Below are 57671 nucleotides of genomic sequence, written 5' to 3'. Positions count from 1 at the left end.
ACCGGAGCATCCGGAGAGTGTGCCGATCAATATGTTGGTGAAAGTGCAGGGCACACCGCTGGAGAATGTTGAGGATATGGATGCTTTTGAGTTTATCCGCGCCATTGCCGTGGCCCGCATTATGATGCCAGCCAGCCATGTGCGGTTATCCGCTGGTCGCAGCCGGATGAACGAGCAAATGCAGGCGCTCTGTTTTATGGCCGGTGCCAACTCGATTTTCTACGGCGATAAGCTGCTCACCACCGACAACCCGGAAGCCGATGCCGATATGCAATTGTTTGCCAAGCTTGGCATTCGGCCGGAGCAGCGTCAGGATGTGTCGGACGAAGCCCATGCTCTGGCACTGGCCGATGCCATCAAAGAACAGCAGCAGACGCCGCTGTATCACGCTGCCGGTTAATACCGATGGACCTGGCCAGCATGCAGCAGGCGCTTAGTGAGCGCCGGCAGCAGCAATTGCACCGTAACCAGTTCGCCATGCAGCCATTGCCGGATGGCATGGTGCGGGTGCAGGGCAAAGACTATCTGAACTTTTCCGGCAACGATTACCTGGGGCTAGCGCAGGATCCTGCCGTACTGGCGGCACTGACCGAGGGAGCCGCCCGTTTTGGTATTGGCAGTACCGGTTCGCCTTTGGTGACCGGGCATCAGTATCCGCATCAGGCGCTTAGCGATGCACTCTGTGACTGGCTGGGCTTTGATGAGGTTCTGCTGTTCAGCTCTGGCTTTGCCGCCAATCAGGCGATGCTACAAACTCTGGCTGGGCACGATGAGCGTATCCTGCTGGATAAGTTAAGCCATGCCTCGCTGATTGATGCGGCCAAACACCATGCAGGTGGGTTTAAGCGTTTCTTGCACAATGATCTGACGTCGTTACATCAGTTGCTGAGCCAACAGGCTACCGGTAAATCGGTGGTGGTAACGGAAGGGGTCTTCAGCATGGATGGGGACAGCCCCGATCTGGCTGCTATGGCGACACTCTGTGCACGGCATCAGGCCCCGTTGCTGCTGGATGATGCGCATGGCCTGGGCGTTTTTGGTGCTGAGGGGCGAGGTAGCTGGCAACAGCAGAGGTTGGTACCCGAGCAGTTGCAGGCCCTGATGGCGAATTTTGGCAAAGCCCTGGGTGGCTCGGGTGGTTTTATTGCCGCCTCTGCCACTGTGATTGATTACCTGCGCCAGTTCGGCCGTCATTACATCTACAGCACGGCGTTTTCGCCGGCGCTCTGTTGGGCGCAGCAGAAAGCGGTGCAACTGTGCCGGCAGGATGACTGGCGCCGTGAGCGCTTGCAGCAGCATCTTTTCCTGTTTCAGCAGTTGGCACAAGCAGCCGGTTTGCCCTTAATGGCTTCCGGCTCGGCCATTCAGCCGGTACTGGTAGGCGATGCCGGTCGCTGTCTGGTGCTCAGTCAGGCTCTAAAAGAGAAGGGCATCTGGTTAACGGCCATCCGGCCACCAACCGTTGCTGCCGGCAAAGCCCGGCTTCGAATTACTTTAAGCGCGGCCCATCAGCCAGAGCATATCCGTACCCTGGTGGCTGCATTGCAGGAGCTGTTTTGATGTCTGTTCAGGCGCAAGCCATTGCCCGCCATTTTGGCAAAGCCTGCCAAAGCTACAGTAACGCGGCCCGTTTGCAGCGCTTAACTGGTTATGCGTTACTTGATGCATTGCCGGTGGCACCACAGGGCAACCTGCTGGATCTGGGCTGTGGCCCGGCCTGGCTGCACCCGGAGCTGGTCCAGCGCTGCCAGCAACTGCTGGCGGTTGATTTAAGTGCCGGCATGTTGCAACAGGCACAGCAGCTGGCGCTGGCGAAGGACTACATTCAGGCCGATGCCGCGGCTTTACCGCTGGCAGCAGCTTCGGTGCAAAAGGTGTTCTCTAATTTAATGCTGCAGTGGTGTCCCAAGCCTGCCAGAGTTGCAGCAGAGCTTGAACGCGTGCTACAAAGCGGCGGTATGGTTTTGCTGAGTACCTTGCTGCAGGGTACTCTGGCTGAGTTACGTCAGGCCTTTTTAGCGCTTGAGCTGACGCCGCATGTGAATCAGTTTCTGACAGCCGATGCGCTGCTGCTGGCGATGCAGCAGGGGGCACCTACCATGGACTGGCAATTGCAAATAGAAACCGTGCAACTTAGCTATCCGGATGTGCTGGCGCTTGGCCGGGAGCTGAAATCTCTGGGAGCCAACTATGTGCCGGATAAAACCCGCAAAGGCCTGACCGGGCGCAGCTACTGGCAGCAGTTGCAGCAGGCCTACCCCAAAGGGGCTGGCACTACGCAAAAAGAGCCGTTAGAAAACGGCGCTGCAGAGACCGCTACCAAAACAATAGTGGCCAGCTATCAGGTGGCTTATCTCACCGGAGTTAAGCGCTGATGGCCAGTTTCTTTGTCACCGGCACCGACACCGATGCTGGCAAAACTTATGTCAGCACCGCTTTATTGCAGGGCTTAAACCAGGCTGGTTTTAGCGCCATTGGTGCCAAACCAATCGCCGCCGGGGTGGATGCCAGTGGTAAAAACCCGGATGCGCTGGCGCTGCAACAAGCCAGCTTGGTGCTACTGGATTATGCGGCCATCAATCCGATCTTGCTGCAAGCGGCGGTAGCGCCGCATCTTGCTGCTGCAATCGAACAGCAGCCATTGGATGAAACAGTGCTTAGCCAGCAGCTTAGCGCCTTACAGCAGCAAGCTGAGTGGGTGTTGGTGGAAGGGGCTGGTGGCTGGCTATTGCCGTTATCGGCTACGCGTTACCTGGCCGATTGGGTGATAGAGCAGCAATTGCCAGTGCTGTTGGTGGTAGGGATGAAGCTGGGTTGTTTGAATCATGCCATGCTGACAGTACGCGAAATCGAGCGCTCTGGTCTGCGCTTGCTCGGCTGGGTCGCCAATGGCGTCGATCCGACCATGCAATTATTGCAGGAAAATATTGCCGATTTGCAGCAGCGCATCCCGGCGCCTTGTTTGGGCGTGCTACCATATCAGCCAGCAGGGGCCAGCTCGTTGCTGCAGCAGCAACTGGCTGGCGCCTTACTGAACGTATTAAAGCTAAAGTAACGCCGATAGCTCGCTACCTGCTGCCAGGTGGGATTTATGGCCGCCTTTAAACTGATAAGCGCCCGGCTCACCGAGTACAGTGAGCTCTTCCCCCTGATACAACAAAGCACTGCCTTCCGGTAAAGCAATGATCGGCATCTCAGGCTCTAACACCATAAACTCTGCCAGGCGCATATCGCGGGTTTCGCCATGAAAATCGGCCGGGTGCTGGTCGGTGTAATGTGGGTTTAGTTGAAACGGCAATAAACCCAAAGCATCGAATGAATCCGGCTGCACAATCGGCATATCGTTGGTGGTACGAATGCTCAAGCCGGCCAGGTTAGCACCGGCGCTCCAGCCGATGTAGGGTAGCCCTTCGGTTACGCGTTTTTTGATTAAGCCCAGTAAATTCAACTGCTGCAGCCGTTGCAGCAAGGCAAAGGTATTGCCGCCTCCTACCAGAATCGCTTCAGCTTGCTCGATGGCGTTGGCCGGGTTGTCAAACCGATGCAGGCTATCGACCGTAATACCAAGCTGGGCCAGTGCCGCAGCCACTTTGGCCTGATAGGCATCAAAATCAATGCTGACACCGGCATAAGGCACAAACAGCAAGCGGCTGCAGCCGGACAGGTGCTGGCTCATCCAGTCCAGGTAAGGTGTCAGGTAGTCGCTGTTATTGACTTTGGAACTGCTCAGGGCAAGAAGTTGCATCGGGATCTCCGTGGGTGTCTGTTGCAAAGTGCGGCTTAGTCTACGAAAGCCGGCCCATCCTGACAACTTTGCTTACACTCTTTTGCTGGGGTCTTGGTCGTGTATTCATTGAAAATTCAGCCGATGCCCTTATATTACACAGAGTTCAATTACTTTTGAGGTACACGATGAAAAGAGTGTTCTTATTTTTGCTGACGAACCTGGCTGTTCTTTTTGTCCTGGGCATTGCGTTGTCCATTATATTCAGTGTGTTTAACATTGATCGCTCCGGTATCGGCGGCTTGCTGGTATTTGCTGCTGTGTTTGGTTTTGGTGGCTCCTTTATCTCGCTGGCAATGTCCAAATGGATGGCCAAGCGCTCTACTGGCGCTGTGGTAATCCAGCAACCGCGTAATGCGACTGAGAAATGGCTGGTGGATACGGTAGCCCGCCAGGCTCGTAAAGCAGGCATAGGTATGCCGGAAGTCGCGATTTACGACTCGCCGGAGATGAATGCCTTTGCCACTGGCATGAAACGCAACGACGCCCTGGTAGCGGTGTCTACCGGCTTGTTGCGTAATATGCGTGAAGACGAAGTGGAAGCTGTATTGGCGCACGAGGTGTCCCATATTGCCAACGGCGATATGGTCACGCTGACGCTGATCCAGGGTGTGGTCAATACCTTTGTTATTTTCCTGGCGCGTTTTATTGCCGGCATTATCCGGCAGAATAACCAGCAAATGGGCACTATTGCGTACTTTGGTATCGTGATCGTGCTGGAAATGTTATTTGGCGTACTGGCCAGTATTGTGGTGATGTGGTTCTCGCGTCATCGTGAATACCGTGCCGACGCCGGTGCCGCTCGCTTAGAAGGCGCCAATAAGATGGTCGCTGCGCTGAAGCGGCTGCAGCACAACCACGAAAGCCGGTTAGAGGGCAGCATGGCCGCTTTCGGTATTGCTGGTGGCGGCAAGAAGTCCGAACTTTTTATGTCGCACCCACCGCTGGAAAAGCGCATCGCCGCGCTGCAAAACACCCGCGAGTTCTAAGCCTCAAGGCGTAAAAAAAACCAAAAACCGGCTCCGCAAGGGCCGGTTTTTTTCTGTCTGGCAGTTGCTAGCTTCCAGCACCGTTTCAATAACAGCACGAAATGTCAGCAAAGCTTGCATGAATTGCAACTTGCCAGTGAATAAAAACTGGGCTAGGTTAGGAGCTTTGCTAAGTGTATGACGGCAAAACAAGAATCAGATGCGGGAAACGAGTTGGCTTATAACTATAGTGAAAATCGTATAAGGAGCGCAAGACATTGGAAGAGGTAAAGCTATTATCATCCGCAGCAGTGCTACGCGCCTTATATGATGAAAAGAAAGATATTTATGACATCTTAAGTGAGTTTATTAAGGCGGTAATTGGCTCAAGAAATCTTGCTGCATTTAGTTCAACGGACTGTGTGGGGCATCTTCAGGAAGACTTTGGTTTCAGTCTCCCTGAAGCTGTAATAAGGAGTTGCTTAAAAAACAGGCTCGTTAAAACCAATTGTCTTAGTTTGCAAAATGGGGTTTACTCCGTCACTCAAATGCTATCACCCGGCGTTGGGTTTGATGAGGACTTTCAAGCTTCTCGCAATGAGTATGATGAGATAGTTGGGAGGTTGCATGCATTTTGTTCTGACAATGGACTACTTGCCGTAGATAAAGTAGATATTGAAAAAAGCCTTGAAATGTATTTAACCAGGCCAGATAAAAACGATAGGTATAGAAATGATATTTCAAGATTTATTGTAACGTTTGAAAACGAGCAAGGATTCCGAGAGAAACTTGGAAAGATTGAAGAAGGCCTCATAATTTATACTGGTATCAGATACTCGCCGGACTTGTCCACACTGGGCAGTTGGAGGGGGGAACTAACGGTTTTTCTCGATTCAGAGCACCTTTTCAATGCGACGGGTCTAAATGGTAACCTATACAAAAGACTATTTGATGATTTCAATAATCTTGTTGGAGAGGTTAATCGAAGTAGAAAAGGCGGCAGAATAACATTGAAATACTTGGAAGAAACTGAGAATGATATCGAGTCATTCTTTTTTGCTGCACAAAAAATAGTTGAAAGAGAGGGAGTGATAGATCCATCTAAAACAGCAATGATAAATATCTGCAATGGGTGTAAATATAAAAGTGATGTTCTAACAAAAAAAGCAGACTTCATGACCAAACTGTCTAAGCTGAAGATAACTAAAGAGACAGCTACTGATTATTACGCCAAACCAGAGTTAAATGTGGAAAGCAATAGTGCTCTGGAGGGATTATGTCTAGAGCTTAAAGATTCATCTATAGACAAAGATGTTATTTCATTAATTCTGAAAATTTTTACAAAAATCAACTTTATTAGAAATGGCGAAAGTCATGTAGGTATCGATAGAGTTTCTTCAATATTTCTTACAGAAAGCTGGCTTCCTCAAAAAATAGCTTTTTCAGATCATGTCTTTGATGGTAATGGTGCTATACCATTTGCAACCAATATTGAGTTTTTGACAGAAAAAATGTGGTTCAAGTTGAATAAAGGCTTTGGGGGGGAGCTAAAAAAACCAGCATCATTTGACCCTGTTATTAGGGCAAAATTGGCTATCTCTAGTCAAATAAGCAGGTCAGTTTCTAGTATATATAAAAAACTATCAGACCAATTTGATAAGGGGTTGTTGGATAAAGAGACCGTTGCGCGAATTCATTATGAAATAAACAGGGCGCCATCAAGACCGGAAGATGTTTCAGTTGAATCAATTTCAATGTCTAAAAGCATTCTAAGTGATTCATACATAGAACATGTTATAAGCGAAAAGAGCTTTCTTGAGCGTGAAGCTTCTGAGGGTAGAAAAGCTAAAGAAGAGTTAATAAAAATAAAGCGTAGGGAAAAGCTGAGAAAACTACTTAAGTATAAGGCTGCTGCCCATATAGGGTACGTATCCGCTAGGATTTTTACGTATATAATTATTCCGATGCTTTTATTGTTAGCTCTTTATCATGCATATGGCGAGTCCGACACAACGCTTTCTATAATATTTGGTTTTTTCGGATTGATAAGCTTGGTGATTTCAGTGATCAGACCAATTAAGATTGATGCGTTTTATAGAGCCTTATCTAGGAGATGGTATCGGAAATCTATTAACAAAGCATTGCGGCGGAGCTAAACCACAGCTGATTTTAAATTTTTAGCTGTAAGAGCGCATACGCTCAAACAGGCAATAACGGCTGAAGGTTATTGGCGTAAACCGATACATTGAGAGAATCTAAAATGTGTTTCTGGGCCTTTTGGGCATGCTTTTGCCAGGCTGTTTCAGCAGTTTTGTCGATCCGATGAGTAAACTTAATTGTCAGGTAAAAATGCTCATCCAGTGGCAGGCAATAAATATCGGAGTGTGTAGCATCCTGGCCTTTACGTTCCTGATAAAACACCCAATCAAAACCATGCATTGACACGACTTCGGCTGGAGCCAGGCTGGGGTAGCCAAAGCGTTCTATCTGCAACTGACAATCCTCAGCCGGGCGCTCTAACCGGCCGGTTGTGCCTCGTGCTGCTGCTTCAGCCTCTTGTTTTAACCGAAGCCGTTGGTGGGTATTCCAGCCAAGGCCATGACAATTACCGTCCGGTCCAATGGTATCGGAGTTGTAATGGGCTTCGTAAGCGGCAATGACATAGTCTGCCAGTTGCTGCCTGTTCAGCGCATTGACGCCTTCAGGTGTTTTTTGCAGCGCTAGTTGCAACCATAGCACGCCATACTCGCTGTTTTCACCGCGCTGTATAGGGGCAAGGTAACACCAGCCTTCGGTATGAATAAGCACCTGATGATTATGCATCTGTTGTTTGGCATGCTGTTCAAACCAGCCTTCAGACCGAAAAGGGATATTCAGCAGACGCGGAGGCTCTGCTGCTGCAATATTGGAATAGGGCAGTGTAACGTCCAACTGAAACTCATCCAGTTGAAAGGTTAGTTTCTGCAGCCGGCTAAAATCAGGACCACCTGCGAAGCCTTGCCACCAGTGTTTCATCAGCCGCATCGGATACCTTGCATCTTTCCAACCCATCTTAGAAATCCATGTCTGTATTGAGATAAAACATGCTATCGTAATTGCTGCAAACTTGAAATTTTTCGTGATATTTTGTGTTAAGGAAGGTGTGGGTTGAAAGTATTTCCTACTGCAACGCTGAGCTTAGTGGCTTTAACTGCTGGCAGTCTCAGCGCTTTGGATTTGATGACTGAATACATTGAGCTGTTAAATCCTGCTGCTGTTTGCAAAGAGATGCATCAAGTTAGGCAAGATACCGTCCTCTACTCGGATTGCACAGGGTTTGATTACATCAATCAGCGTGTAGTGAAAGACAGCATGCTCCCGGCGGACTTCGCTAAATTCCTTGCTGACTATCAGTTAGGTGATAGTTACACAACGACCGCTGATCAACCGCTGTTGAATTGGTTGGAAGCGGTTATTTCACCCTTTGACCCTGCTACACGAGTAAGTCATGATGGTTCCAGGTTTTTGTTCAGAACGAAAAGCAGTTATATAGTCTTTGAATTTACTGGCAGTGAATGGCAAATCCTAACAGCAGCGTTGGCACCGAATTGATGGACAAGGTAAGCCTTACCCGCTGCTGCATATGGCGCTACTTGTCGGTACAAAGCTATAAGCATGCTACACTCGGTTTAAGTATTGATGGAGTGCTTTCCCTATGAGTGTAACTCTTGAGCAGATAATTGAAGTTACCAAAGAACTTTCCGCCAATGATAGAGCCTTGCTGGCTCATTGTCTGATTTCAAGCTTGGAAAAAACGCAGGATGACGATGTGGATGCTAGCTGGAGCCAGGTAGCTGAGCAGCGCCTGGAAGAACTTGAAACAGGCAAGGTTCAGGGCATTTCCTGGGATGAAATCAAAAGTAAGCTTAAATAAGTTCCATGACGGAGCTGATTTTTCACCCATCTGTCTTGTCGAAAGTGCAAGCAGCCTATACTTGGTACGAAGAGCAAGCAACTGGGTTGGGTGATGATTTTATCACTGAACTGGAATCTGCTTATAAATTTATCAAGCAGTTGCCAACCACTTGGCCTAAGTTGAGCAAAAATACTCGCCGCTTTGTGCTTACAAAGTTTCCTTATGCAGTAGTGTACAAATCTGATAAAAACACATGTTTTGTTCTTGCGGTCATGCATCAAAGCCGTAAACCTTTGTATTGGCAAGATAGACAGTAATCATTGTGTTCCGAGTGCGCGATGTTAAATGGGCTAGGCAAGGGCCGTTTTTTCTGGTCGCTGAAATAACAATAAGGAATGGAACTGGATGCTGCGAAAAATGCTTTGGGCCTTGGGTGTTAGTTTAATATTGGTGTGTTTGTGCGGTGCATTTTTGCAGCGCCATGCGCTGGCGTGTGAATTGTTGCCGGTGCTGAGTTACCAGCAAATCAGCACCAACGTCTATGCCAAAGCAATGCCGGACGAGCAAAGGGCGCACTTCAGCGACTTGCTGGAGCTGGCTTTTGAACGCATCAAAGGTTTGTATGGCACTCCGGTATCTGAGCCACGTATTGTTATTGTGCCAAGTGCTGAGGCAGCTCTGGCGTGGGGAGCCAACGAGACCGCCTCAATGCACCGGCTGCCCTGGCGGGCCTGCATTGTTGTTGGCCCTCAAGGGCTGAATGTCGATGTCCTTGCTCATGAATGGCTGCATGCTGAAATTCAGCAACGGGTGGGTTTTGTCCGTTTGTTAAAAGACATCCCGGTATGGTTTGATGAAGGGGCAGCATTAACGGTCGATCACCGGCCGCCTTTTTTACCGGATAATATCGAACTGACCGAGGCAGAGGTGGCAGAGGTTACCAAGCGTTCAAGCGCCAAACCATTCTTTTCCGGCGATATCCGCAAAAATTATCAGGCCGCCAGGCTGGCGGTCGAACCATTGATCGTCCCTGAGCAGTTCTATGCAGATCTTGACCGTATCTCGGACGGGGAGCCTTTCAAACAGGTATTTTTAAACGAAGATCGCTAAGGTCATGCTATAAGCTGCAAAGAACTTGTCACTGTTAATTTTGTGTTTTATGTTGCGTACGGACAATACTCGATTAAGGGATCTAACTTTGAAAACCATTTTTACCTTCTTTGGCCTGGCAGTGCTGTATGCCAATGCTGTAGCTGCGGCCTCTTTTGGCCCTTGCCTGGACACGGTTACGGACGCCACTCTGGCTGCATCGAGCTGCGCGCGAGTGAGCGTACCGCTGGATTATGCCGGGCAGGTTGAAGGCGAGCTGGAGCTGGCCATCCGAAAGTTTGCAGTGGAAGACCCCACCAGCAGGCGTGGTCAGATTTGGTTGATAGCCGGTGGGCCAGGCGAGCCGGGTGCTGCTTTTTATCCCTTTATCGATGTATTTCGCGCTGCGTTTCCTGGCTATGATTTGCTGATCCCGGATCACCGGGGCACTGGCGAGTCCAGCCGCTTATGTCCAGTGCAAGAGGCGTTGGAAAGTGAGGACGGCTATGCCTTGGCCGGCTCTGAGTGGGGCCCTTGTATTGGCTATCTGTTTGCCAACCCGGCGCGAACCCAGGCGTTTAGCATTACCAATGCCGCGCAGGATTTAGCTGCATTGATCACACTGTATCGTGAGCCAGGCGAGGTGAAACTGTATGGCGTCTCTTATGGCACCCAGTTGGTGCTACGCCTGCTGCAAGTGGCCCAGCCAGAACTGGATGCTTTGATTTTAGATGGCCTGGTACCGCCGGAGTCGGCAGCACAATGGGATCTAAGTTATCGCACGTCCATGGTCGATGCTGTGGGTCGTCAGTTGCTGGATAATGAAAGTACCTTGCGCCTGAAAACTCTGTTAGCCAATGAAACTAAACCCTGGCAAGAGGTGTTAGGCCGCACGGATTTGCGCCAATTTCTGGGTGCTTTATTAAATTACCCTGACTTGCGAGCTGGTATTCCGGCGATTATCAATGAACTGACCAGAGCAGACACAACCCTGTTGCAACAAACAGCCACAGCATTGACGCAAAGCCATGAAGAATTAACTCCTTATCCGCAGTCGGCCAACTCGTTGCCATTAGTGATGCTAATCAGTGCATCGGAGAACAACAGCCGGCCTGATTTGAGCACTGAAATAGTGGCTAAGGAAGCCAAAGATGCGCTCTTTATCAGTCCACTACCTGGCCTGCTGACCAACAGTGTCGCGCCACTGTACCAACGGGATAAATACTTCGGTCAGGTACCAAAGCAACTACCGCGCACGTTAATTATTCATGGTACTTTGGATCCGAACACGCATTACGAAGGGGCTCTGGCTCATGCGAAGTTGCTAAAACCGGCCGGTGCGGTGCAGTTCTCGACTGTGACCCATGGCGCCTATTTTTTAGCGATGGTAGCCCCTGAATGCTTTGTACAAATTACGTCTGCTTTTGTACGCAATGCCGAGGTTCCAACTCACTGTGATTCAGACTGATAGGCAGTGCATGGTAGCTATCGATTTTGCATAAAATACAGCTGCAGTGGCTGTAATGAGGAATTCCGGTGCTTAAAGTTAGCCGCATTTTAATGACAGCATTCTGTTTCATTCTTTTCTCTGGTGATGGTAAAGCCAGGCCAAATCAATGCGATAGTATTTTGCCGATTGATATACTCAGAGCTAAGAACATGGAGCAACAGGAGGCTAAACTCAACGAATATTGGAGTGAACTCTTCGCAAACGCTCCCACTCCTCAAGAATGGAATATGCCAGCTGGCTGGCTAAAGGCCCAAATGGCCTTTAGTTTTGGTGAATGCTATATGGATGGCTTGGCCGGGGCTACGCCCAATGTTGATAAAGCCATCCCATATTTTGAGTATGGCACAGAGCTTGGGAATACTACCAGTGCCCATGTCTTGGCGAGTCTGCGGCTTTTTTATGTCAGGGATGTTGAGCTGCAAAAACTTGGTTTTGATTACCTGAACGATGAATACCTGACTGGCTCCATGTTTGCTGCCGGAAAGCTAGGGGAAGCCTATCAGCTTGGGCTTGGCACCGATAAGGACTTGATTACGGCAATAAACTTTTATCAATTGGCTGCTGAACACGGCAATACTAACTGGCAATACTTGCTTGCTCATGCTTATAGAAAAGGTTACCTAGGCTTGCCGAAAAGCGATGCAAATTATCTCTTTTGGCTGAATTATCAGCCGAAAAATCATACCGTGAATTATAGTTGCCGGGTCAGTGAGCTGTACAGGAGAGAGATTTTTCCATCGAGCTTCCTGAAAAGGGCCATCTGGACCTATCGATGCAGAACAAGTTAAAGTCACATAATCAAATAAAGAAGGAATCTAACATGAGAATCATTCCTGGATTGTTGTGCGGCCTGCTACTGGTTGGTTGTGGTAGTGCTGACAAGCCCGAGACAAACCTGCCGCTGGCAGAACGTTATACCGTTACGGTTGGGCCCTACCAGCAAGACTGTGTTGGTGTGGCACCAATGCGCTGCCTGGTGGTGGATGGCTCGTTTTTCTACCAGAGCATCGAAGGCTTCGACTTTGTACCCGGTTATCAGTACCAACTGCTGATTGAACGGGAACAGCGCTTTACCCCCGAAACCGTGCCGGCCGATGCCAGTTTGTACCATTACCGCTTGGTGGAAGTAATAGCCGCCGACAAAGTGGCGGTTGATGACCAGATCTAGGGGCATTGGATACAGCATTAACTACTACCAAAACGTATTATGACAAGATGTTACTTTATCTCTAAAAACCCAGCTTTAGCCGTATTCTATCTGGCTCCCTGTGTGGACTTCTGGTAGCTTAGTTCACACTTATTACACAATAATTTTGGTTGCTATGATAAAACGTACGCTACTGGCTTTGGCCGTTGCATCCGCTTGCGCTACTTCTGCATTTGCGTCCGATAGTTACTACCGGGCACCATCTTTGCAGCAGGATACGCTGCTGTTTACTTCTGAAGGCAGTGTTTGGCGTGCCGATTTGACCGAGCTGCGTGGCCAGCGACTTACCAGCCACCCGGCTGAGGAAACACAAGCCCGTTTATCGCCCGATGGGGAATGGTTGGCCTTTGTTGCCAGTTACGAGCAAACTCCAGAGCTGTATGTAAAGCCGGCCAATGGTGGGCTAGCCAAGCGTGTTACTTATGAAAACAGCCGGGTTCGGCTGCAGGGTTGGACCGCTGATGGCAAGTTACTTTATGCCACCGATCAGGTGGCAGGCCCGGCTAACTTCTGGCTGTTAAAAACAGTCAATCCTGCCAATCTGCATACAGAAACCTTGCCGGTCGCGGATGCCATTGAGGGGGTTATGGACGATGCCGGTGAATGGTTGTATTTTGTACAACATGGCTTGCAGGTCACCGGTGACAACGCCCGCACATACCGTGGTGGGGCTTTGGGAGAACTATGGCGCTACCAGCTTGGTTCCGGACAGGAAGCCGAGCTGCTAAGTGCTTCGCACCAGGGGTCCATTCGTCATCCAATGTACTGGCAGGGGCGCTTGTATTTTGTCAGTGATCAAAGCGGTAATCCAAACATTTGGTCGATGCAAACCGATGGCAGCAATTTGCAGCAACATACTGACCATCAGGACTGGCAAGTACGGCAAGCGTATTTGAACCAGGGCCGTATTGTTTATCAACTGGGTGCTGATATTCATTTACTGGACGTGCAAACAGGGCATCAGCGTTTGCTTGAACTGAGCATTCAATCCGACCGACCGCATCAGCGTGAACGCTGGCTGGATCAACCTCTGAACTATTTGACCAGTGCCCATTACGCTGGCTTTGGCGATCAGGTGGTATTAACCGCCCGGGGCAAGGTGGCGATTGCCGCTAAATCACCGGCACGGCTGGTAGAAATTGCGACTCCAGCCAACAGCCGAATCCGGGAAGCCATTTTAAGTCATGATGGACGCTGGGTGTATGCGATCAGTGATCAAAGCGGCGAGCTGGAGATTTGGCGTTATGCCGCCGACGGCCGGGATGAAGCACAGCAACTGACCAAAGATGGGACTGATTTTCGCTGGCAACTGGCTTTGTCACCGGATGGCAACTGGCTGGCGCATGATGATAAAGCTGGTAACCTGTGGCTGCTTAATCTGCAAACACTGGAAAACCGTCTGGCATTCAGTGGCGGTGTTGGGCTTTCCCCCTTTGCGGATATTGTCTGGTCGCACGACAGTCAACTTATTGCAGTGACTCATTTGGAAAGCCGGCAGCAAAGAAGCCAGGTACTGTTGTACTCGCTGGCAGAGCAAAAGCATCAACGGATTACCAGCAGCAAGTACGAGTCGTTTTCACCTGCTTTTAGCCCGGATGGCAACTGGCTGTACTTTTTATCCAACCGTCATTTCCGCGCTACCCCTGGCCATCCATGGGGGGATCGCAATCTTGGTCCGATGTTTGACCGCCGCAGTGAGATTTTCGCTGTCAATCTGAAGCAAGGAGCCACTTTCCCGTTTCAGCCACCAACCGAGCTAGTAGTGGCGGCAAAGCCGGTGGAAGAGCCGGCACGACGAGGTCGCAGATCAGCTCCTGAAAGCCGGGTTGATTGGCAGGGATTGGAGCAACGCTTATGGCAGGTCCCGGTTCCGGCCGGGAACTACACCCAGCTAAGCGTCACTGAACAGCGTTTGTTTGTGCGGGAGTGGAGTCATGATGCCGATATTTTGCCCGCCCTGAAAGTGATCAAAGTGGATAACCGGGAGGCGAAAGTTGAACATTACGGTTCAGCTATTGCCGATTATCGCATCTCCACCGATGGTAAGCAGTTGTACTTTCGCAAGCAGCAGCGCAATGGCACAGGCCCTATGTATGTGGTGGCTATCGGCGATCAGGAGCCTGGTGATCTCAGCTCTGCATTATTAAACAGTCGACAGTGGCAGTTGGCGCTGGATCCAAAGCAGGAATGGCAGCAGATGTTCCGCGATGCCTGGTTGATGCAGCGTGAGTTTTTGTTCGACAAGGCCATGCGTGGGATAGACTGGCAAGATGCCAGGGAGCGTTATTTGCCGCTGGTAAACCGGGTGTCTGATCGGTACGAGCTGGACGATGTACTGGCCCAGATGATGGGAGAGTTGGATGCACTGCACTCACAGGTGCGGGGTGGTGATTATCCCGGACAAAGCCCTGCGGCTGTGGCTGCCAGCCTTGGTGCCAGCCTGGAAACTACAGCAAATGGCGTTCGTATTGCACATATTTACCAAACAGATCCTGAATTACCTGGCCAGGCGGCTCCGTTGGCACAGCCTGGGGTTGATGCTCAGGCCGGTGATCTGATCCGTGCGGTGAATGGCCGAGCCGTGCAAACGGTAGCCGATGTGAAGCAGCAACTCCGTAACCAGGTGGGGCGTCAGGTATTGCTGGACTTGCAGCGGGGCAGCAGCCGCTTACAAACGGTAGCCGTGCCGGTGAATGCCGGGCGCGATCATCAGTTGCGCTATCAGGATTGGGTCTTTAACAATGCTGCCAAGGTGCAAACGGCTTCTGAAGGCCAATTCGGTTACCTGCATTTGTATGCCATGGGACCGAATGATATTGCCAGCTTTGCCCGGGAGTTCTACGCCAACATTGACAAAGATGGCCTGATCATTGATGTGCGGCGCAATCGTGGTGGCAATATTGATAGCTGGATCATCGAGAAGCTACTGCGTCGAGCCTGGGCTTTCTGGCAGCCTACCCAGGGCGGTGCTTATACCAATATGCAGCAGACCTTCCGCGGTCACTTGGTCGTGTTAACCGATCAACTGACGTATTCTGACGGCGAAACTTTTGCCGCCGGTGTCAAAGCTCTGGAGCTTGGGCCTTTGGTGGGCATGCGTACCGCAGGAGCCGGCGTTTGGTTGACAGGACGCAACTTACTGAGCGATCGGGGTGTCGCCCGGGTGGCTGAAACGCCTCAGTTTGCCATGGATGGGCGCTACATCATTGAAGGCTATGGTGTAGCACCGGATTACGAAGTACGCAATATGCCGGTGGCGACCTTCAATGGCACGGATGCCCAGCTGGATTTTGCCATTGATTATCTGCGAGGCAAAGTGCAGCGTGCGCCTGTTCCGGAGCTAAAAGCAGATCCTTTGCAACCGGGGCCGGCGGCAGACATTCGCCGATGATACTAAGGGCAGTCTGTGACTGCCCTTACTTTTTGCCCAGTTGTGTCAGCTGTCGCCGGTGCTGTTTGAGCAGTCTGAGCAGTTCTTGTTGTGCTGACTGATCTGAGGCAAAAATGCTGCGCTCATACAGGATCTGCACACGGTGCAACAACATCTGCTGGGACGGAGCCTGCTCCGCAAGACTTTGCAAGGCCTTGCTGATACTTTGCTGAGGCAGCTTGTTGGCCAGATCGGGTATGCTTTTTTGCAATTGCTCTGTTACACTGCATCGCTTTTTTCTGCGGTGCCAGCACCATGCCACTGCCAGCAGCACCAGGCTAAGTGTTATCAGCAGACTAAGCCACAACAGCTGGCGCCATTGTTGCCAGAATGCCGTAAATGATCGCCACAGTGCATCCTGGCGTTGCTGATTAAAGCCCAGTACCCAAACCGACCAATAGTAGTCCAGATGCAACAGCTGCAGCCGCAGTTGAGACAGCAAAGGCAGTTGCCCAAACAGGCCTCCAGTCAGGAACGCCATGTCCGCATCGGACAAAGCGCTGTCCAGGCCATTCAACACCCGATCGGGGGCGATGGCTGCCGTTGGATCCAGGGAATGCCACACATCATCCACCAGGTACTCGACCCAGGCATGTGCATCTCGCTGACGTACCAGTAAATAGTGCTGCTCCTGATACCAGTCCCCACCAAGGTAACCACCGACAACCCGGGCCGGTATCCCCGCCTGACGGAATAATAAAGCACTGGCCGATGCATAGTGACTGCAAAAACCGGCCCGGCTTTGAAATAAAAAGTCATCCACACTATTTTGGCCTAAAGGGGGCGGGTTTAAGGTGTAGAAGAAGGCGTGCTGACGGAAATAAGCCAGTAGTGCCTCCGCAAAGTCGTGCGGTTCTGGGTGGTTGGCCAACAGCACAGAGGCGAGTTGTTGGCTGCGCGGGTTATGGTCTCCGGTCAGCAAATTCCAGTGCTTTTCCTGAACATCAGTGAGTGGCACGGCAGCAGTCACACTGCTGATCTGATAACTGATGCGTTGGTTGATGGTTCTGTTGTAGCCCAACAGAGCAGCAGGCAAAGCTTCCAGTTCAGGGCTCCATTGTGTAGGCACCCCTAAAGTAAAGACACTGCGCTGAAAGCTTGGCTCGGCAATGATCTGGTACCGGAGCTCTGTCGCTTGGTTAGGGTAGTCCCGGCTGCGCGGACGGCCAGGATGATGAAACCCTTGCTGTACAGACCAGCGCCGACCATCAAAGTGTTCAAAGACCTTGGCCCGCCAGTAGCGTTCGGATTGCGGCGGCAAGGGACCATCAAACCGTACCCGAAAAGCTGTGGCATTGCTTTGCACCAATTGTTCAATGGTCCCGGGTTCAATCTCATTGGCAAGGCCGGTAATCGCTTGCTGCGCCGAGGGCAGTTGCCATAGCGGGGCAAGGCGGGGAAACAACAAAAACAATCCCAGCCAAAGTGGCAGTAACAATAACAGGAAGCGGCTATCGGCTCGCAGCTGGCGGTTGCTTGGCATCTGTACCGCAAATAGCAGGTATTGAAGCAGCAGGTTCAGTACAAATGCGAGCAGGATTAAGCTGGCCATGGCTATCGATTGATGGAATAAAAAGCTGCACCCCAGGATAAAGTAATGGACCCATACCAACTGCCTGGCTTCTTTTTGTTTGGATAACGCCAGCAAACGCAGCAGGGCAGACAACACCAGGATGTGCATCAAAAAGTTCATAGCACCAAGTTGCCGTCCTGCCAGCACCAAGGCCACCACACAGAGTGCAGCCAGAATATTGACCAGTCGTAAACTAAGCACTGGGGCTTTATCAAAGGCCTGTAGAAAAGCCAGTCCATTGAGCAGCAGGAAGCATCCCAGACTCCACCATTGCCAGGCTGGCAGCATCAGCAAAATAAGCAGCAACTGCAGGATGGTTGCTAAGTAAATAAAGCGCGACTGATTTAGCATAGCGCCAACTTTTGTAGGCATTGCTGTAAATGGTGAGCCCCCTGACCGAGCGTCACATCGCCGGCAGGGGATTGCAAACCATACTCCATTTGCTTTGCCTCGAGTTCAAGTAATTGGTGACAAATCTCTGACAAGCATTGCTCCAGAGCTTCACCCTGCAAGGGCGGTACCAGCAACCAGCGAGGATCCTGCTTTGCCTGCTGCTCTGAAATCCTAATCACAGGCACATCAGGTTGACGTGCCAGGCGTTTCCAATGCAGACGCTTGATCGGATCGCCCTGTTGGTAGGCTTTGAGCTGCTCTGGGTGTTCAGTACTGCTGCGCGGCCCGATCTCGGGTGTGCCAGCTTGCCAGCATTGGGGGGTAACCGGTGAAAGTGGTGTTGGGTATACCCAGTAGTGTAACTGTACCGGCAGATAAGTCCAGCAGCGGATAATGCCAAGCGGATAGTCACTTTGTAACTGCAGGCTGGTGACAGGGTAGTAGCCACGTTTTGCCGCTGTCCATTGCAGGCAAACCGGCTGGTCAGAACTGGCTGATGCTTTAGCCGGGCCTGATGTGCATTGCACTGCCTGGAAAGGATGCTCTGCGGTGATGTCGAGCTGTAGCCTAAGCTGTTGGCCGGCAAAAACAGCCTGTGGTGGTTGTAGCCGGATCTGTAACGCGGCCAGATTACGCCAGGCAAACCAGATACAGAGCAGAAATACGCTTAGCAGTAAATACGCCAGCAACAAAATCAGGTTGTTTTGGTAATTGGTCCCCATCAGATACAGCAGTAAGATCAATAAAGCAAACCAAAAACCATAGCGACTGGGGAATACCAACAGGTTGCCGTGGTTTAACTGAAAATCATTGCTTGCTGTAAATTTTCGCGCCAGCCAGCGTTGCAACATCCTGGAGATTTTATCTCGCACCACGAGCCGTTCCTTTTATAGATTGCAGGGCGTTTCCCGCAACAGCAGAAGGCTCCAGCGAGGCTCTGCAGCATGCGATTTAGGATCCAGACGATGTTCTGTCACGCTGGGAAAGACTGCTTGTACATCATCGGCAGTCACATAGTCGCGTTGCTGCAATAGTGCCCAGGACTTTGCGGCTTGCAGCAGTGCCTTGGCAGCTCGTGGTGATAAAGGCAGCATATCCGGATGCTGTCTGCTGTGGGCGACCAAATCCAGCAGGTAATTGATGAGTGCTTCCGATGCGTGAATATGGGGTACCTTAGCTTGCAATTCCATCAACTGCTCAATACTGATGTGTTGTTGCAATAAACTTAGCCTGGATTGACCGCGATCCGAGTCCAAAAGCTCAAACTCAGCTGCCCGATCAGGAAAGCCCAGCGAGATCCGCATCAAGAAGCGATCCAGTTGTGATTCAGGCAGCGCCGAGGTGCCTGATTGATCCAAAGGGTTCTGGGTGGCAATCACAAAAAAAGGCGAGGGCAAAGCTCTGGTTTCACCATCAATCGAGACTTGCTGTTCTTCCATGGCTTCCAATAAAGCACTTTGTGTTTTTGGGCTGGCGCGATTGATTTCGTCCGCTAGCAGTAAATGACTGAACACTGGTCCTGGTTGAAAGCTAAATTGATGCGAACGGCTGTCATAGATGTTCATACCAAGCAAGTCACCTGGCAATAAATCGCTGGTAAATTGCACCCTGCGGTAGGATAAACTTAAGCTGTCGGCCAAGGCATGAGCCAATGTGGTCTTGCCCATTCCGGGTAAGTCTTCCAGTAACAGGTGTCCTTTAGCCAGCAAACAGCAGAGCGCTAATTTGATTTGAGCGCTTTTACCTAGGATAACCTGGTTGAGGTGGTGTTCAATAGCCTGAAATTCTGCGAGCACAGCAGCTCCTTACAACTTTACGCTCTGGTGAAGTTAAGATAGCAAGTTAAAGCGCAATAAAAAAGGCGACCCTAAGGATCGCCTTTGATTTCATGGATTAATGGCTTATCAGAATTGTGCCACAATCTCTGCAGAGCATTGCTCCGTGTTTTCAGCACACAACTGGTACACGACCTGATCGGCTGAGGTATTGAAGCGGTCACGATAACTGCCCTGATTCTCCAGCGTCGCTACTTTGCTGCCATTACGGTACAGATCAACCCGGCTTTCAGCACCAGACCAGCGTAAATCTACAATGCTTGAGCCGGTGCGGGCTTGCTGAGCGCGATGTACCCACAAATCAATAGAGCTGATTACATCGGCGACCGTTACTGTTTGGCTGGTGCTATCAGTCACACCATTCGTGTCAGCAACTGTCAGGGTGACATTGTAACTGCCGGCGGCACTGTAAAGGTGCGTGGGGCTTTGCTCGGTGGAACTGTTGCCATCACCAAAGCTCCAGTCCCAGCTCACAATGGCCTCATCCCCTTCTGCTGATTCATCGCTGAAGGTCACCATCAGACCAGATGCTGAATAACTGAAGGAAGCTTCTGGTGCTGTTGGATCCGGATCAACAATGCCACCATCAGGCAAAGCGGTCAGGGTCAGGTTCCAGCTATTCAGGGTGCCGGTATCCAGCGCAGCATTATCTGAGACAAATAGTGTCCAGTCACCTTGCATGGCTTCACCGTTGTAAGTATCCAACTGCCAGGTTTGAATGAGATCATCTGCACTGCCACCGGTGCGATTGTGCAGAGTATGCACAGTGCCTTCCGGAGAGGTCAGACGAACAATCAAATCACCACGCCAGGTATGGGTAATATTGACACCGACTTCGGTACCAAATACATGGCCAGATTCAGCTACAGAGATAATGCTTTCAATGCCGGCTGCATTGTTATCCGGAATGGCCACAGGCGTTGTATTCTCGTATGGGAAGTCCATCAAGCCTTGCGGAATGACCGTCAGATTAGCGGTTGTCTGCCGAACAATATCACCGCTGGCACTGTCTGTCGCCGTGATCAGGAACTGGTAAGCCCCCCATGGAGTCTCTTCATCGGTATCAACCAGTAAAGATACGGTATCGCCCGGGAAAGCCAAATCCGATGAGAAGCTCACGCCTGGTAACGCTGGTGTGGCATCGACAGACAACTGGATTTCATCGTTCCAACCAGCTACCGAGCTGAACTCGAGGCTGTAGCTGGCTTGCTCACCGGCTACAATTTCCAGATTACGCGGAGCCAGACTCATACGGAAACTTGGAGCAGGATCGGCCTCTTCGAGTGCACGAGCCACATTTAAGCGCTTACCTGATACAGTTCGACCATCTAGTGTTGGAAGAGTATCACCTGATTGCATCAGGATATCTTTCATTTCAAGTGCTGAAATGCTTGGATCCAATGACCAAACTAATGCCGCGGCTCCTGCTACATGTGGAGACGCCATTGAAGTGCCGTTAAAGGTGGAGTAACCAGCGCCTGGCACTGTGGATAAAATGGCTGAACCTGGTGCACCTAAATCAACACTTTCCAGGCCAAAGTTCGAAAAGCCAGACATATTATCATTGCGGTCAGTCGATGCGACTGAAACAATAATATCCGAGTCGTAGGCAGCCGGATACATCGGGAATTGATCGGCATCACGGCCATCGTTGCCGGAAGCGGCAATAAACAGAATACCTGCATCACCACCATCTTCAATGGCAAGCTTTAAGGCTTCAGAGAAACCACCGCCACCCCAGGAGTTGTTGGTTGCTTTTACGTCTACACCGTGATTAAGCTTCAAATCGGTGAAGTAGCTGATACACTCGATAGCACCAGCGGTGCTGCCGCCGGTGGGGCCTAGAAATTGGCATGGGATCAGGGTTACATTCCAGCTCACACCTACCACCCCAATACCATTGTCACCCACTGCACCAATGGTACCTGCGACATGAGTACCGTGACTGCCACTATCCATCGGGTCGCCACTGGCATTTAGGGTAGACCAACCGAACTGATGCCCAGGATAGCTGCCGTCATTTTCCCAGCGATTGGCAATTAAGTCCGGGTGGTTGTAATCCATGCCGCTGTCAATAACGCCTATGATGATATCGCGGCTGCCCGTTGTGATTTCCCAGGCTTCCAAAGCGCTGATATCAGCCCCTGGGGTACCGCCACTCTGGCCGGTATTGTGCAAACCCCATAACTCGTTAAAACGTGGATCGTCCGGAGAAAGTGGAGATGCCATGGATTGTACTATGTAGTTGGGCTCTGCCAGCTCAATAGCGGGGTGTTGACTTAATTTTTTAATCAGATGATCGCGCTGCACGCCGCTTGGTAAGCGGACTTTGGCAATGCGCCCATCGGCAACATGCTTCATGCGGATATCGCGGCCCTGTGCATCCAGCTCACGTAATGACACTCCGGAGTGACGCATAACCTGCTCACGTTCTGCTTTACCGACACCTGGTTTGAATACGACTAAGATGGAATCATCGGCTGCTTGCTGTGGTGCAGCCATTACACTTCCTGCGACCAGTGCTGCAGAAACAGCCATGGCCAGTTTTTTGAATTGTCGCATAGATGAGTACCTTAATTTTTCATTATAGTAAAAAAGCTGCGCTTTATTTAGCACTAGTAATCAATACCATAAATTAGAATTAAGAAATGGAATTCAGTATAAATTAGTACAAATGAACTAGTCTATTGGGAGGTGCAATTGTTACGGATGGTTATTTAAGATTATGTTTTTCATGGTTAATATTATTTAAGAATTAACTATATCTTGATTAAAAATAACTCTTTTATCCGATTGCGGCATATTAGAAATCTTATAGTTTAGATTTGTGTTTTCGCATTAACGGAAGGTGGGTTTTGTTTACAAATGCCAAGGTATTACTGGTGACCATGACACTGCTATTCAGTAGTGGATTACACGCAGAGTTTTCCCTAACGCTGACTTCACTACTTGAGCGGCAACAGCTTGGTAATCTGGCGGTTATTGAGCAGCAGGGGGCAAACAACAGTCTGCTGGTTGAGCAACTGGGTTATGCCAATGTCGCATTGCTGCACCAGGCAGGTTATCTGAACCAGTTGCAGCTTCGCCAGTTTGGTGTTGGAAATGAAGCCATCATTTCGCAGTTTGGTCAGTCAAACCAACTGGATGTATTGCAGCAAGGAAATTACAACCGAATTCAGATTGAGCAGTTTGGTGGTTCAGGTTTTAGTATTCAGCAAATTGGGAATCACGCTGAACTTGCCATTACACAGTACTGATTTTACAAGAGAAGTGACAATAATAAAGTATGGAGAACCTATAATGAGTTACAAAAATCCACGTAAACATATTCTGGGAATGGCTATCGCGCTGGCATTTACCGGTACAGCAATGGCAGATAACGAAGCGATCGTTGTGCAAACTTCGGTCGCGGGTGTATTGGAGGGGAATGAAGCTTTTGTTGAGCAAAGAGGCAGCATTAACCTGGCTATCGTTGATCAGGATGGTGCACTTAACAACACCGAACTAAATCAGGATGGTGTCTGGCATGAGGGGTATGCATTCAGTGCTGGTGAAGACAACTGGATCCGTATCGAACAATTAGATGATTGGCACATTGCTTTTGTAGATATTGACGGCAATGAAAACACTGCTACCGTTACTCAGAGTGGCTTCTGGAATGTGGCTGAAATCGCCATTACAGGTGATGTTAACGATGCGGCTGTTTTCCAGAATGGTGATCAAAATGAAGCGACCATTCTACTCAGTGGCGATGCAAATTTTGTCGAACTGCATCAGGACGGCGATGCGAACTGGACCAATGCTGGCTTTAACGGAAATAACAATGAGTTGTTCAGTGTTCAGGAAGGCAGCTTTAACGAATCAGGCATGTTTCAACTGACTGGTGATGGTAACCTCATGGAGGTTGCGCAGTTTGGTGATGGCAACGTTGGTGGTGTTGTGGGTGTGAATGGTGATAATAATACCTTCTATATTCAGCAGTCTGGTAATGACAACGCCTTTATTGCCTTTGATGTCAGTGGTGAGAATAACTTGGTTGATGTATACCAGAGTGGCTCACAGAACGTGTTCATCCTGGAACCATTGGCTGGCGTTGATAATACCATCTGGGTACAACAAGAAGGTGTGGGCAACGAAGTGGATGCGCCTATTGGGGTAACGGGTAATGATAACCTGGTTGATGTATGGCAGCAGGGGAGTGCAAACGTCGCTTTCTTCGCGACCTTTGGTGACAGCCATGATATCGAAATTTACCAGGATGGCAGTCAGAATGTCGGTGAAGTGGTTCTGGACGGCGGTATGAACCAGGCTTTTATTCACAGCGAAGGCGAGTTTAACTATGCTGGTGCTGCAGCTTTTGGCTACAACAACACCATTAGCATTGAACAATATGGTAGTGATAACTATGCGCTAGCAAATGTTGAGTTTGGTTTTGACAACGTCATTGACATCCATCAGGATGGCGTAGAAAACTTTGCTTATGTTGAATTTATGGGCGCTGACAATCAGTTTAGCATCGAGCAGTCAGGTGACTTTAATGAAGTGGTTGCCACTGGTGCCGGTATCTTGTTTGATCAACAATTTATGGCACAACAGCAAGGTGACTTTAACCTGATCGATGTGCTGCTAGCTGGCAGTGATAATGTGATGAACATTACACAAATCGGCGCAGGCAACTGGGTAACTGGTGATACAGGCCCTTCTTTTGTGCAAGGTGGTAATGCCGGTCTGGTATCTATTAGCCAACTAGGTAATGATAACCTGGTTATGGGCTCACAAATGGGGTCTGGTAATATGATGACAGTGACCCAGGTTGGTGATTTCAATACGGCTACCGTTATTCAGCATTAATCTGTTATTGAAGTAGAACAGGCGGCTTCGGCCGCCTTTATGCCCTTATGAAAATACTAATTTACCTGCTGTTGCTCGTTCTAACCTCACTTCCTGCAACAGTGATGTCCAGGGACATCACATTGGGGGGCCTGGTGCTCGACCGGACGGTTACTCGTTTTGGTAAAGATTTTGTCTTTTACTATTCGGGTTACTGGCGTGATATACCGGCAACAGACAATATTACTGTCGTTATCTATGAGCAGGTGTATCCTCAGGCCGGAACTGTATTGTGGGTTGAAATGAACGACAGAAAGATTTATCAGACCTACTTTGGCAGGCGCTACAACGATGTTAAAGAAACTGCTGAGCAGGCGGTGTTACAGAGTCTTACCGAGCTGGCCCGAATACAAGCAGATCGTATTCTCGGCGAATCAGCCGATGAATTTTTTTAAAGGAATGACCATGAAGTATAAGTTGTTATTCTTACCCTTTATCATGGGCGCGGCTCATGGTACTGAGTTGGTTTATACTCCGATTAACCCCAGCTTTGGCGGCAACCCGTTGAATGGTGCTTTTTTATTGCAAAAAGCGCAGATACATCAACCTGCCAGAGCGGAAAAAAACTTTGTCGATAAGTTCAGAGAAGCACTTGAGCGTAATATCATCAATACTCTAACGCGTCGTATTGCCGATGGTGATCTGGTGGATGGGGTGTATGATACAGGTGAGTTTTTGGTGGATGTTTCTACCGGCGCTGATGGCAGCATCCGGGTGCAGATCACCAACCAAATTACTGGTGAAATCACTATTTTAAGCATCCCGAGTATAGGTGGCTAATATGCATAAAATTATTGCCTTAGCCACAGTGCTGGTCCTTGCCGGTTGCTCGGCCATGCCAAAGCCCCGCTTTCATATTAGCCCTGCTGAAGTAGATAAACCCAGCAATCTGATGCAGCAATTATGGCAACAACCACGACCTCAGCATGCCATCCCGGTATCGGTCTATTCCTTTAGAGACCAGACAGGCCAGTATAAGCCGCAAGCCAACGTTTCAAGTTTCTCGACTGCTGTCACTCAAGGGGCAACCTCGATGCTGATGCAGATTTTGCTGGATACTGGTTGGTTTGCGCCACTGGAGCGTGAAGGGCTGCAAAACCTGCTGACTGAGCGTAAAATCCACGGCTCCAGCCGCACTGGACAGGATTTACCGCCATTACGTGAAGCCAGGTTGTTGTTTGAAGGGGGAATTATCAGCTATGAAACCAATTTAACCACAGGCGGTTTTGGGGTTGAGTATTTTGGTATTGGCGCTTCGGAACTGTTTCGTGAAGATCAGGTGACCGTCTATTTGCGCGCAGTGGATGTGCATACCGGCCAGGTTTTGTTATCAGTATCTGCTACCAAAAAAGTCTTTTCGCATGAAATGCGGGCGGGGTTGTTCCGTTACGTTGCCGTTGATCGGCTGGCTGAAATGGAAACCGGCTTTTCTACCAATGAGCCTGTGCAGTTTTCTGTGCGCCAGGCTATGGAAACTGCCGTTGCTGACTTAATTGAGAAAGGGGTGCAGCGCGGCTTCTGGCGGGCAGGTACGTCAGAAAGTGCCAATGCCATCTAATGGGTTAAAGATAAGGATTGCACCGGGTTTGATTGCTGTATCCAACGCAGTAACTCAACCCGGTTTCTGGACTTGGTTTTGCGAAAAATAGAAGATAAATGAGCTTTGACTGTGTGGGCACTAATATTGAGAGTCAAAGCTATTTCTTTATTGCGCGATCCCTCGGCAACTAAATGAATGATGCGCTTTTCCTGTCGGGTAAGTAATTGAACGGCTGTCAGAGCATCCGCATTAAACCCTTGCTTGAATCGTTGTTGTAAAACTTCATCCACCATGGCGGACATAACAGCTCGTGGGAAGTACAGTTCACCGGCCATCATAGCTTTTAGAGCGGTTAAAACCCTATCAAGTTGTTCATCCCGGTAGATAAGCCCCCGAATACCAATATTCAGCGCAAAGTTAGGGTCTGCAAAACTACGCTCTACCTGATAAAGAAACAGAGACCCTTTAGACATACCCTGAACCAGATCGTCCGGGATGCCTCGTTTACCCAACTGTCGGCCAACGAATGGGTAGGCAATTAATGCGTTGCCAGGAAACATTTTCTGTTCAAACTCTTGTCTGCCAACTTGTTCTACTTTCAGGTGGATAGAGTCGGCAAGTAAAGAAAGGTTGGATGTTTGCTCTCGGTCGGTAACAACAATTAGCCGGTGAAATGAGTCCATGCGCGATCCTTTTGAGTGGCTAGGCCAAAGATACTATTATTTACACATAGTATTAACCTTTTGTATGTGCGATTGCAAGCCTTGCCATCGAGCAGGCATCTTCGGTATAGGTCATTCAGTTCAAGCATATTGTTAAAGCCTGGCTCATGGTAAAATGCTGCTGGTTTTGATGGGGTTAGAGTCGGATGATTAAAGTACTTTTTGTTTGCCTTGGCAATATTTGCCGCTCACCAACTGCGCACGCGGTTTTTCGCCAGATGGCTCAGCTGCAAAAGCTGCCGGTCGAGGTCGAATCGGCAGGGACCAGCGCTTATCACCAGGGCGCTGCACCAGATAACAGAAGCCTTGCTGTTGGTAAGGAGCGAGGTTACAACTTCAGCGGGATCCGCTCACGACCAGTGAAAGATGCTGATTTTGCTTATTATGATTTTATTTTTGCCATGGATCTGCAAAACCTGGCTGATCTCCAGCGACGCTGTCCTGAACAGTACCAGCATAAACTGCAACTTTTTTTGCACCGACACCCGGATTTTGCGCAGTGCAAAGAAGTGCCTGATCCATACTATGGCGGAAGTCGTGGTTTTGAGCGGGTATTGGATCTTATTGAGCAGGGTAGCAAGGCTTTACTGGCGGAAATGGCGCCACGTCAGCGCTAATTTTGGTAATTTTATTACTAAAACAATCTGGAATAGCATATAGACAGTTTATTTAGCCGTAAAGATTGCTTTTCATCGGTAATAAATTTACTTTGTAACCAGTGATTCGAAGTCAAGCAATGAGGATAAGCACGTGAGTTTATGGACGCCGCAAAGCTGGAGGAATTTCCCTATTCAGCAGCAGCCAAAGTATCAGGATCAAGCCCTGGTGGCACAAATAGAGCAGCAATTGCAGAAGTACCCGCCTTTAGTTTTCGCACAGGAAACGCGGGATTTGTTTAGCCAGTTGGCGCAAGTTGCCAATGGCGAAGCTTTTTTGTTGCAGGGCGGTGATTGTGCGGAAAGCTTTGCTGATTTTCATGCCCCTAAAATTCGCGATACCTTCAAAGTATTACTGCAAATGGCGGTGGTACTGACTTTCGCTGGCCGCAGTCCGGTCGTGAAAGTGGCCCGGATGGCAGGGCAGTATGCCAAGCCGCGTTCAAGTGATCTGGAAACCATAGATGGGGTTAGCTTACCCAGTTACCGTGGGGATATCATTAATGCTTCCGAGTTTACTGCCGAAGCCCGCAGGCCAGACCCGAACCGGCTGGTGACTGCTTACCACCACTCGGCAGCTTCGCTGAATTTGCTACGTGCTTTTGCACAAGGGGGCCTGGCCGACTTGCATCAGGTCAACCGCTGGAATATGAGTTTTGTTGAGAGCAACCCACTGAAAGAGCGCTATCAGGATATTTCGCAGCGCATTCAGGAAGCTCTGCGCTTTATGGAAGTCTGTGGCATTACTTCACAAACAGCACCATCCATTCGTGAAACGCAGCTTTATACCTCGCATGAAGCTTTACTGTTAAATTACGAAGAAGCTTTAACGCGCCGGGATTCACTGACTGGTGACTGGTACGATTGCTCTGCCCATATGGTATGGATAGGTGAGCGAACCCGGCAGTTGGATCACGCTCATATTGAGTTTTTCCGTGGTATTCATAACCCGGTAGGGGTGAAAGTTGGCCCTGGCATTGATGGTGATGAACTAATTCGCTTAATTGATGCGCTGAACCCGGACAATAAGGCCGGTCGATTGACGCTGATTACCCGGATGGGAGCTGATAATCTGGCTGAAAAGCTGCCGCAGTTGGTACGCCGCGTGCAAAGCGAAGGCCGAAAGGTGGTTTGGAGCTCCGATCCAATGCATGGCAACACGGTCAAAGCCAGTAATAACTACAAAACCCGTGATTTCGAAGCTATTTTACGTGAAATACGGCAGTTTTTTGCGGTGCATCAGGCTGAAGGGACTCATGCTGGTGGTATTCATCTGGAAATGACCGGTGAGCATGTCACGGAGTGTACCGGTGGCGCCTATGGCTTGAGTGAGCAAGACTTAGCGCAGCGTTACTTTACGCAATGCGATCCCCGCCTGAACTCTGATCAGGTGCTGGAACTGGCATTTTTAATTGCCGACAGTTTACGCAACGGTTCGGTGTAAGCTCTACCGCATTGCTTGCAAAAAATATCAGCTCTGGCACATGCCAGAGCTTTTTAATGCCGGTGCCGCTTCAAGCCGGTAATGGCCAGAATTTTAGCCGCCATCTCTTCAATGGATAATTGCGATGAGTTTAAAAAAGGGATTTGCTCTCGTCGATACAGTTGTTCCACTTCATTAAGTTCCAGCCGACATTGAGCCAGTGAAGCATACCGACTATTTGCCCGGCGCTGTTGGCGAATATCACTCAAGCGTTCCGCACTGATGGTTAAGCCAAATAGTTTATTTTTGTTACGCTTTAGCACATCAGGCAATGTTAACCTATCCATGTCTTCGTCGACAAAAGGGTAGTTTGCTGCTTTGATGCCATACTGCAGCGCCAGATACAGGCTGGTTGGTGTTTTTCCAGAGCGGCTGACGCCGACCAGAATAAGATCTGCTTTATCAAAATCTTTCATATTGGCGCCATCATCATTCGCCAGCGCGTAATTCACAGCATCAATTCGATAGTCGTAGGTTTTCTCGTGCATGCTGTGGGTACGATGAGTTTTGGGGACCGGCTCCATACCGAGCTCTTTTTGTAGCGAGGGGACAAAGGTGTCCAGAAAGTCGTAACAGACTCCTTCACTGCCATGGATCACATCACGCAGAGCCTCATCCACAAATGTCTGAAATACCAGTGGACGCTGACCGCTGGCGGCAAAGCGATCATTGATCACTATTTTCATTTGTTCGGCTTGAGCGACTGTTTCAATAAACGGAATAGTGACATGCTCAAACTCAGCGGGGAATAACGAGAGTAAAGCGTGACCAAAGACTTCGGATGTAATGGCGGTACCATCAGAAATATAAAATGCTGTGCGCACAAGAGCTCCTTACCAGGGTTTGTTATAGCCTATGACAAAAATGCTTTTTCTCAAGAGTTTATTTGCCTGCAGTCACAGTGTAAAATCAAAATGTAACTCATTATGTAAGTTTACAGTGCTCGCTACAAATCATGGAGAATCACAGTGCAAAACTACGTCAGTTGGTATCAGGACCTCGGCATGCAGGATGTTGGACAGGTCGGTGGTAAGAATGCGTCCTTAGGTGAAATGATCAGTAACCTGGCAGGAGCTGGGGTGCAGGTACCTGGTGGTTTTGCGACCACTGCCGATGCCTTTAACGAGTTTCTTGAGCAAAGTGGTTTGAATGAACGTATTTATCAGCGTCTGGAAAGCCTGAATATTGACGACGTGCAGGCATTAGCAGCTGCTGGTGCAGAAATTCGACAATGGATTATCGAGACTCCTTTTCATGCGGCTTTTGAGCAAGCGATTCAAACTGCGTACCTGCAGTTGCACCCTGATACAGGCCAGGATCTGTCGTTTGCGGTGCGCTCGTCGGCTACTGCTGAGGACATGCCGGATGCGTCTTTTGCCGGTCAGCAGGAAACCTTTCTTAATGTACGTGGTTACGATGCGGTCATAGTGGCTATTAAGCATGTGTTTGCATCACTCTTCAATGACCGGGCTATTTCTTACCGGGTGCATCAGGGGTATGACCATCGTGGAGTAGCCTTATCGGCCGGCATTCAGCGCATGGTTCGTTCAGATTGCGCCTCCTCCGGAGTGATGTTTACCCTGGACACCGAGTCTGGTTTTGAGGATGTGGTTTTTATTACCTCCTCCTTTGGTTTGGGAGAAATGGTAGTGCAGGGGGCTGTCAACCCGGATGAGTTTTATGTGCACAAGCCAACCTTGGCTGCAGGACGCCCTGCCGTGGTAAAACGCAATCTGGGTAGTAAACTGGTACAAATGGTGTATTCCAGCGAGCAAGGGCATGGCAAACAAGTGCTGGTGGAGGATGTCCCTGCGGAGCAACGCCGACGCTTTTCTCTGACGGATGCCGAGATAGAACAACTGGCGCATCAGGCCATGATCATAGAGCGTCATTATCAGCGGCCGATGGATATTGAGTGGGCGAAAGATGGCATTGATGGCCAGCTGTATATTGTGCAGGCCCGTCCTGAAACCGTGAAAAGCCGTGAGGATCAAACCCGGCTGGAGCGTTTTCAGTTGAATGAAACCGGACCTGTGCTGGTTGAGGGGCGTGCCATTGGTCAACGCATTGGCTCGGGTGTGGCCCGGGTATTGGATGGCATCCATCAAATGGATCAGATCCAGCCAGGCGATGTGCTGGTCACAGATATGACGGATCCGGATTGGGAGCCCATTATGAAACGGGCTGCAGCTATTGTGACCAACCGTGGCGGTCGTACCTGCCATGCTGCTATTATTGCCCGTGAGTTGGGTATTCCTGCTGTCGTGGGCTGTGGCGATGCTACGGTGAAGATTCAGGATGGTGCTGAAGTAACAATCTCCTGCGCTGAAGGTGATACCGGATTTGTGTACCAAGGCTTGCTGGATCACAAGTTGGTGAGTACCAGTGTCGATAGCATGCCAGAGCTGGCAATGAAAGTGATGATGAACGTTGGTAACCCGGAGCGGGCTTTTGCGTTTTCACGTTTGCCCAATGCCGGGGTTGGCCTGGCACGCCTTGAGTTTATCATTAACCGTATGATAGGGGTGCATCCCAAGGCGCTGCTCAATTATCAGCAACAAGATAGTGAAGTAAAGGCCAGCATTGATCAGCTTATGGCTGGTTACAGTAGCCCAACGGAGTTTTATATTGCTAAGCTGACTGAGGGGATTGCCACGCTGGCTTGCGCCTTTGCACCGCAGAAAGTCATAGTACGGATGTCGGATTTTAAATCCAACGAGTATGCGAACCTGATTGGTGGCCGACGTTATGAACCGCATGAAGAAAATCCGATGATTGGCTTTCGTGGCGCTTCACGCTATATCTCGGCAGATTTTCGTGATTGTTTTGCGCTGGAAGTTGAAGCTCTGAAGCGGGTACGCAATCAGATGGGCTTTACCAATGTAGAAGTCATGATCCCTTTTGTCCGCACATTGGAAGAAGCGAAAGCGGTCACTGAACTATTGGCGGCCCATGGCTTGAAACGCGGCGACAATGGCCTGCGTTTGATTATGATGTGTGAACTTCCATCCAATGCTTTGCTGGCGAAAGAGTTTTTACAATACTTTGATGGCTTCTCCATTGGCTCCAATGATTTAACGCAGCTTACATTGGGGTTGGATAGGGACAGTGGCCTGATTGCACACTTGTTTGATGAGCGAAACCCTGCCATTAAACAGCTGTTGTCTATGGCGATCCGGGCTTGTAAAGCCGAAGGCAAGTACGTTGGTATTTGCGGTCAGGGGCCGTCCGATCACGATGACTTCGCCGCCTGGCTGATGGAAGAGGGTATTGACAGTGTTTCGTTAAATCCGGATACCGTGGTTGAAACCTGGCTGTATCTGGCAGATAAGTACGGTACCACAGCTTAATCACTCAATTCAGGGCGCCAGCGGCGCCCTGAAACTGTCAGCCTCTGGTACAAACCTTGGTTCTGTGGCAGAGTACCGCTTCCGTACAATAAAAAAATCAGTGTTTTCAGGGGAACCTCATGGAAGCTTTTGTTAGCTCAGTCAATGGCATTATCTGGAGTGATGCCTTGATTTATTTGTGTCTTGGCGCCGGATTGTTTTATTCCATCCTGACCCGTTTTGCACAGGTCCGTCACTTTAAAGAAATGTGTAAGTTGCTGTTTAGCGGCAATGCCTCCTCCAAAGGCATTTCTTCCTTTCAGGCGTTGGCTGTGTCGCTATCCGGCCGGGTTGGGGTCGGTAACATTGCCGGTGTTGCTGCAGCTATCGGCTTTGGCGGTCCTGGTGCCATTTTCTGGATGTGGGTGGTGGCTTTTCTGGGGGCCAGTACTGCTTATGCGGAATCCACCCTGGGTCAAATCTACAAAGTAGAAGAAGATGGCCAGTATCGCGGTGGTCCGGCTTATTATTTCGAGCGTTGCTTAGGGCAAAAGTGGCTGGCGATCCTGTTTGCTATTTCGGCCATTATCGCGTGCGGGGTGTTCTTACCAGGGGTTCAGGCCAATGCGGTTGGTAATGCCTTCACCCAGGTCTTTGGCGATGGCAATATGGTGGTGACCAGTTTTGGTGAAGTTGGCACCAATAAATTGGTTGCGTTGGCGGTGATCCTGATTGTGCTGGCCTTTATCATCTTTGGGGGCATTAAGCGCATCGCTAACTTTACTCAAATCGTGGTGCCATTTATGGCGCTAGGTTACATTGTGATGGCCTTGATTATCGTGTTCTTAAACATAGATAAAGTGCCGGGTATTTTTGCGCTGATTATTACCGATGCTTTCACTGCTCAGGCTGGCTTTGGTGCTGCCATTGGTTGGGGGGTGAAGCGAGGTATTTACTCGAACGAAGCAGGTCAGGGCACAGGGCCACATGCGGCATCTGCTGCAGAGGTGGATCATCCGGCGCAGCAAGGCCTGGTACAGGCCTTTTCGGTCTATGTCGATACCTTGTTTGTTTGTACTGCTACGGCGCTGATGATTCTTATCACCCAGCAATACAATGTAGTGGGTGAGCTGACCGATGGCAGCTTCATCGTGCAGAATATTGATGCGGCCACAGAAATTGGCTCACCTGCGTTCACTCAAATGGCGCTGTTTAGTGTGTTTGGCAACTTTGGCCAGGGCTTTGTTGGTGTTGCCTTGTTCTTCTTTGCCTTTACCACCATTTTGGCTTATTACTACATTGCAGAAACCAATGTGGCCTACTTAAACCGCTATTTTAAATTCAATATCCCGCTGGTGTTAGTGAAAATTGTGATTATGGCGATGGTGTCCTACGGCATGGTCAATGCTGCCGGCTATATCTGGGACATTGGCGATATCGGCGTTGGTTTAATGGCCTGGATCAATATTGTCGGTATTCTGGCCATTTTCTTTGTCGCCAAGCCTGCCATCCTTTGCCTGCGTGATTATGAGGAGCAGCAAAAAGCCGGTGGTGATATCACCTTTGATCCGGTGAAGTTGGGCATTAAAAATGCAACCTTCTGGGAAAAGCGCTTGGCGAAGCAGCAACAGTCGGCAGCAACCCAGCCGGAGCAGTCCAATGGAAAAACGGTTGAATCGTAAGTCTTAGTGCTTCAAAAAAGCCTCTGCTGGTCAGAGGCTTTTTTTTACTTATTCCACACCAATAAAGCCACCGGTTTGATGCGCCCAAAGCTGGGCATAGATACCTTGGCTGGCAACTAGTTCTGCATGAGTACCTTGTTCTACAATACGGCCTTGATCCAATACGATCAGTCTATCCATCGCCGCTATGGTAGATAAACGGTGGGCGATAGCAATCACTGTTTTACCATCCATCAACTTATTAAGGCTGGCCTGAATGGCTGCCTCTACCTCAGAGTCCAGCGCCGACGTTGCCTCATCCAAAATCAGGATCGGGGCGTTCTTTAGCAATACCCGGGCGATGGCAATGCGCTGACGCTGACCTCCGGATAGCTTCACACCGCGCTCACCAACCTGCGCATCGAGGCCATGGTTCCCTTTTGGATCGGTCAGATCCTGAATAAAATCGATGGCTTCAGCTTGTTCTGCTGCCAACAATAGCTCTTGCTCGGTAGCATCAGGTTTACCATAGCTGATGTTGTCGCGGACAGAGCGGTGCAACAACGAAGTATCCTGGGTTACCATGGCAATGTGTTGGCGCAGACTTTCCTGACTTACGCTGCTGATATCCTGACCATCGATCAGGATCTGGCCAGATTCGACGTCGTAAAATCGCAGCAGCAGATTGACTAAGGTGGACTTACCTGCACCAGAGCGGCCAACCAAGCCAACTTTTTCACCTGGCTTGATGCTCAGGTTCAGTTGATTCAGAACCGCTGCTTTATCGTTGTCTGTGCTGACTTTGCCATAATTAAAACACACCTGCTTAAATTCAATCTGGCCTTTTGTGACCAGCAAAGGGCTGGCGTTGGCCTTATCCACTACACTGGCAGGTTGTGATAGGGTGGCGATGCCATCGGCAACGGTACCAATGTTTTCAAACAAGCTACTTACTTCCCACATAATCCATTGCGCCATGCCGTTTAGTCGCAGCGCCAAACTCACAGCGATGGCAATAGCGCCGATGGAAATAGCGCTCAGGCTCCATAGCCAAAGTGCCAGCGCAGCAATGCAAAACACCAGCAGGTAATTTAAGCTTTGCACCGAAACATTCAACCAGGTAGCGAGACGCATTTGTTGATACACGGGCTTTAGAAAGATCCCCATGCTGTCTTTGGCATAGCTTTCCTCTCGTTGTGTATGAGAAAACAGTTTCACGGTGGCAATATTGGTGTAACTGTCAACAATACGGCCAGTCATTTCTGAGCGCGCATCTGCCTGTCGGCTGGCGACATCTTTCAAGCGAGGGACAAAGTAGAACTGCAACCCAATGTAACAGGCTAGCCATAACAGCATTGGCAGCATTAAGCGTGGATCGGCATCGGCGACGAAGTAGAGCATGGCACCAAAATAAACCAGCACATACACCATCACATTCAACAGTTTCATCACGGTTTCACGGACCGCTAAAGAGGTTTGCATGACTTTGGTGGCAATGCGCCCGGCAAAATCATTCTGATAAAAGCTGACACTCTGGCGCAGTAAGTAGCGATGCGATAGCCAGCGGATTGACATCGGGTAATTGCCAAGCAGTGTTTGATGCACCACAGCAGAGTGTAAAAATGCAATCAGTGGTAACAGCAAAACAGTTACTAAAGCCATCCAAAGCAGGGTGGTGCTTTCATCGGTAAAAAAGGTCTCCGGATCCTTTTCTACCAGCCAGTCCACCAGCTGTCCCATAAAACTAAACAGCATCACTTCCAACAGGGCTGACAGAGCCGATAACAGGGCCATTACCACTAAGGATGGCTCCATTCCCCGGGTATAATGGCGGCAAAATGCAACCATGCCTTTTGGTGGTTGTTCGGGCTCGCGTAGAGGGAAAGGGCGGGTGAGACGTTCGAACCATCCAAGCATTGGGCAACTCTCTTTGCAGAAACAGGCCGGCTATTTTAACGCATGAATAGGTAAAAGTGTGGAGGGCTGTGATAATATAGCGGCGATTTTTGTCTGTGCCGAGAGCTGAAATGACCCTGAAACTGGTTGCGTCCACCCTTTTACCTACTCCTTTTGCTGATTTTCAACTGCATGGTTTTACAGCGCCTGATGGCAAAGAACATGTCGCTTTAACATTGGGGGATGTGTCGACGGCTGAGCCGGTATTAGCCAGAGTACACTCAGAGTGCCTGACCGGTGATGCGCTTTTTAGTTTGCGCTGCGATTGCGGACCTCAATTGGAAGCCGCGATGCAAAAAATTGCCAACGAAGGCCGCGGCGCTATTTTGTATTTGCGTCAGGAAGGGCGCGGCATTGGCCTTATTAATAAAATCCGTGCTTACGCCGAGCAGGATAAGGGGTTGGATACCGTCGAAGCCAATGAAATTCTTGGTTTTTTACCGGATATGCGTGAGTACGATATTGCGGCAGAGATGCTGCAATTGCTTCATATCAAGCAATTGCGTCTACTCACCAACAATCCACGCAAGTTAAAAGCTTTGCAGGAAGCTGGCGTGAATATTTTAGAACGGGTACAGCATCGGGTGAAAACTACCGCCCACAGCCATCGTTACCTTGCAACTAAGGCTGCCAAAATGGGGCATATGCCTTAACAGGCTGATTGCAGCGTTTCAAGTGTTAATAAATACCGGCAGATGATGGTATACTATCGCCCTCTGTCGGACCAAATAACGCAATCATCATGATCCCAAGTCTCGCCCCTGATGCTGCTCTGGATGCCAGTGTTCTGGCATTTTGCCAAGCCTTACGAACAGCCGGTTTTGCTGGCGATATTGAAACAAGTTATGGTAGCCGCCTGGCGGTAGCCACCGATAACAGCGTTTATCAGGCATTGCCGCAAGCAGTGCTACTGCCAAAGCACCAGGATGATGTGGTGTTGCTAACCAGTTTGGCACAAACCTCCAGTTTTCGGCATTTAAAGTTCAGCCCTCGCGGCGGTGGCACCGGCACCAACGGGCAATCACTGACCGAGCATCTGGTGGTGGACCTATCACGGCATATGCGTGGTATTTTGGAAATTAATACCGAGCAGCGTTGGGTGCGGGTGCAAAGCGGTGTGATTAAAGATCAGCTGAATGCTTTCTTAAAACCCTATGGTTTTTTCTTTGCACCGGATTTATCCACCTCAAACCGTGCCACCATCGGTGGTATGATCAATACCGATGCCTCAGGTCAAGGTTCTTTGGTCTACGGCAAGACCAGCGATCATACGCTTTCGCTCACGACCGTATTAATGGACGCAACGGTACTGAAAACTGAGAAAGAGTCAGTGGCAGAGGCTGAAGTCAAAGCGCAGCAAGCTGGCTCTATAGGTCAGATTTATCGCCAGGTATTACAAAGTTGCCGTGATTTCCGACCGCAGATCCTGCAAACCTTTCCGCGATTAAACCGCTTTTTAACCGGCTATGATTTAGAGCATGTGTTCAATGATGATTTAACTGAATTTGATTTGTCCAGGCTAATTACCGGTTCGGAAGGATCGCTGGGCTTTGTGACCGAAGCCAAACTGTCGATTACGCCTATTGCCCGCCATAAATGCTTGGTTAATATCAAGTACGATAGCTTTGAGAGTGCGTTGCGTAATGCGCCTTTTCTGGTAGCTGCGCAAGCTACCTCGGTTGAAACAGTCGACAGCAAAGTGCTGGATCTGGCCCGCAATGATATCATCTGGCAACAGGTACAAGCGTTGATCACCGATGTGCCAGGCCTGCAAATGCAAGGTCTGAATATGGTGGAGTACAACAGCGAAGACCAAGCCGATATCGAGCAAAAAATTGCTGATTTGACTGCCCGGTTGGATGAGGCAATTGCCAAGCGCCAGCATGGCATTATTGGTTATCAACTTACGTACGATACAGCGGCGATTGGCCATATTTATGCCATGCGTAAAAAAGCCGTTGGTTTATTGGGCAATACTAAGGGAACACAAAAACCCATTGCCTTTGCTGAAGATACGGCAGTTCCCCCCGAGAAACTGGCAGACTTTATTATGGAGTTTCGTCAGTTGCTGGATAGCCATGGCTTACATTACGGCATGTTTGGCCATGTGGATGCCGGCGTGTTGCATGTGCGGCCGGCACTCGATCTGTGCGATCCTGAGCAGGAAAGGCTGATGCGCACCATTTCCGACCAGGTGGTAGCCCTAACGGCTAAATACGGTGGTTTGATGTGGGGAGAGCATGGGAAAGGCTATCGCAGTGAGTATGGTCCTGAATTCTTTGGTGAGGAACTCTTTACCGAGTTACGGAAAATCAAAGCCGTCTTTGACCCGTACAACAGGGTAAATCCAGGCAAAATTTGTACACCTTATCAAAGTGCTGATGCTTTGGTCAGTGTGGATGGTGTAAAGCGTGCATGGTTTGATAAGCAAATCCCGTTGCAGGTAAAACAGAGCTTTGACAGCAGTCTGAACTGCAACGGCAATGGCTTGTGTTTTAACTACGAAGCCAACTCCCCCATGTGTCCATCCAGTAAAATAACCAAAGACCGCCGTCATAGCCCGAAAGGCAGAGCCGGCTTAATGCGCGAGTGGCTGCGCCTCGCTGAGCATCAAGGGGTGGATGTACTGGCGGTAGAGCAGCGGTTACAAACTGAAGGAGCTGGGTTTGGCGGTTTGTGGCAGCGTATCCGCAACAGCTGGGCACACAAACAAGGCGAGCAGGATTTCTCTCACGAAGTAAAAGAAGCGATGGAGGGTTGTTTGGCCTGTAAAGCTTGTGCCAGCCAATGCCCTATCAATGTGGATGTGCCTTCGTTCCGCGCCCGGTTTTTGCAGCTGTACCACAGCCGTTATCTAAGGCCGGCGAAAGACTATGTTGTTGGCAATATTGAGCGCACAGCACCGCTGCTCGCAAAAATGCCCCGGGTAGTCAATTTCTGCCTGCAACAATCCTGGTTACAGCGGCTGCTTGGTCATACGCTTGGCTATGTTGATACGCCTTTACTGTCTATGCCAACACTGGCTGAGCGGGTTCAACAGCGGTATCGGTTTGATCTAGCAACACTGGCCCAGGCAACCGATGCTGAGCGTCAGCAAATGGTGTTGCTGGTGCAGGATCCCTTTACCAGCTTTTATGAAGCTGAACTGGTTGAAGATGCGCTAAAACTGTTGGAAAAGCTGGGTAAAAAACCGATGCTATTGCCATTTTTACCCAATGGCAAGCCACAGCATGTGAAAGGCTTTCTGCGTGATTTTGTCAAAACCGCCAGCAAAGCATCGCAGTTTTTACAGCAACTGCATCAGTACCAGGTTCCGATGCTGGGGCTGGATGCATCTCTGGTGCTGGTGTACCGTGATGAGTACCGCAAATTGCTGGGTGATAAGCGTGGTGACTACGAAGTAGCCTTATTTCATGAGTGGTTAGCAAGTCAGGATCTGCCCAAGACCACTGGTGGTGGTGACTTTGCATTGCTGGCGCACTGCACCGAGAAAACAGCATTGCCAGCCAGCGAGAAAAACTGGCAACAGATCTTTGCCAAAGCAGGTTTGACGCTCAAAGCGGTCAGTGTAGGCTGTTGTGGCATGGCTGGAACTTATGGCCATGAACGGCAGAACCTGGAGCACAGCAAAGCACTCTTTGCCATGAGCTGGCAGTCGCCGGTGGAGCACTATGGCACGGAGCGTATTCTGGTGACAGGTTTTTCCTGCCGTAGTCAGGTAAAACGACTGGTTGGGGATAAGCCCAAGCATCCGCTGCAGCAACTGTTGCATGCCTTGAGTTAAAGGGCCTGCTGGTTTTTTGTACAAAAAATGGTTCTGCAGTATACTTAAGAAGTCCATGATGAAACAGCCTGTGCTCGCTGTGTCAAGAAGGGGGCTTTATGATCAATGCTGCCAACAATGTCAGTTCTGCTGCTTTTGCTGAATTGAAGCAACAAATGGCGCTGCGCATTGCCGACCAGGCTGAGCGCGAAGCTGAGCAGCTAAAATCGCAAGCGGATGAAAAGCGCAAAGAAGCCCGCGAAATGGCGCAAACTGCCCGCGAGTTGCAGTTGGAGTCTGGCCAGGCGCAAAGTCGTGCGAATCTGGTGCGCGCCAGTTTGCCGCCTACCGAGCTGTTTGAGCGGCTCGATCAGCAATTCCGTGGGATTTCGCTGCCGTCAGAAACAGCCGATGATAGCCAGCAACAAGTGCCAACAGAGCGGCCAAGCATCAATATCTTTGGTGAAGCAACCGGTACTACCATTGACATCAGTGTTTAATGGCATTAAAAAAAGCCTCCGCAGAGGCTTTTTGTTATTAAGAAAATCAGCAATCAGAAACTATAACGACCACGCAAGTACCAAAAGCCGCCATTGATGCCCATGGGGGAGGTTTCATAGTACTTACCACCAAGGAAATCCTGCGGGAAACCAGTATCTGTATAGTCCACACGCTCTGGCTTGGTGTCGAACAGGTTTTGCGCACCAACAGCTACAGAAAATGCATCATTGATGGCATAGTTTACTTCCAAATCAAAGGTGACTTTGGAGGATGCCTGCTTGGCAATGGTATCAAAATGAACACCCTGGTAGCTGCCATAGTAGTTAGAGCGCAAAAACATCGAAATGTCATTCCACTCTTGGCTCCAGGTTAGTGTGGCGCGCTGTTTTGGCAAATCTTTTTCCAGTCGCGATACTTTAAAAGCACCGGTTATATCGGAAAAGCGAGTCACTTCAGTTTTATTCCAGTTGTAGGCCAGGCTGAAGGTTGAGCGCCCACTCAAGAGTGCTGTACCATAATTCATGACGATGTCTAAGCCGGTGGTTCGGGTTGAGAAGTCATTGGTATAGAAGTTTAATTGTGAAAGCCCTTCAACCCCTTTAAAGCCAAGATCACGCAACCGTTGACGCTCAGTATCATCTATATTGATGGTAGCCGATTGGCTGAGACGATCATCAATATCAATGCGGTAGGCATCTGCCGTCATAAAGAAGCTATTACCAGAGTATACCAAGCCTAAAGTATAACTTTTGGATGTCTCTGGTGTTAACTCGGTTGCTCCATACAGTTGAGCAACCGGGTTACTAGGTGCCAGCAAGGCAATATCGACCAGATTGCCTGCATCATCAGTAGCGGTTCTGAAAGTACTGATATTGGCCTGTCCAACAGTTGGTGCCCGGAAACCTGTGCTGGTCGATGCGCGGATGGCAAAGTCATCGGTCAGTCGGTATTGGCCAGTCAGTTTGAAATTTGTGGTGGTGCCAAAGGTTTCATAATCTTCATGGCGTAATGCAAAGCCAGCCAACAGATGCTCAGTGACCTCAGCTTCCACATCCAGATAAGCTGCCCAATGACGCCTTACAAAAACACCTGCTGCATCTGGGCTAAAACCGGGATAACCGTTGGAGCCAATGAAGTCGAGGCCTTGCTCAACATAAGGGCCGACTTCCCAGGAGGCCGTTTCGCCGGCAACAATCTCGAAACTCTCTTCAGACCATTGCAAACCACCAGCAACCGCCAAATCTTCGTACAAGCCTACTGGTACAAAACGGTAAAAATCAGCGTTAAAGTGCTTTTCCAATTGGATGTAACGACCTGGGTCGAATTCAGTAGGGGAATCAGGCCCTAAGGTTGAGTTAACTGTATTGATAATTTTAAAGCCGGCTTCACTGCGCCCCACAGTGGCACTGAAGTCGTACATGGTGCCAGCTAAGAAACCAGACTGAAATTCACCTTTGGTTCCGCCCACCAGGGAGGTATCGGTAATATTACCGCCAAAACTTGGGGTAAAACCGCCCGGAAACCAGGAAAAAAACGTAAAACAATGTGCGGGTAAGGCTTGCACTTGTGCATTGACAACAGAAAAGGTTGGATCGGCTAACGAAACAACTGGGCAGTCCCCTTGACTGAAATCTGTGTTCGCTACAATCAGTGTTTGACCACCGTCATTTGAAAAAACCTGAGATCGGGTGTAGGGATCGCGAAAGTAAAAACCACCCATAACATCACGTTCAGAGTAATTGCCAAACAAGTAAGCCTCTCTGCCATTACCAAGATCTAAACCGGCATTAGCAAAAATGGCAATGTCATCGCTGATTTTAGGTGAGCCCCATACCTGAACCGGTTGATCGATGGAAATATTGGGGTTGCCATAGGCTACCTGGTTCACAGCACTTGCGTGCTGGGTGCTACGACTGGTTGCATCGGATGCTTTGTACTGAGCGCTGATATTAAAAAAGCCTGCATCAGTTAATGGCAGACCAATATTGGCATTGATTTCATTGCTGGTACCATCCCCAGCGTAAAACTCGCCACGACGAACTTCGATGTGACCGCCTTCATCGCGGTCATTCAGCACAAAGTTGACTACACCGGCAATGGCATCGGAACCATATTGAGCTGCAGCACCATCGCGCAGAATTTCAACTTGTTTGATGGCTGCACCTGGAATGGCGGAAATATCCGGCCCCTGTGCACCATCGTTTAAGCCACCACCTAACATGGTGATGACGGCAGAGCGATGACGTCGCTTGCCATTGACCAGAATCAGGGTGCTATCTGAAGACAAACCACGAAGATTCAAGGGGCGGATTAAGGTGGCAGCATCACTGATAGGGTGTGAGTGTACGTTCATCGAAGGCACTGTGGCTGTCATCATATTCAGCATATCGGTGCTGCCACTTTTCATTAGTTCATCACCACCGATGATATCTACCGGTACCGGTGAATCAGCCACCGAGCGAGGCGCCGAGCGGCTACCTACCACAGCAATACGCTCGACACGCTCTTGTGCTGCAGCTTGGGTCTGTTCCTCTGTGTTTGCCCACACAGGCGCTGTCAGAGCCAGTGTGGTGACACCGGCAATGGCACAGCGAATACAGGTCGATAAACGACTATAATTCTTTGTTTGCATAGTTGTTCTTCCTGGTTTCTATTATAATTTATACTACTTTGGGCTTATTGTTATTCTTCCCGAATTCAACATAGGTGATTAAGTTCCCCTTGTCCATCCCATTATTAATGCTATTCGTCTATTCTTACCCATCTTAGGTATGGATATTGCTTGTTTCGGGACAAGATCGACTAAAGTCTACTAAGCGGATGTCTAAGTTGTATTTACAAGTGGTGAGTGCATGATTATTCGGCCCTACAAAGCTTTGGATGCGCCGGCACTGCTGACGCTGGCAAATCAGGTGCATGGTGACGGCTACCTGAATACCACCAAGCTACAGCATTACATTCAATGTGGCCTGGCTGCTGGCTTAAATGCCAGTTTTGTCGCTTATCATGAGGCCCAATTGGTTGGGTACCGTTTAAGTTTTGCTGCCGGACAATGGCAGCCGGACCAGTGGTGCAGTGAGTCTCTCTGGCCTGTGACAACAGATAAAATGGCTTACTTTAAATCCGTTGCGGTGGTTCCAGAGATGCAAGGAAAGGGGATCGGAACTCAATTGTTGCTTGCTTCGGTGCAGGTACTGCAACAACAAGGTGCAAAAGCAGGGTTAGCTCATCTCTGGATGCAAAGCCCCGGTAACAGCGCTGTACGTTATTTTACTCGTGCTGGCGGGCGTTTACTTCGGGTGCATCAGGATAAATGGCTCAGTTTATCGTTGCAAAGTACTGGCTACGATTGCCCGGTCTGTGGCAGGGAATGTCACTGCACCGCCGCAGAAATGGTGCTGGAATTCGAATAAAAAAACGGCCTGAGTAACAGGCCGTTTTTCAGGGGGCAGAGTTTAGAACCTGGCGCGCAGGCCCAGGGTAATGGCACGGCCCGGCAAAGGAGCATCGTCTTTGATAAAAGAGCTGTGTACGAAGCCCAAGCGGTTGGTCAGGTTGGTCCCGCGGACAAAGGCGGTCATTTCCACATCGCTTACATCAAAGTAATAGTTAAAGGTAGCATCCAGTAGGGTATAGCCGGCAGTGCGGTTTTCCAGCGGGCTGACCCGGTTTTGCCTGGCGTAACGGGTTAAGCCAACTTCACCACTCCAGTTTTGCGCCTGATAGCGGTACTCTGCGCCCAGCTTCATCGGCGGTATGCGAGGTAAGTCGTCACCACCGCGAACTTTGGCCCGCACCTGATCAGCAAATAAGTGGACGGATTGCATCTGATCCAGATAGTAACCCAGCTCAAACTCAAAGCCATAGAGTACTGCATCGTCCTGACGGTATTGCAGTACCGGGAAACTATGATCGCTGTGTCCATCATGGCTATGATCATGGTCGTGGCCATGACTGTGGTCATGTCCATGATCGTGACCACCTAAATCATCGATGTCCAGGCCGGTATTGGCAAGGTAAATGTAATTATTTACCCGGTTGTAAAAAAAGTTGTAAGTTAAGCTCAGGTTGCCATCAAACTTACGGAACGTCAGATCGAAGTTATTGGCGATTTCTTTTTGGAAGCGATCACGGTTTGGTTCGATATCACCATCGTGGTGGTCCAGGCGGTAGGCCAGGCCTAATTCATAAGTACCTGTTGCCAAATGAGCGCCATTGGCATAAAGCTCGGCAGCACTGGGAGCCCGCTCGGAACGGCTGGCAGCAAAAGCCCAGGAGAAACCTGGCTGGAATTCCCAAACCAGGCCAGCTGATGCACTATAGGCGGTAAAACGGGCTTCAACATGCTCGTGTCCATCACTATGGCCATGGTCGTGATCGTGGCCATGACTGTGGTCATGCTCGTGATGGCCAAATTCAATGCCATCAGCATGGTATTTAACCCGCTCTAACCGACCGCCCAGTTGCAGGGTCAGATCTCCAAAACGCTTTTCTTCCAGCATAAAAAAGGCATGGCTGGTCGTTTCTGTATCTGGCGTAAAAGCTTCTTCGCCAGAGGCTGTGTAATCATTGCGCAGCAAGTGGTAGCCGAAAATGCCGTGCCAACCTGCCAAAGGTTCATGCTCCAGCGTGATGCGGGACTCCAGAGTTTTGCTGCTAAAAAAAGTAGCAGCATGCCCATCTTCAATTTCACTGTGCTCGTAGTCGGTGTAGCCCAGGTTAAAAGCGATGGTCTCGATACCGGCAAAGGGATCGTAATACTCACCAGCCAGGTTAAAGCGATTTTGCCGGGCTTTGGCAAAGACATCATCATCATGGCCACCGTGGCTGTCATGATGCCCATGTCCGTGGTCGTGCCCTGGAATGCCATATTCAGACTCAGTACGGCCAGCATGAAAACCAATCAACCCCCGGCTACCAATATAACTTAAGCCAGCATTCAGACTGCTGGTTTCCAGCCAGCTGTTGTCGATTTCATTTTCGTGTTCACCATCGCTGTTGGTAAAGTGTGGCACTTTGTAGTCGTCGGCATTGCGATGCAGCCCGTCCAGATGCCAGGCAACCTGGTTATGGCTACCATCATGATTCAGTGCAATGGTTTTCTCATCGGAAACGCTGTTGTAGCGGGTTTCGACCACAGTGTCGGACTGAGGCCGTAACTGGCGGGGAATGCGGTTATCCACCACATTCACTACACCACCAATGGCACCGCTACCATACAGCAGGGTGGCAGGGCCACGCAGCACTTCAATTTGCTCCGTAGTCAGAGCATCGGCCATGATAGCGTGATCCGGCCCTATACGGGACACGTCACCGGTATCCAGGCCGTTGTTCAAAATGCGCACCCGGGGGCCATCCAAGCCGCGAATAACGGGGCTGGATGCCACAGGGCCAAAGTAGTTGGCATGGACACCTGGCTGTTTCTTCAGGGTTTCACCAATGGTAGGTTCAGTACGACGGGATAGTTGCTCACCCGATAGCACGGTGACTGGGGTGGCCATATCCAGGTTGTATTTATGGATCCCGGAAGCAGAAACTATCATGCGCTCGATCTGGCCACCTGGCTGCAAGGTAATAGCTTGTACACTTGTCGGATCAGATACTTGCAGATACTTGCCATCAAAGCCCGGAGCGGTGATGTGCAGCTCCGCATTGGCGGGCGCATGCAACTGAAAGTTACCATTGGCATCGGTATAAATGTATTGCTGGCGGCCATGCACATGGATGCGGGCATTTTTTACCGGCTCGCCCTGAGCATTGAGCACAGTGCCACGAATTTGCTGAGTGGCCATCGCCTGTGCTGAAAATGAGCAGGCGATGAGAATAGCCAGGGCAGATGGTTTGAGAAACGACTTCGAATTGCGCATCGGATTTCCTTCTTTCAATCGATGAAGAGCTTGTGATGTTATAACATTTTACAGTTTTCCTTCGTTGCATCAAGTCTGTTGCAACGATGCTGGTCAGAAACTGGATGAACACCACTATTTTCACGGCCAAAGCAGCCGGGTGTGTTCGCAATACTGTGATAGCAAGCGAAAGGCTTTGATTTGAATTGCATGGATCCATCAGCGTACAATGCAGCTCTTGTTTAAGATGGTGTCTGATTGATGAGTTTTTGGTCTGAGTTTGCATTGATTGCCGGAGTCCACCTGATGGCTGTCGCCAGCCCGGGCCCGGATTTTGCCATAGTGCTACGCTATGCGGTTCGTTATGGCAAACAGGCGGCGTTAGCTGCCAGCTGTGGTATTGGTTTGGCTATTTTACTGCATGTCACCTATTCGTTGGTGGGGATAGGTTTATTGATCCAAACCACGCCCTGGCTGTACATGGCTTTCAGTGTGCTGGCTGCACTTTATCTTGCTTACCTGGGCCAGCAAGCTATCCGCAGCAGAGCGCCGGATGTAGTACAGGCGGTTGCCAAAGAGCAAGTCGCTGAGCGGTTAAGCGGCCGAAAAGCATTGTTGACTGGTTTTATTACCAATGGCTTAAATCCCAAGGCAACCTTGTTCTTCCTGTCTTTATTTGCGGTAGTCATTTCACCCGAAACACCGTTTAGTTTTAAGCTGGTTTACGGCGGTTATATGGCCATTGCTACTGCTTTATGGTTTTGTTTGCTATCTTTTTTGTTAACTCAAGCCAGGGTCCGTGGTTTTTTACTGCTGAAAGGCTACTGGTTCGATCGGGTGATGGGTACACTTTTGTTGGCACTTGCTTTGCATCTTATTTGGAGCCTGGTCTAAACTTCTAACCAGAATGACCGACAAACTAGTAAAGGCCTGTTTTTGCTATCGAGGAAAACACCATGTTGATGAGTGCCAAGGTCATCAAATTGGATCTGAATTACAGCTGCGCAGAGCACCATCACTTTGCGCAGCAGCGCCACTATTTAGCGCCTTATCCGGAGGAGCCTGCCGAGCACTTTGCCCGCAGGGTCCTGGCCTGGTTGTGTTTGTATGAAAGTAAGGCCGTGATGGCTGGCTTGCATCGCAGCGGCAAAGATCCCGACCTCTTTTTGCTGGATGAACAGCAGCATTTTCAACTATGGGCCAGTGTTGAGCTGTTGGAGGAAAAGCATCTACGCCGGGCCTGTCATTTAGCCGATCAGGTGGTGCTTTTTCTTGATCCGGATGAGCAACGGCAATTGCACAACATGCCATATTCAGCGAAGTGGAGTAGCTGCGTGTTTCAACCCGAGCAGTTGCAGCAGTTGTGCACTATGCTTAAACCTCATATGGAGCTTAGTGTCTGGCGTGAAGACGACGCCATTTTACTGACCGATGGCACGCAGCATCTGGAACTATCCGTACAGTGTCAACACCCGCATTAACCCTTACTTTCTTTTCCCCAGCGCTAAAAATAGCTATAATGCCGGCCCTCGTTAAACTTGCGCTGGATTTGCGATCCAGACTGGCAAAGAAGGTTGTTTATGTACGTTGTAGCCGCACTTTATAAATTTGTTCATTTACCCGATTATCAGCAACTCAGAGACAAAGTGTATCAATTACTGGTAGAGAACCAGGTAAAAGGTACTTTGTTGCTGGCCGAAGAGGGGATTAACGGTACCATCTGTGGCTCCAGAGCCGGCATTGATGCAGTCCGAAGCTGGTTGGCGGCTGAAGGACGCTTTGATGGTTTAAGTTACAAAGAGTCTTTTGCCGATGAGCCAGCGTTTTACCGTACCAAGGTGAAGCTGAAAAAAGAAATCGTCACCATGGGAGTGCCAGGTGTTGACCCGAAGCATATTGTCGGCACTTACGTCAAAGGTGACGATTGGAATCGGTTGATCAGTGACCCGGATACCATCGTGATAGATACCCGCAACGATTACGAAGTGGCTATTGGCACTTTCCAAAATGCTGTGAACCCAAATACCACCTCGTTTCGCGAGTTTCCTGAGTGGGCAGCTAGCCACCTGGATCCTGCTCAACATAAGAAAGTTGCGATGTTTTGTACCGGTGGGATCCGCTGCGAGAAATCCACGGCTTATTTGAAAGAGCAGGGCTTTGAAGAAGTTTATCACCTGGATGGTGGCATTCTGAAGTATCTGGAAGAAGTGCCACCTGAGCAAAGCCTGTGGCAAGGGGAATGCTTTGTCTTTGATCAGCGTGTTGCGGTGAAGCATGGCTTGGAGCAGGGGAGTTACGATCAATGTTATGCTTGTCGGATGCCACTCTCAGAGCAAGACATGCAATCGGAGTATTACATCAAAGGCTTAAGTTGCCCGCATTGCCATGACAAAACCACTGCAGAGCAAAGAGCATCTTTTGCCGAGCGACAAAAACAGGTTCAGCTGGCAAAACAACGGGGTGAAAAACATATCCGTGATGGTAAACTTGAGCCATAATTCAGCTGTCTTTTTTTTGTCATAAAAGCCAGCTTAGCTGGCTTTTATTGTTCTGAGGGTTTTATGCGACACCTTACTCTGCTTGGATGTTCACTTTTAGTAGCTTTGTCTGGTTGCAGCCAGACAAGGATGTCTGAAACACAAGTTAGTTCCGATTTAACTTTAGCCATTGCCCACATTAATGATCATCACTCCAACCTGGCTGCTAAACAGCAAATTTCACTACGCATTGCCGGTGACTTTATCGATGTTGAAGTGGGCGGTTTTCCGCGGGTGGCCAGCAAAATTGCCCAACTGCAGCAGCGCCATCCTGATTTATTGACATTGCATGCTGGTGATGCCATTACCGGTGATCTTTATTACAGTTTATTCCAGGGCGATGCCGATGCGCATCTTATGCGTGAAATTTGCTTTGATGCCTTTACCATAGGCAACCATGAGTTTGATGATGGTGATGCTCATTTGGCGACCTTTATCCGCAACCTTCACGACGAGCAGTGCCAAACGCCGGTGTTATCTGCCAATATCCGGCCGGAAGTAGGAACACCGTTGGCTCCAAATCATGATTGGGAGTTGTTTCAGCCTTATGTGATCCATGAGATTGGTGGACATCAGGTCGCAATCATTGGCCTGACCATCGCCAAAAAGACCCGGCAATCGTCTCAGCCGCTGCCAAGTACTGCTTTTTTGGATGAGCTGGAAACCGCCCGTTATTACATCGATAAGTTGCAGCAGCGGGGCATTGGTAAGATTGTGTTGTTAACACACTATGGCTATGTCAATGACATTCTGCTGGCACAGCGTTTGCCAGGTGTGGATGTGATTGTGGGCGGTGACTCGCACAGTTTATTGGGGGATTTTGCTCAGGTTGGCTTAACGGCCGATGGCGAATACCCAACCGTGGTAACCAACCTTGACGGCGCTCCGGTGTGCATTGTGCAAGGCAAGGACTATGCTCAGGTCGTCGGTGAACTGCTGGTGCACTTTAAAGGTGATGCAGTCGAGCGCTGTGAAGGGCGGCCTCACTTGTTGGTGGGGGATAACTTTAATCGGAATGGCGAACCGCTAACTGAGGCCGAGCGTACCAAAGTGCTGGACTATATCGCTGGTTCAGATGTACTCAGCCTGGTGGCGCCTGAGCCTAAATTACAATTCTTGCTGGAAGGTTACAGCACCCGTATCGAAGAATTGTCTGCGCAACGCATTGCGTTCATACCAGAGCGCTTGTGCCGGATGGACCCGGGCGAGGCCCGTGAGGAAAGCTGCGGTGATGCCAACCAATCTGATTTGCATTATGTGGTCAGTAAAGCTTTCCTAAATCAAAGCCGGCATGCCGACATTGCGTTGCAAAATGCCGGCGGTGTTCGTACAGACTTACCGGCAGGGGAGCTAAGTATCGCTCAGGTGTATCAGTTGCTGCCATTTTCCAATACGCTGATCCACCTGCACATGCATGGCCATGAGATTAAGCAGGTGTTGGAAGAAGCCATTGATTACTCAATCACCCCGGGGGCCTCGTCTGGAGGTTACCCACATGGTGCCGGCATCCGCTTTTCTGTCGATCTGACCAAGCCGGTGAACCAGCGGGTTAGCGCTCTGGAAGTGCAGCGTCATGGGGAGTGGCAGCCTCTGAATATGGATGAAAGCTACATCGTCGTGACCAACAGTTTTATAGCGTCCGGCCAGGATGGCTGGGCCACTTTTGGCAAAGTGATGGCTGCGGAGCGTTATCAGGATACCTACATCAATTATGCTCAGGCTTTTATTGATTTTGCCCGTGAACAGCAGTTACTGAGCCGGCCTGATCCTAGTCTGCATAGCACTCAGCGTATCATTCTGCCTTAAGCGACCACTGCATGATGAGTCATTTGATGGCTTATCATGCGATTTTTTAGAATTAAATCTGTTTATTTTTGCGCTATTTATCTATTTTTCCGTAGGCTAAGCTTATTTTGAGTTTTTTAATCACGGAGAATTTTATGAAAGTAGCCTTATTTAGCTCTGCTATCCTGCTAGGAGCCACAACCAGCCTTCTGTCAGCTACCACTCAAGCCGCCGACTATCAAATCGATACTGAAGGAGCTCATGCTTTTATTCAGTTTCGGGTGAATCACCTGGGTTATAGCTGGTTGTATGGGCGATTTAATCAATTTGAAGGCAGCTTCCATTACGATGCCAACGATCTTAGCAGTGCCCATATCGCTCTGACGATTGATACCAACAGCATTGATAGTAATCATCAGGAACGTGATCAACATCTGCGTAGTGCTGATTTTTTAAATGTCGAAGCTCACCCGCAAGCGCATTTTCGGAGCCAACAGATTAAAGCGACTGAGAATGGCCGGCTTGAAGTTCATGGTGAATTAACCTTGAATGGCATCACGAAAGTAGTGGTGATTGATGCAGAGAAAATGGGTGAGGGCACCGATCCATGGGGCGGCTACCGCGCAGGCTTTGCCGGTACCACTAAATTTGCCTTAAAAGATTTTGGCATCAATTACGATTTAGGGCCGGCAGCAACCCATGTCTATCTGGATTTAACGGTGGAGGGGATCCGTCAATAAAGCGGTTCTAGTCGGGAAGCTCGATCGTAATATCGCTGATTGGAATACTGCAGCAGGGTAAGAACTCACCCTGCCGCACAAAAGCAAGCGGCTCCTGTAAGTACTTGATATTACCGCTGACCAAGCGGCAACGGCAGGCTCCACAGTAGCCCTCGCGGCACTGATAGTGCACGCTAAACTTCGCTTGCTCCAGCACAGTCAATAGATTGTCCTGGTTGTCGTATTCCAACTCGGTGTCTGAGTTGTTCACCTGCACTTTAGGCATGGTGAGTCAGATCAGAGATCGAAGTCACCAAAGTCACCCGAGTCCACCTGATTATCAATTTGTCCTACCAGGTAGGAACTGATTTCCGCTTCCTGTGGCGCGACCTGAACGTTGTCAGACACCAGCCAGGCATTAATCCAGGGAATAGGGTTTTGGTTGGTGCTGTAAATCGGTTTTAAGCCAATAGCCTGCATCCGGTTGTTGGTAATGTATTCAACGTACTGGCACAGAATATCTTTGTTCAGTCCGATCATGGAACCATCTTTGAACAAATAGGCGGCCCAGGCTTTTTCCTGTTCAGCGGCTTTTTTGAAAATAGCGATGGCGTCTTGCTCGCACTCTTTGGCGATCTCACCCATTTCCGGGTCGTCTTCACCGGCAGCAATAATGTTGAGCATATGCTGAGTACCGGTCAGATGCAGGGCTTCATCGCGGGCAATCAGTTTAATGATTTTGGCATTGCCTTCCATCAGCTCGCGCTCAGCGAAAGCAAAACTGCAGGCAAAACTAACATAGAAACGGATAGCTTCCAGCACATTGACCGACATCAGGCATAGATAAAGTTTCTTTTTCAAATCACGCAAACTGACACTTTTGCTGACGCCATTGACGTTATGGGTTCCGCTGCCGCAGAGATTGTACAAACTAAAGGATTCAATCAAATCATCGTAGTAACGCGTAACATCTTCCGCCCGCTCCATAATGTTTTGATTGAGCATAATGTCATCAAACACTTTGTGTGGCTCGGAGGAGATGTTGCGCACTATGTGGGTGTAACTGCGACTGTGAATGGTTTCGCTAAAGGCCCAGGTTTCGATCCAGGTTTCCAGCTCTGGCAAGGACACCAAAGGCAGTAGCGCTACATTCGGTGAGCGGCCTTGTACTGAGTCCAGCAAGGTTTGATACTTCAGGTTGCTCAGGAATATATGCTTTTCATGCTCTGGCAGGTTTTGGAAGTCGATGCGATCTTTGCTGACATCAACTTCCTCCGGACGCCAGAAAAAAGACAATTGCTTTTCAATCAGCTTTTCAAAAATCGGGTATTTTTGCTGATCGTAACGGGAAACATTGACCGGGTTGCCGAAGAACATCGGCTCTTTCATTTGATCGTTAATTTCACGATTAAAAGTGGTGTACGCCATGGCGTGATTCTCTTCCTATTACACAATGAACCGAAAAACGGGCTCTGAAAAGAGCCCGCTATGGCAGTTAAATCTTGCAGGCGCCGCCGGCGCAGTCATCGTCTTCAGCTTCTGGCATGTCTTCCTGCATATCCGAGGCACCATCACGGGTGTTGTGGTAGTACAGGGTTTTTACTCCAAGCTTGTAAGCGGTTAGCAAATCTTTTAACAACAGCTTCATCGGGACCCGGCCACCGTCGAAACGGTTTGGATCGTAATTGGTATTGGCAGAAATGGTTTGATCAACAAACTTCTGCATAATACCGACCAGGGCCAGGTAGCCATCGTTGTTGGGCATATCCCACAACAGCTCGTACTGAGCTTTTAACCGTTCGTACTCAGGCACGACCTGTTTTAGAATACCGTCTTTACTGGCTTTGACACTGACATGCCCCCGTGGAGGTTCAATGCCATTGGTGGCATTGGAAATCTGTGACGAGGTCTCTGATGGCATTAGCGCTGATAGCGTGGAATTCCGCAAACCAAAGGCCATCACATCCTGACGCAACCGATCCCAGTCCAGTTGCAAAGCTTCTGTGCAGACTTTATCCAAATCTTTTTTGTAGCTGTCAATCGGCATAATGCCTTGCGAGTAGGTGGTCTCGTTGAACTTTGGACAAGGACCAAATTCTTTTGCCAACTGCATCGAGGCCTTCAGCAAGTAATACTGAATGGCTTCAAAGGTACGGTGAGTAAGGCCATTGGCCGAGCCATCGGAGTAACGCACGCCATTCTTCGCCAGGTAATAGGCGTAATTGATCACGCCCACACCCAAGGTACGACGGCCCATAGTAGCATTTCGGGCTGCCGGAATGGGGTAGTCCTGATAATCAAGCAGGCTGTCCAGAGCCCGTACAATGAGATCCGATAATTCTTCCAGTTCGTCCAGGCTCTCCAGAGCGCCCAGGTTAAACGCGGACAGGGTACAAAGCGCAATTTCACCTTCTTCGTCATTAACATCACGCAGCGGCTTGGTAGGCAGCGCAATTTCCAGACACAGGTTACTCTGACGTACTGGTGCCACTTTCGGATCAAAGGGGCTGTGGGTGTTGCAATGATCCACGTTTTGCAGGTAAATACGGCCGGTGCTGGCTCGCTCCTGCATAAAGAGGGTGAAGAGTTCCACCGCTTTAATGCGCTTTTTACGGATGCTGTCATCGGCTTCATACTGCACATACAGCTGTTCAAACTTTTCCTGATCTTCAAAGAAGGCATCGTACAAGCCTGGCACATCGGATGGGCTGAACAAGGTAATGCTTTCATCTTTGATCAGGCGCTGATACATCAGGCGGTTAAACTGCACCCCATAATCAAGGTGACGGACCCGGTTTTCTTCCACGCCACGATTATTTTTCAGTACCAGTAAAGACTCTACTTCCAGGTGCCACAACGGGAAGAACAAGGTAGCAGCACCGCCACGCACACCGCCTTGCGAGCAGCTTTTGACAGCAGTCTGGAAATGTTTGTAAAACGGGATACAACCGGTATGAAAAGCTTCACCATGCCGGATAGGGCTGCCCAGAGCGCGGATCCGGCCAGCATTGATACCAATACCAGCACGTTGACTGACGTATTTAACAATGGCACTGGAGGTGGCATTAATGGAGTCGAGGCTATCACCACACTCGATCAGTACGCAGGAACTAAACTGACGGGTAGGAGTACGCACTCCTGCCATAATAGGCGTAGGCAAGGATAATTTAAACAAGGAGATGGCATCGTAAAAACGACGCACATAACCTAAACGGGTTTCTTTCGGGTAATTAGCAAACAAGCAAGCAGCTACCAGCATGTACAAGAACTGGGCACTTTCAAAGATCTGGCCGGTGACCCGGTTTTGCACCAGATATTTGCCTTCCAGTTGTTTCACAGCGGCGTAACTGAAGTTCAGATCGCGGCCATGATCGATAAAACTATCCAATTGCTCCAATTCAGCTTTGCTGTAATCCTGCAGCAAGTGCGCATCGTAGCGACTGTTTTCCACCATCCGTACTACATGGTCGTACAAAGCCGGCGGCTCAAAACGGCCATAGGCTTTTTTACGCAAGTGGAAGACCGCCAGCCGAGCGGCCAGGTACTGATAATCCGGTGTGCTCTTTGAAATTAGATCAGCGGCAGCTTTGATAATGGTTTCGTGAATATCTTCAGTTTTGATGCCATCGTAAAATTGGATGTGTGACTTAAGTTCAACTTGAGAAACTGACACACTTTGCAGCCCTTCGGCAGCCCAGGTGATGACACGGTGAATTTTATCTAAATCCAACGGCTCCCGACCGCCATCACGCTTCGTAACATACAATGTCGTCATGCTGTAGTACCCACTTTTTGTTGCGTCCATTTAAATTGATGTCGCCGTCAGACCAGGCAGTGCTGATTGCTTGATTATTTTTTCGACCCTAATTGCTGCTTCAATACACAACATATAGGGATAACGGCGAACTGGATCACAAGATAGTGTGGATTTACCCGATTTGCAAGTCAGAAAAAACCATAGTTTTGGTATGGGGTTTGCTAATACTTTTTTACTGCAGCCAGCAAGGCCAGCGCCGGTCAGGCTTTGCTGAAATGCAAGCTCTTTTTCGTTGAAAAAAACTATTTTTATCCGCCAGTCTGACCAGTTAAATAAGCATCAATTCAATGCTTTTTTCGCCACCACAAAGTAATTCACATCCAGCCCAGGCCCTACTTTAAAAGTGTTGCTCAGCGGATTGAAATGCAGGCCAGTCGCTGCGGTAATGGTGAGACCGGCTTGCTCGGCATAGCGCATCAGTTGCGAAGGGCGAATAAACTTGGCGTATTCATGGGTACCACGTGGTACCAGTCGCAGCAGATATTCCGCGCCGACAATCGCCATGGCGTAAGCTTTCCAGCTTTTATTGATGGTAGAGAACACCACAGTACCACCTGGCGCCACTAAATCCGCACAAGCTTGCACCACAGACGCTGGCTCGGGGACATGCTCCAGCATTTCCATACAAGTTACCAGCTCAAACTGGCCAGCTGCTTTTAGTGCAAAGTGCTCTGCGGTAGATTGCTGGTAATCAACAGCAACGCCAGCTTCGAGCGCGTGCAGCCGTGCTACCATCAAAGCTTCATCGGCCATATCAATGCCGGTGACGTTAGCGCCGGCCCGGGCCATGCTTTCCGCCAGAATACCGCCGCCACAGCCCACATCAATCACCGCTTTACCAAACAAGCCGCCCAGTTGATCACTGATGTAACCCAGCCGCGTGGGGTTAAGCAGGTGCAGGGGTTTAAACTCACCATCAGGATCCCACCAGCGAGAGGCGATGTCATTAAACTTGGCAATTTCAGCGGCATCTACATTGTCAGCCAAGGGTTGGGTAGGGATATCGGCCATCAGGGGAGTCTCCAAAAAGTTTTCGCTATTATAGGGCGCAGCGGCACCACTGCAAGTGGCAGACCGGCTTCGGTTTACTTTTCGAACAACAGCACCGATCGGCCATGGCAACTGCGATTTTATGTGGTAGAATCCGACGTTGCCCCGCAACTAAGAACTGCGATAAATGCGGGTTATCTCCATGATTTAAGGGAAAAAGCGCGAATATGACTGAGCTGGCAAAAGAAATCGTTCCCATCAATATTGAAGACGAACTAAAAAATTCCTACCTGGACTACGCCATGAGCGTCATCGTCGGCCGTGCGCTGCCGGATGTCCGGGATGGCCTCAAGCCTGTGCATCGCCGAGTTCTTTTTGCGATGAAAGAACTGGGCAATGACTGGAACAAGGCCTATAAAAAATCTGCCCGTGTGGTCGGTGACGTCATTGGTAAATACCATCCACATGGTGACAGTGCTGTGTACGACACCATTGTCCGGATGGCTCAGCCGTTCTCATTGCGTTACATGCTGGTTGACGGTCAGGGCAACTTTGGTTCCATTGATGGTGACTCCGCGGCAGCCATGCGTTACACCGAAGTACGGATGGCGCGTATTGCCCATGAGCTTTTGGCCGATCTCGATAAAGAAACCGTCGATTTTGTGCCGAACTACGATGGCACCGAGCAAATCCCTGGCGTTTTACCAACCCGGTTACCAAACCTGCTGATCAATGGCTCCTCAGGCATTGCCGTTGGTATGGCGACCAATATTCCGCCGCACAACTTAACTGAAGTGATTGATGCCTGCCTGGCGTTAATCGCTAACCCGGAAATCAGCATTCCTGAACTGATGCAATTGATCCCAGGGCCTGACTTCCCAACGGCTGCGATTATCAATGGCCGTAAGGGCATCGAAGAAGCCTACCGTACTGGCCGGGGTAAAATTTACATCCGTGCCCGCACCGAAATTGAAACCGATGAAAAAACCGGCCGCGAAACCATTATCGTTAATGAGCTGCCGTATCAGGTGAATAAAGCGCGTTTGATTGAGAAAATCGCCGAGCTGGTGAAAGAAAAACGCATCGAAGGCATTTCTGCGCTGCGCGATGAGTCCGATAAAGACGGTATGCGCATTGTGATTGAGCTCAAGCGTGGCGAGTCCAGCGACGTGATGCTGAATCACCTGTATACCAATACCCAGATGCAAACCGTATTTGGTATCAATATGGTGGCACTGGATCAGGGCCAGCCGAAGATCCTCGGCTTAAAGCAGATGCTGGAATGCTTTGTACTGCACCGCCGTGAAGTAGTGACCCGCCGCACTGTGTATGACTTACGTAAGGCTCGCGACCGGGCACATATCTTGGAAGGCCTGGCGATAGCGCTGGCCAACATCGATGAAATCATCGAGCTGATTAAAACCTCCAACAGCCCGGCAGAGGCGAAAATTGGCCTGACGGAGCGCAGCTGGCAGCTGGGCAGTGTCAGTGCCATGTTGGAGCGGGCCGGGCAGGATGCAGCCCGGCCAGAGTGGCTGGAAGATCATTTCGGTATTCGTGATGGCCATTACTACCTGACCGAGCAACAAGCCCAGGCTATTTTGGATCTACGCCTGCACAAGCTTACCGGCCTGGAACACGAGAAGATTCTGGCAGAATATAAGGATCTGCTGGAGCTGATTGCCGAGCTACTGCATATTCTGGCCAGTTCAGAGCGCTTGATGGAAGTAATTTGCGAAGAGTTGCAAGCCGCCAAAGAGCAGTATGGTGATGCCCGCCGCACCGAAATCTT

Annotated in this window: 48 protein-coding genes (2 of these 48 cut by a window edge); 33 read left to right on the top strand and 15 right to left on the bottom strand. The window is 49.7% G+C overall.

Annotated elements, in window-relative coordinates; translation table 11 throughout:
* The 4 genes in view from bioB to bioD are tightly spaced (at most 5 nt apart) and all read left to right on the top strand, a layout consistent with a single transcriptional unit that may run on beyond the window.
* A protein-coding gene (gene bioB, locus ABC502_RS14920; RefSeq protein ID WP_345916456.1) for a biotin synthase BioB crosses the window boundary here: on the top strand, positions 1-400 show its 3' end. 641 nt of this gene lie to the left of the window's left edge; only the last 400 of its 1041 coding nucleotides appear in the window; the start codon falls outside the window, past its left edge; its stop codon occupies positions 398-400.
* Positions 401-405: 5 nt separating this feature from the next.
* Positions 406-1560, top strand: coding sequence for an 8-amino-7-oxononanoate synthase (locus ABC502_RS14915; RefSeq protein ID WP_345916454.1), 1155 nt, complete (start codon positions 406-408; stop codon positions 1558-1560).
* Positions 1560-2375, top strand: a complete 816-nt coding sequence (locus ABC502_RS14910; RefSeq protein WP_345916453.1) for a methyltransferase domain-containing protein — start codon at positions 1560-1562, stop codon at positions 2373-2375. The genes ABC502_RS14915 and ABC502_RS14910 overlap by 1 nt, the downstream gene beginning before the upstream one ends.
* Entirely contained in the window at positions 2375-3055 is a 681-nt protein-coding gene (gene bioD, locus ABC502_RS14905; protein WP_345916452.1) for a dethiobiotin synthase, read from the top strand. The genes ABC502_RS14910 and bioD overlap by 1 nt, the downstream gene beginning before the upstream one ends.
* On the opposite strand, the gene pepE is transcribed toward bioD, so the two are convergent.
* Positions 3047-3745 (bottom strand): dipeptidase PepE, encoded by a 699-nt coding sequence (gene pepE, locus ABC502_RS14900; protein WP_345916451.1) that lies wholly within the window; start codon positions 3743-3745, stop codon positions 3047-3049. The two genes, bioD and pepE, sit on opposite strands and share 9 nt — an antisense overlap.
* Positions 3746-3912: 167 nt before the next feature.
* Between pepE and htpX the strand changes: the two genes are divergently transcribed.
* Together htpX and ABC502_RS14890 are read left to right on the top strand one after the other, a co-directional pair.
* On the top strand, positions 3913-4773 hold the full coding sequence (gene htpX, locus ABC502_RS14895; protein ID WP_345916450.1) for a protease HtpX: 861 nt from the start codon (positions 3913-3915) through the stop codon (positions 4771-4773).
* A 257-nt stretch (positions 4774-5030) separates the two neighbouring features.
* A complete protein-coding gene (locus ABC502_RS14890) occupies positions 5031-6908 on the top strand; it encodes a hypothetical protein (RefSeq protein ID WP_345916449.1) in 1878 nt (625 codons plus the stop codon).
* Positions 6909-6951: 43 nt separating this feature from the next.
* Here the strand turns inward: ABC502_RS14890 and ABC502_RS14885 are convergent, their stop codons facing one another.
* Entirely contained in the window at positions 6952-7803 is an 852-nt protein-coding gene (locus tag ABC502_RS14885) for a hypothetical protein (protein ID WP_345916448.1), read from the bottom strand.
* 96 nt (positions 7804-7899) lie between these two features.
* On the opposite strand from ABC502_RS14885, the gene ABC502_RS14880 reads away from it, so the two are divergent.
* From ABC502_RS14880 to ABC502_RS14845, 8 genes are all read left to right on the top strand, one after another.
* Positions 7900-8343: a hypothetical protein gene (locus ABC502_RS14880; RefSeq protein WP_345916447.1), complete on the top strand. Its 444-nt coding sequence runs from the start codon at positions 7900-7902 to the stop codon at positions 8341-8343.
* Between the two features lie 103 nt (positions 8344-8446).
* Positions 8447-8665, top strand: a complete 219-nt coding sequence (locus ABC502_RS14875; protein WP_345916446.1) for an addiction module protein — start codon at positions 8447-8449, stop codon at positions 8663-8665.
* 5 nt (positions 8666-8670) lie between these two features.
* On the top strand, positions 8671-8964 hold the full coding sequence (locus tag ABC502_RS14870) for a type II toxin-antitoxin system RelE/ParE family toxin (protein WP_345916445.1): 294 nt from the start codon (positions 8671-8673) through the stop codon (positions 8962-8964).
* An 88-nt stretch (positions 8965-9052) separates the two neighbouring features.
* Complete coding sequence (locus ABC502_RS14865) at positions 9053-9757, top strand: hypothetical protein (RefSeq protein WP_345916444.1); 705 nt, start codon at positions 9053-9055, stop codon at positions 9755-9757.
* An 88-nt stretch (positions 9758-9845) separates the two neighbouring features.
* Entirely contained in the window at positions 9846-11204 is a 1359-nt protein-coding gene (locus tag ABC502_RS14860; RefSeq protein ID WP_345916443.1) for an alpha/beta fold hydrolase, read from the top strand.
* A gap of 68 nt (positions 11205-11272) precedes the next feature.
* Positions 11273-12034, top strand: a complete 762-nt coding sequence (locus ABC502_RS14855) for a tetratricopeptide repeat protein (RefSeq protein WP_345916442.1) — start codon at positions 11273-11275, stop codon at positions 12032-12034.
* Positions 12035-12066: 32 nt separating this feature from the next.
* Positions 12067-12414, top strand: coding sequence for a DUF4377 domain-containing protein (locus tag ABC502_RS14850; protein ID WP_345916440.1), 348 nt, complete (start codon positions 12067-12069; stop codon positions 12412-12414).
* A 154-nt stretch (positions 12415-12568) separates the two neighbouring features.
* The gene (locus ABC502_RS14845; RefSeq protein ID WP_345916439.1) at positions 12569-15844 is read left to right on the top strand and encodes a S41 family peptidase; all 3276 of its coding nucleotides are present in this window, start codon (positions 12569-12571) and stop codon (positions 15842-15844) included.
* A gap of 25 nt (positions 15845-15869) precedes the next feature.
* On the opposite strand, the gene ABC502_RS14840 is transcribed toward ABC502_RS14845, so the two are convergent.
* From ABC502_RS14840 to ABC502_RS14825, 4 genes are all read right to left on the bottom strand, one after another.
* The gene (locus tag ABC502_RS14840) at positions 15870-17807 is read right to left on the bottom strand and encodes a DUF3488 and transglutaminase-like domain-containing protein (protein WP_345916438.1); all 1938 of its coding nucleotides are present in this window, start codon (positions 17805-17807) and stop codon (positions 15870-15872) included.
* Entirely contained in the window at positions 17801-18724 is a 924-nt protein-coding gene (locus ABC502_RS14835; protein ID WP_345916437.1) for a DUF58 domain-containing protein, read from the bottom strand. Before ABC502_RS14835 ends, ABC502_RS14840 begins: the two co-directional genes overlap by 7 nt.
* 12 nt (positions 18725-18736) lie before the next feature.
* The gene (locus ABC502_RS14830; protein ID WP_330087006.1) at positions 18737-19645 is read right to left on the bottom strand and encodes an AAA family ATPase; all 909 of its coding nucleotides are present in this window, start codon (positions 19643-19645) and stop codon (positions 18737-18739) included.
* Positions 19646-19753: 108 nt separating this feature from the next.
* Entirely contained in the window at positions 19754-22246 is a 2493-nt protein-coding gene (locus ABC502_RS14825) for a S8 family serine peptidase (RefSeq protein WP_345916436.1), read from the bottom strand.
* A gap of 293 nt (positions 22247-22539) precedes the next feature.
* Here ABC502_RS14825 and ABC502_RS14820 point away from each other — a divergent pair, with 293 nt between their 5' ends.
* The 5 genes from ABC502_RS14820 to ABC502_RS14800 all read left to right on the top strand — a co-directional run bounded on the left by ABC502_RS14820 (position 22540) and on the right by ABC502_RS14800 (position 26132).
* Positions 22540-22941, top strand: coding sequence for a curlin subunit CsgB (locus ABC502_RS14820; protein WP_345916435.1), 402 nt, complete (start codon positions 22540-22542; stop codon positions 22939-22941).
* Positions 22942-22984: 43 nt separating this feature from the next.
* On the top strand, positions 22985-24535 hold the full coding sequence (locus tag ABC502_RS14815; protein ID WP_330087004.1) for a hypothetical protein: 1551 nt from the start codon (positions 22985-22987) through the stop codon (positions 24533-24535).
* A gap of 104 nt (positions 24536-24639) precedes the next feature.
* Complete coding sequence (locus ABC502_RS14810; RefSeq protein ID WP_330087003.1) at positions 24640-24969, top strand: curli production assembly/transport protein CsgE; 330 nt, start codon at positions 24640-24642, stop codon at positions 24967-24969.
* Between the two features lie 10 nt (positions 24970-24979).
* Entirely contained in the window at positions 24980-25354 is a 375-nt protein-coding gene (locus tag ABC502_RS14805; protein ID WP_330087002.1) for a curli assembly protein CsgF, read from the top strand.
* Position 25355: 1 nt separating this feature from the next.
* Entirely contained in the window at positions 25356-26132 is a 777-nt protein-coding gene (locus tag ABC502_RS14800) for a CsgG/HfaB family protein (RefSeq protein ID WP_330087001.1), read from the top strand.
* Here ABC502_RS14800 and ABC502_RS14795 read toward each other — a convergent pair.
* Positions 26129-26797, bottom strand: a complete 669-nt coding sequence (locus ABC502_RS14795; protein WP_345916434.1) for a response regulator transcription factor — start codon at positions 26795-26797, stop codon at positions 26129-26131. The genes ABC502_RS14800 and ABC502_RS14795 overlap by 4 nt on opposite strands.
* Positions 26798-26982: 185 nt before the next feature.
* Between ABC502_RS14795 and ABC502_RS14790 the strand changes: the two genes are divergently transcribed.
* A complete protein-coding gene (locus ABC502_RS14790; protein WP_330086999.1) occupies positions 26983-27453 on the top strand; it encodes a low molecular weight protein-tyrosine-phosphatase in 471 nt (156 codons plus the stop codon).
* Positions 27454-27586: 133 nt separating this feature from the next.
* Complete coding sequence (locus tag ABC502_RS14785) at positions 27587-28936, top strand: 3-deoxy-7-phosphoheptulonate synthase class II (RefSeq protein ID WP_330086998.1); 1350 nt, start codon at positions 27587-27589, stop codon at positions 28934-28936.
* Positions 28937-28989: 53 nt separating this feature from the next.
* Here ABC502_RS14785 and ABC502_RS14780 read toward each other — a convergent pair whose 3' ends face one another.
* Entirely contained in the window at positions 28990-29799 is an 810-nt protein-coding gene (locus ABC502_RS14780; RefSeq protein WP_330086997.1) for a pyruvate, water dikinase regulatory protein, read from the bottom strand.
* Positions 29800-29943: 144 nt separating this feature from the next.
* Between ABC502_RS14780 and ppsA the strand changes: the two genes are divergently transcribed.
* Entirely contained in the window at positions 29944-32325 is a 2382-nt protein-coding gene (gene ppsA, locus ABC502_RS14775) for a phosphoenolpyruvate synthase (RefSeq protein WP_330086996.1), read from the top strand.
* Positions 32326-32444: 119 nt separating this feature from the next.
* A complete protein-coding gene (locus ABC502_RS14770) occupies positions 32445-33986 on the top strand; it encodes an alanine/glycine:cation symporter family protein (RefSeq protein WP_345916431.1) in 1542 nt (513 codons plus the stop codon).
* A gap of 48 nt (positions 33987-34034) precedes the next feature.
* Here ABC502_RS14770 and ABC502_RS14765 read toward each other — a convergent pair whose 3' ends face one another.
* Positions 34035-35882 carry an ABC transporter ATP-binding protein gene (locus tag ABC502_RS14765; RefSeq protein ID WP_330086994.1) on the bottom strand — a complete coding sequence of 616 codons (1848 nt, stop codon included), beginning with the start codon at positions 35880-35882 and terminating at the stop codon, positions 34035-34037.
* Positions 35883-35992: 110 nt separating this feature from the next.
* Here ABC502_RS14765 and ribA point away from each other — a divergent pair, with 110 nt between their 5' ends.
* From ribA to ABC502_RS14750, 3 genes are all read left to right on the top strand, one after another.
* The gene (gene ribA, locus ABC502_RS14760; protein WP_330086993.1) at positions 35993-36574 is read left to right on the top strand and encodes a GTP cyclohydrolase II; all 582 of its coding nucleotides are present in this window, start codon (positions 35993-35995) and stop codon (positions 36572-36574) included.
* Positions 36575-36663: 89 nt separating this feature from the next.
* Positions 36664-39705, top strand: a complete 3042-nt coding sequence (locus ABC502_RS14755; RefSeq protein WP_345916430.1) for an FAD-binding and (Fe-S)-binding domain-containing protein — start codon at positions 36664-36666, stop codon at positions 39703-39705.
* Positions 39706-39803: 98 nt separating this feature from the next.
* The gene (locus ABC502_RS14750; protein WP_330086991.1) at positions 39804-40184 is read left to right on the top strand and encodes a hypothetical protein; all 381 of its coding nucleotides are present in this window, start codon (positions 39804-39806) and stop codon (positions 40182-40184) included.
* Between the two features lie 53 nt (positions 40185-40237).
* Here ABC502_RS14750 and ABC502_RS14745 read toward each other — a convergent pair whose 3' ends face one another.
* Positions 40238-42817, bottom strand: a complete 2580-nt coding sequence (locus ABC502_RS14745; protein WP_345916429.1) for a TonB-dependent receptor — start codon at positions 42815-42817, stop codon at positions 40238-40240.
* A 220-nt stretch (positions 42818-43037) separates the two neighbouring features.
* On the opposite strand from ABC502_RS14745, the gene ABC502_RS14740 reads away from it, so the two are divergent.
* Positions 43038-43598, top strand: a complete 561-nt coding sequence (locus ABC502_RS14740) for a GNAT family N-acetyltransferase (protein WP_330086989.1) — start codon at positions 43038-43040, stop codon at positions 43596-43598.
* A 42-nt stretch (positions 43599-43640) separates the two neighbouring features.
* On the opposite strand, the gene ABC502_RS14735 is transcribed toward ABC502_RS14740, so the two are convergent.
* Complete coding sequence (locus ABC502_RS14735) at positions 43641-46052, bottom strand: TonB-dependent receptor (protein WP_345916428.1); 2412 nt, start codon at positions 46050-46052, stop codon at positions 43641-43643.
* 240 nt (positions 46053-46292) lie between these two features.
* Between ABC502_RS14735 and ABC502_RS14730 the strand changes: the two genes are divergently transcribed.
* The 5 genes from ABC502_RS14730 to ABC502_RS14710 all read left to right on the top strand — a co-directional run bounded on the left by ABC502_RS14730 (position 46293) and on the right by ABC502_RS14710 (position 51093).
* Positions 46293-46925: a LysE family translocator gene (locus ABC502_RS14730; protein ID WP_330086987.1), complete on the top strand. Its 633-nt coding sequence runs from the start codon at positions 46293-46295 to the stop codon at positions 46923-46925.
* Between the two features lie 62 nt (positions 46926-46987).
* A complete protein-coding gene (locus tag ABC502_RS14725) occupies positions 46988-47512 on the top strand; it encodes a YaeQ family protein (RefSeq protein WP_330086986.1) in 525 nt (174 codons plus the stop codon).
* A gap of 99 nt (positions 47513-47611) precedes the next feature.
* On the top strand, positions 47612-48529 hold the full coding sequence (locus ABC502_RS14720; protein ID WP_330086985.1) for a rhodanese-related sulfurtransferase: 918 nt from the start codon (positions 47612-47614) through the stop codon (positions 48527-48529).
* 129 nt (positions 48530-48658) lie between these two features.
* Positions 48659-50374, top strand: a complete 1716-nt coding sequence (locus ABC502_RS14715; RefSeq protein ID WP_345916427.1) for a 5'-nucleotidase C-terminal domain-containing protein — start codon at positions 48659-48661, stop codon at positions 50372-50374.
* 134 nt (positions 50375-50508) lie between these two features.
* Positions 50509-51093, top strand: coding sequence for a YceI family protein (locus ABC502_RS14710; RefSeq protein ID WP_330086983.1), 585 nt, complete (start codon positions 50509-50511; stop codon positions 51091-51093).
* A 7-nt stretch (positions 51094-51100) separates the two neighbouring features.
* On the opposite strand, the gene yfaE is transcribed toward ABC502_RS14710, so the two are convergent.
* The 4 genes from yfaE to ubiG form a co-directional block, all read right to left on the bottom strand.
* On the bottom strand, positions 51101-51358 hold the full coding sequence (gene yfaE, locus ABC502_RS14705) for a class I ribonucleotide reductase maintenance protein YfaE (protein ID WP_345916426.1): 258 nt from the start codon (positions 51356-51358) through the stop codon (positions 51101-51103).
* 11 nt (positions 51359-51369) lie between these two features.
* Positions 51370-52500, bottom strand: coding sequence for a class Ia ribonucleoside-diphosphate reductase subunit beta (nrdB, locus tag ABC502_RS14700; RefSeq protein WP_330086981.1), 1131 nt, complete (start codon positions 52498-52500; stop codon positions 51370-51372).
* A 67-nt stretch (positions 52501-52567) separates the two neighbouring features.
* Positions 52568-54847 carry a class 1a ribonucleoside-diphosphate reductase subunit alpha gene (gene nrdA / locus ABC502_RS14695; protein ID WP_330086980.1) on the bottom strand — a complete coding sequence of 760 codons (2280 nt, stop codon included), beginning with the start codon at positions 54845-54847 and terminating at the stop codon, positions 52568-52570.
* Positions 54848-55168: 321 nt separating this feature from the next.
* Complete coding sequence (gene ubiG, locus ABC502_RS14690) at positions 55169-55900, bottom strand: bifunctional 2-polyprenyl-6-hydroxyphenol methylase/3-demethylubiquinol 3-O-methyltransferase UbiG (protein ID WP_330086979.1); 732 nt, start codon at positions 55898-55900, stop codon at positions 55169-55171.
* A gap of 206 nt (positions 55901-56106) precedes the next feature.
* Between ubiG and gyrA the strand changes: the two genes are divergently transcribed.
* Positions 56107-57671, top strand: partial view of a DNA topoisomerase (ATP-hydrolyzing) subunit A gene (gene gyrA / locus ABC502_RS14685; RefSeq protein ID WP_330086978.1) — the 5' portion only. Its footprint extends 1060 nt past the window's final position; the window shows 1565 of its 2625 coding nt (coding positions 1-1565); its start codon is at positions 56107-56109; its stop codon lies beyond the right edge, outside the window.

It is taken from the genome of Alkalimonas sp. NCh-2, from assembly GCF_039631345.1.
GTDB lineage: Bacteria > Pseudomonadota > Gammaproteobacteria > Enterobacterales > Alteromonadaceae > Alkalimonas > Alkalimonas mucilaginosa.
The sequence above is the reverse complement of the archived record's forward strand: the minus strand, read 5'-3'. Positions and strand labels throughout refer to the sequence as shown.

Bases quoted from the DNA above. Each gene is read 5' to 3' on its own strand.
- ABC502_RS14915 (WP_345916454.1), top strand. From the start codon at position 406: ATGGACCTGGCCAGCATGCAGCAGGCGCTTAGTGAGCGCCGGCAGCAG.
- ABC502_RS14910 (WP_345916453.1), top strand. From the start codon at position 1,560: ATGTCTGTTCAGGCGCAAGCCATTGCCCGCCATTTTGGCAAAGCCTGC.
- bioD (WP_345916452.1), top strand. From the start codon at position 2,375: ATGGCCAGTTTCTTTGTCACCGGCACCGACACCGATGCTGGCAAAACT.
- pepE (WP_345916451.1), bottom strand. From the start codon at position 3,745: ATGCAACTTCTTGCCCTGAGCAGTTCCAAAGTCAATAACAGCGACTAC.
- htpX (WP_345916450.1), top strand. From the start codon at position 3,913: ATGAAAAGAGTGTTCTTATTTTTGCTGACGAACCTGGCTGTTCTTTTT.
- ABC502_RS14885 (WP_345916448.1), bottom strand. From the start codon at position 7,803: ATGGGTTGGAAAGATGCAAGGTATCCGATGCGGCTGATGAAACACTGG.
- ABC502_RS14875 (WP_345916446.1), top strand. From the start codon at position 8,447: ATGAGTGTAACTCTTGAGCAGATAATTGAAGTTACCAAAGAACTTTCC.
- ABC502_RS14870 (WP_345916445.1), top strand. From the start codon at position 8,671: ATGACGGAGCTGATTTTTCACCCATCTGTCTTGTCGAAAGTGCAAGCA.
- ABC502_RS14865 (WP_345916444.1), top strand. From the start codon at position 9,053: ATGCTGCGAAAAATGCTTTGGGCCTTGGGTGTTAGTTTAATATTGGTG.
- ABC502_RS14850 (WP_345916440.1), top strand. From the start codon at position 12,067: ATGAGAATCATTCCTGGATTGTTGTGCGGCCTGCTACTGGTTGGTTGT.
- ABC502_RS14845 (WP_345916439.1), top strand. From the start codon at position 12,569: ATGATAAAACGTACGCTACTGGCTTTGGCCGTTGCATCCGCTTGCGCT.
- ABC502_RS14840 (WP_345916438.1), bottom strand. From the start codon at position 17,807: ATGCTAAATCAGTCGCGCTTTATTTACTTAGCAACCATCCTGCAGTTG.
- ABC502_RS14825 (WP_345916436.1), bottom strand. From the start codon at position 22,246: ATGCGACAATTCAAAAAACTGGCCATGGCTGTTTCTGCAGCACTGGTC.
- ABC502_RS14815 (WP_330087004.1), top strand. From the start codon at position 22,985: ATGAGTTACAAAAATCCACGTAAACATATTCTGGGAATGGCTATCGCG.
- ABC502_RS14810 (WP_330087003.1), top strand. From the start codon at position 24,640: ATGTCCAGGGACATCACATTGGGGGGCCTGGTGCTCGACCGGACGGTT.
- ABC502_RS14805 (WP_330087002.1), top strand. From the start codon at position 24,980: ATGAAGTATAAGTTGTTATTCTTACCCTTTATCATGGGCGCGGCTCAT.
- ABC502_RS14800 (WP_330087001.1), top strand. From the start codon at position 25,356: ATGCATAAAATTATTGCCTTAGCCACAGTGCTGGTCCTTGCCGGTTGC.
- ABC502_RS14795 (WP_345916434.1), bottom strand. From the start codon at position 26,797: ATGGACTCATTTCACCGGCTAATTGTTGTTACCGACCGAGAGCAAACA.
- ABC502_RS14790 (WP_330086999.1), top strand. From the start codon at position 26,983: ATGATTAAAGTACTTTTTGTTTGCCTTGGCAATATTTGCCGCTCACCA.
- ABC502_RS14770 (WP_345916431.1), top strand. From the start codon at position 32,445: ATGGAAGCTTTTGTTAGCTCAGTCAATGGCATTATCTGGAGTGATGCC.
- ABC502_RS14765 (WP_330086994.1), bottom strand. From the start codon at position 35,882: ATGCTTGGATGGTTCGAACGTCTCACCCGCCCTTTCCCTCTACGCGAG.
- ribA (WP_330086993.1), top strand. From the start codon at position 35,993: ATGACCCTGAAACTGGTTGCGTCCACCCTTTTACCTACTCCTTTTGCT.
- ABC502_RS14755 (WP_345916430.1), top strand. From the start codon at position 36,664: ATGATCCCAAGTCTCGCCCCTGATGCTGCTCTGGATGCCAGTGTTCTG.
- ABC502_RS14750 (WP_330086991.1), top strand. From the start codon at position 39,804: ATGATCAATGCTGCCAACAATGTCAGTTCTGCTGCTTTTGCTGAATTG.
- ABC502_RS14745 (WP_345916429.1), bottom strand. From the start codon at position 42,817: ATGCAAACAAAGAATTATAGTCGTTTATCGACCTGTATTCGCTGTGCC.
- ABC502_RS14740 (WP_330086989.1), top strand. From the start codon at position 43,038: ATGATTATTCGGCCCTACAAAGCTTTGGATGCGCCGGCACTGCTGACG.
- ABC502_RS14735 (WP_345916428.1), bottom strand. From the start codon at position 46,052: ATGCGCAATTCGAAGTCGTTTCTCAAACCATCTGCCCTGGCTATTCTC.
- ABC502_RS14730 (WP_330086987.1), top strand. From the start codon at position 46,293: ATGAGTTTTTGGTCTGAGTTTGCATTGATTGCCGGAGTCCACCTGATG.
- ABC502_RS14725 (WP_330086986.1), top strand. From the start codon at position 46,988: ATGTTGATGAGTGCCAAGGTCATCAAATTGGATCTGAATTACAGCTGC.
- ABC502_RS14720 (WP_330086985.1), top strand. From the start codon at position 47,612: ATGTACGTTGTAGCCGCACTTTATAAATTTGTTCATTTACCCGATTAT.
- ABC502_RS14715 (WP_345916427.1), top strand. From the start codon at position 48,659: ATGTCTGAAACACAAGTTAGTTCCGATTTAACTTTAGCCATTGCCCAC.
- ABC502_RS14710 (WP_330086983.1), top strand. From the start codon at position 50,509: ATGAAAGTAGCCTTATTTAGCTCTGCTATCCTGCTAGGAGCCACAACC.
- yfaE (WP_345916426.1), bottom strand. From the start codon at position 51,358: ATGCCTAAAGTGCAGGTGAACAACTCAGACACCGAGTTGGAATACGAC.
- nrdB (WP_330086981.1), bottom strand. From the start codon at position 52,500: ATGGCGTACACCACTTTTAATCGTGAAATTAACGATCAAATGAAAGAG.
- nrdA (WP_330086980.1), bottom strand. From the start codon at position 54,847: ATGACGACATTGTATGTTACGAAGCGTGATGGCGGTCGGGAGCCGTTG.
- ubiG (WP_330086979.1), bottom strand. From the start codon at position 55,900: ATGGCCGATATCCCTACCCAACCCTTGGCTGACAATGTAGATGCCGCT.